Below are 56824 nucleotides of genomic sequence, written 5' to 3'. Positions count from 1 at the left end.
CGGCCATTTTGCGCGCCGAAGGACTGATATTTTGAGTAAACCCCGCATCACCATTCACTACTGCACTCAATGCAACTGGATGCTGCGCAGCGCGTGGCTGGCGCAGGAACTCCTGAGCACTTTTGCGTTCGAAATAGGTGAAGTTGCACTCCAACCCGGCACGGGCGGGGTTTTTCTGATTCACTGTGATGGGCAGCTAATCTGGGATCGTCAGCTTGATGGTGGTTTCCCGGAAGCCAAGGTGCTAAAACAGCGTGTGCGTGATCACATCGCGCCAGATAAACCATTGGGTCATGCCGACAGACCCGCGGCTTCGTTTTAACGTCCCGCCAGACTGTGATACTTTACCGGCATGCGCAGAATACTGTTTTATCCCTTGCTATGTAGCCTTCTGATCAGCCCAGCCTGGGCCGACATTTACAAATATGTCGATGAGAATGGCAATGTCACGTTCACCAACACCCCGGTGAAAGGCGCGGTGCGCATTATGAGCGAACCTGCCCCACGTCGGGCAGAGAGCAGTGGTGGCGGCAGCAACAGCGCCAACCAGCCCCGCGCCAATAAAGTGAATGTGCCCTCGCCGGCCAATTTCCCGCGCGTGGATGCCGCCACCCAGAAAAGCCGCGACACCAACCGCCGTCAGATCCTGAATGACGAGCTCACCAGCGAGCAAAATGCACTCGCCATGGCGCGCAAAGCGCTGCAGGAAGCCGAGAGCACCAAATCCGCCGACGAAAAAGCCAATCCCAAGCTTTATCTGGATCGCATCGGCCGCCTGCGCGAAACCATCGTGATGCACGAAAAAAATACCGCCGCCCTGCAGGCTGAAATCTCGCGGATGCGCTAAATGCACACAGGCTAGAAAAAAACGCACCATTTCGGTGCGTTTTTTGTATGCTTAAACCACAAAGACCCCAAAAATTGTTGGCCTGAGTTTTGCTTTAGGCTGGCAGCACTCTTGGTTGTGGAGCCATACAATGAGCCACCCTGCTTTTGCCGGGCTAGATTTTCTGGATGCCGCCGTGATCGCCACCGATCAGGATGGCCGCATCTGCTATGCCAACCCCACCGCTGTGAGTTTGTTTAATCTGCGTGCGCTGGAATTACCGCACTTGGTGCACTGTTTTGGCGAGCTCAGCCCGATTGTGTCAGCGGCGCAGGCCGCGCTGCAGCAAAATATCTCCATCACCGAGCATGAATTAGTGGTGCCCGGGGTAGAAGGCGATATGTATGTCACGCTCGAAGCCACCCCAATCGAATCACCGGCAGCCAGCCTGCTACTGGAAATCCGCCGTATCGACCAGCAGCGCCGGATTGTGAATGAAGAGCGGCTACAAGCGCAGCAACAAGCCAATCGCGAGTTGATCCGCAATCTGGCCCACGAAATCAAAAACCCATTGGGCGGGATTCGGGGGGCGGCACAACTCCTGGCGCACGAATTACCCGACCCCCAGCTCAAGGAATACACCCAAGTTATCGTGGATGAAGCCCTGCGCCTGCAAAGCCTGCTGGATCGCCTACTCACGCCGCATCGGCTGCCGCAGCTCAAAGAGCTGAATATCCATGAGGTGCTAGAACGTGTGCGCAGTCTGGTGCTGGCTGAAACGCCCAACGGGCTGGCGGTGAAACGTGATTACGATACCAGCCTGCCTTCGCTGATTGCCGACAAAGAACAGCTGATCCAATCAGCGCTGAACATCGTGCGCAATGCCATTCAGGCCATGAGCGGCATTGGTGAAATCCAGTTACGCACCCGGATTGCTCGACAGGTCACACTGAACCGGCGCCGCTATCCGCTGGCGCTGAAGATCGAAATCACCGACAACGGCCCGGGCATTCCCGAGCATCTCACCGAAACATTGTTTTATCCGCTGGTGTCCGGCCGCCCGGGCGGCACCGGTATCGGTCTGCATCTGGCGCACACCTATGTGGCGCAACACCACGGCACGATTGAATTCGACAGCCGCCCTGGGCAAACCACTTTTACCATCTTGCTGCCACTGAATGCGTGGCAAAAACAGGACTAAACCATGAATACAGTCTGGATCATTGATGACGACCGCTCGATCCGCTGGGTATTTGAAAAAGCCCTGTCGCGGGAAAATATAGCTCACGCCACCTTTGCTTCGGCCACCGAAGCCTTAAACCGCATGGAATACGAGCAGCCGCAAGTCATCATCAGCGATATCCGCATGCCCGGCGAATCGGGGCTGGCCTTGCTGGAAGTGGTGAAACGCGATCGGCCGCAGATTCCGGTGATTATCATGACCGCGCATTCCGATCTGGATAGCGCGGTATCAGCCTTTCAGGGCGGTGCGTTTGAATATCTGCCCAAGCCCTTCGACGTGGATCAGGCCATCGCCCTCATCCGCCGGGCGCTGCAAGAGAGCGAACAGCTGCAAGATCAACCAGAGCCCGCGGCCAGCGTGCCAGAAATGCTGGGTCAGGCGCCAGCCATGCAGGAGGTCTTTCGCGCCATCGGCAGGCTTAGCCAATCGGCGGCCACAGTGATGATCACCGGCGAATCGGGCAGCGGTAAAGAGCTAGTGGCTCGCGCCCTGCATCGCCATAGCCCCCGCGCCAATAAGCCGTTTGTGGCGATCAATAGCGCGGCTATTCCCAAAGATCTGCTCGAATCCGAGTTGTTTGGCCACGAGCGCGGCGCTTTTACCGGTGCGGATGCCAAACGGGTTGGGCGTTTCGAACAAGCCGAAGGCGGCACGCTGTTTCTGGATGAAATCGGCGATATGCCGCTGGATTTGCAAACCCGGCTATTGCGGGTGCTCTCAGATGGCTATTTTTATCGCGTGGGTGGTCATCAGCCAATCAAAGCCAATGTGCGCGTGATCGCCGCCACGCACCAGCATCTGGAAGAACGCGTAAAAGCCGGCCAGTTTCGCGAAGACCTCTTTCACCGCCTGAATGTCATCCGTCTGCGTCTGCCGCCGCTGCGCGAGCGCAGTCAGGATATTCCGCTGCTGGCCAAGCATTTTCTGCAACGCTCGGCTCAAGAGCTGGGGGTAGAAACCAAGCGGCTGGCGGATGCCGCCATGGCCTGGCTCAGCAGCTTTGCTTTTCCGGGCAATGTGCGCCAGCTGGAAAACATCTGTCACTGGATTACCGTGATGGCGCCTGGCCAAGTGGTTGAAGCTGCTGATTTACCACCCGAACTGCTGGAGCAGCAAGGCCATAGCCTGCCGGTGAGCGGTGATTGGCGGCAGGCGCTGAGCCAAGAGCTCAGTCTGCGCCTGACTCGCGGCGATACCCGGGTGCTGGACGACATCACTCCTGCATTTGAGCGCACAGTGATCGAAGTTGCACTGATACATACCGGGGGTAAACGCATAGAGGCCGCAGAATTACTAGGCTGGGGACGCAATACCCTTACGCGCAAAATCCAAGAGCTGGGAATGGAAGAAAACGCCTAAGCGGCAAGCCGCCCTATCGGGCGCAATAAAAAACCAGCCATAAGGCTGGTTTTTTATTTCTGTTATTTCTGGGCTGATCGGCCCGGCTACATCATGGATAGCCGAATGAGGGCTTAGCGAATCTCGAAAATTTTGCCGAAGTTGGCAATATCCAACACCGATTTCACGGTGCCTTTGCAATTGACCAAAGTCACTTTGCGGCCGCTGGCGCGCTCATTCAAAAGCAGCAACATGCCCAGGGCGGCCGAATCCATATAATCCACCTCGGCGAAATCCAGCTCAATTTCGGTAAGGCCGGCTTGTTCCAGCACACTGGTGGTCGCTTGTTTGAATTCGCGATGCGATTCGAAAGTGAAGTTTCCTTTCATCGCAATCTGGCCACGGCCTTGGTCAAAATTGATCTGTGTTTGCATAACCGGTCTCAAATGCTGAATAGTTTTATCAGCATTAGTCTATTGCAGCGGGCGGGCAGTCGGCAAATTGGATCGGCCGACCTTCCCTTCTGCGCAACAATGGCCAATTATTTCTCGACAAAGGCCCGTTCGATCACGTAATCGCCCGGCTCGCCGATTCGTGGCGACACCACAAAACCCAGCTCATCCAAGAGCTGGCACGTGTCTTCCAGCATCGCCGGGCTACCGCACAGCATGGCCCGATCGGTTTGTGGATTAAGCTGCGGCAAGCCTAGATCTGCTGCCAATTTGCCCGAGCGGATCAAATCGGTTAGCCGGCCCTGATTACGAAATGGCTCGCGGGTCACGGTTGGGTAGTAAATGAGCTTATCGCGCACCATATCGCCAAAATACTCATTATTCGGCAACTCATGCTCGATGTATTCGGCATAGGCGAGCTCGCTGACTGTGCGCACGCCATGCACCAAAATAATTTTATCAAAGCGCTCGTAAGCTTCCGGATCTTTAATCAGGCTCATAAAGGGCGCCAAGCCCGTGCCGGTGCTCAGGTAATACAGATGTTTACCCGGCTTCAGATCGGACAGCACCAGCGTACCGGTCGGCTTACGGCTCACCAGCAATTTATCGCCTTCTTGCAAATGCTGCAGGCGCGATGTGAGCGGGCCATTGGGCACTTTAATACTGAAAAACTCGAGGTTTTCTTCGTAGTTGGCGCTGGCAATCGAATACGCGCGCACCAGTGGTTTATCGTCGACTTCCAGGCCAATCATCACAAATTGGCCGTTTTCAAAGCGCAATGATTCATCGCGGGTGGTGGTGAAACTAAACAGCGTGTCATTCCAGTGGCGCACGCTTAAGACGGTTTCATGGGCAAATTTAGACATCAGCTCAACCTTTCAGGGCACTTTGCAGCGCCGGAATCACAGTAAACAGATCGGCGACCAAACCATAGTCGGCCACTTTGAAAATCGGCGCATCCGGGTCGGTATTTACGGCCACGATGATTTTCGCGTCTTTAATCCCGCCCACGTGCTGGGCGGCGCCGGACACACCAAAGGCGATATACAGCTCAGGTGCAATCACCGTGCCGGTCTGGCCCACTTGCCAGTCATTGGGCGCCATGCCGCTATCCACGGCGGCGCGGGTGGCGCCGATGGCGGCGCCGAGTTGTTCAGCCAGCGGGGTGAGCGTGGCGTGGAAGGCTTCTTTGCTCCCGAGCGAGCGGCCGCCGGAAATCACGACTTTCGCAGTGGCAAGCTCCGGCCGATCGGAGACCGCCAATTCGCGGCTTACAAAGCGCGCCTTGCCTGCATCGCCCGTGCTAGCCACAGCCACCACTTCGGCAGCACCGCCTTGCAGCTCGGCCGGCGCAAAAGTCGTGGGCCGAATGGTGAGCACCAACTGCCCGACGGGCGCGGCCACGGTGGCGTTCAGATTGCCGGCGTAGATCGGCCGCACAAACCGGCGTGGCGCCAAAATCTGCGTCACTTCCGACACCATCGCCACATCCAGCAGCGCCGCCACGCGAGGCAATAGGTTTTTACCAAAGCTGGTCGCCGCGGCGACGATGGTTTGGTAATCGGCCGCCAGCTGGCGCACCAACGGGCTTAGATTTTCGGCGATACCCTGTGCATATTCGGGGGAATCGGCCACCAGTATCTTGCTCAGGCCTTTGATTTCTTTGGCTTGGAGGGCAATACCCTGGATATTCTCGCCAGCGAGCAATACATGTACCTCACCGCCCAACTGTGCCGCCGCACTAATCGCTGAGCGCGTGGCGGTTTTCAAACCGTGTGTATCAATTTCCGCAATCACTAATACGCTCATGACAGCACCTTTGCTGCGCGCAGCGCAGCCACTAATTCATCAACATTCCCCAACACGCGCCCGGCTGGACGAGCGGGTGGTTCATTGACCGCTTCCAGCGTCAGCGCAGGTGCCTCCACCGCGCCCAATTCGGCCAGCGGCAGGGTTTCCAGCGGTTTTTTCTTCGCCATCATCAGCGCGGGCAGCTTGATAAAGCGCGGATCGTTCAGGCGCAAATCAGCGCTGATCACGGCCGGCAGATTCAGCTGCAGAGTTTCTTGCCCGCCATCGATTTCGCGCACCACGGTGGCCACGCCATCGGCCAGCGTAATTGCCGAGGCAAACGTGGCTTGCGGCCAATCCAGCAGCGCCGCCAGCATTTGTGCGGTTTCCGCCGCATCGTCATCAATGGCCTGCTTGCCGGTCAGCACCAGCTGTGGGGCTTCGCGCGCCACCAGCGCCTTGAGCGCTTTGGCTGTTTGCAGGCTACCGAGCGTATGTTCGGTTTCAAGTAGCAAGGCGCGATCGGCGCCCATCGCCAGCGCGTGACGCAGTACATCCTGATTGGCGGCGCTACCGATGGCCACAGCCAGCACTTCAGTCGCGAGGCCCGCTTCTTTCAGCCGCACGGCGGCTTCCAGCGCGTTTTCGTCAAATGGATTAATACTCATTTTGACGCCGGCCGTTTCCACATTGCGGCCATCGGCCGTCGGGCGCACGGTGACTTGATAATCAATCACCCGCTTGATCTGCACCAAGATTTTCATGTTCTATTTCCTGTGAAGGGCCGGATCGGATTAAGCTGCCGGCTGCAAAACTAACTTGGCAACCATTCTAGGCCAGCGGTACAATATCTGTAAATACGATTAAATTTAATTAACATATTGCATTTATAGATATAGGAATTCGTCATGAGCGATCGGGAACAGATGCAGTACGACGTGGTGATTGTCGGTGGCGGCCCGGCCGGGCTGGCCGCAGCGATCCGGCTCAAGCAGTGCAATGCGGCGCTGAATGTCTGTGTGCTGGAAAAAGGCGCACAGCTGGGTGCGCATACACTATCTGGCGCGGTGATCGATCCGGTGGCGCTGGATGAATTGTTGCCCACTTGGCGCACTCAGGCTCCGCAGCTGGCGACCCCGGTTACGCAAGACGAATTTTTGTGGTTGGATGAAGATCAGGCCTTTCGCCTGCCGAGCGCCCTGCTGCCCAAGCCGCTACATAATGAGGGCTGTTTCATTGTGAAGCTGGGTGAAGTGGTGGCGTGGCTGGGTGAGCAAGCCGAAGCGCTGGGGGTGGAAATTTACCCCGGCTTTGCCGCTACCGAAGTGCTGTACGACGCACAGGGTGCCGTGCGCGGGATTGCCACCGGTGATATGGGCATCGCCAAAAACGGCCTGCCCAAGGCCGATTTCACCCGCGGCATTGAAATTGTGGCCGCTTATACCTTGTTTGCCGAAGGCGCACGCGGCTCGCTGGCCGCCGAGCTGGAACAGAAATTTGCCCTACGCACGGCAGCCGACCCGGCGCATTATGGCCTGGGCGTAAAAGAAGTTTGGCAAATTCCGGCCACGCAGCATCAATTGGGCAAAGTAGTGCATGCGCAAGGCTGGCCGCTGGATAATCAAACCGGCGGCGGCGCGTTTATCTATCATCTGCCCAATCAGCAAGTGGCGATTGGCTATGTAGTGCACCTCAATTATCGCAACCCGTATTTGTCGCCATTTGATGAATTGCAGCGCTTTAAAACGCATCCGGCAATTCGCCCGCTGCTGCAAGGCGGCAAACGTATCGCCTATGGCGCGCGGGCGATTAGCGAAGGCGGCTGGCAATCGCTGGGCGAGCTCACCTTTCCGGGTGGCGCCATCATTGGCTGTAGTGCGGGGCTATTGAATGTGCCGCGCATTAAAGGCACCCACAATGCCATTCGCTCGGCCATGTATGCGGCCGAAGCGGTGAGCGAGGCCATCGCCGCCGGTCGCCAGCATGACACGCTCAGCGCCTACCGCGAGCGCCTAGCAGCCTCCCCGGTGATGGCCGAATTGCATGCGGTGCGCAATATCAAACCTGCCCTCACCCGTTTTGGCACCCTGGCCGGAACCCTGTATGCGGGCTGTGAGATGTGGCTGCAACAGCTGGGGCTAAGTGTGCCGTGGACTTTGCACCATCGTCAGCCCGATCATCTCTACCACCTGCCGATGAATGAAGCCACGCCGATTGCTTATCCCAAACCAGATGGCGTGCTGACGTTTAGCAAGCTTGATTCGCTGGCGCTGGCCAATGTTTCGCACGAACACGATCAACCGGCCCATCTGCGCCTGCGCGACCCCGAGCTGATTACGCCGGTGCACCTGCATAACGATAGCCAGGCCGAATGCCATTATTGCCCGGCGGGCGTGTATGAAATTGTGCAGCTCAATGGTCAGCGGCAATATCAGATCAATGCGCAGAACTGCCTGCACTGTAAAACCTGTGATATCAAAGACGCGAAGCAGAATATTCAGTGGACAGCGCCCGAGGGCGGCGGTGGCCCGCTGTATGCGGGGATGTAAGTATCGCGGGTATAGGTCTACAATCCATTTATATTAAAGCCTGTAGCCACATACCCTACGCCAGATCCTATGGCAGCAGTACATAGCAGCCAAGAAAAAAGGGAGCCGCAGCTCCCTTTTTTACGCTCAGCCCCAATGGGGCTCACACCTTATTTCGCCAGCAAAATACGCAGCATGCGACGCAGCGGCTCGGCCGCGCCCCACAGCAGCTGGTCACCGATTACAAAGGCGCTCAGATACTCTGGGCCCATGTTCAGCTTGCGCACACGGCCCACGCCGATGTCGAGCTTGCCGGTGATCGCTGCTGGAGTCAGCTCTTTCACGCTGATTTCGCGATCGTTCGGTACCCATTTCACCCACGGATTGCCTTGCTTGATGATGCTTTCGATCTCGGCCAATGGCAGATCTTTTTTCAGCTTGATGGTCAGTGCCAAGCTGTGGCAACGCATTGCGCCGATACGCACGCACAGGCCATCAACGGGAATCGTGGCGCTAGTGCCGAGGATTTTGTTCACTTCGGCCTGGCCTTTCCACTCTTCTTTGGATTGGCCGTTGTCGAGTTGTTTGTCGATCCACGGAATCAGGCCACCGGCCAGTGGCGCGCCGAAGTATTCGGTTGGCACGTCGGTGCGGATGGTTTCAGCCACTTTTTTGTCGATATCCAGAATCGCTGATGCTGGCGTGGCCAATTCAGCCGCCACCGAGTTGTAAACCACGCCCATACCTTTGAGCAATTCGCGCATGTGGTTAGCACCACCACCCGAAGCGGCTTGGTAAGTCATTGATGACACCCAATCTACCAGCCCGGCTTTAAACAGGCCGCCCATACCCATCAGCATGATCGAGTTGGTACAGTTGCCGCCGATGTAGTTTTTCACGCCTTTGGCCAGTGCCGCCTGAATAACGTCATCATTCACCGGGTCGAGCACGATCACTGCGTCGTCTTCCATACGCAGAGTCGATGCCGCATCAATCCAGTAGCCAGTCCAGCCGCTAGCGCGCAGTTGCGGGAAAATCGCAGTCGTGTAGTCACCGCCCTGGCAAGAGATGATGACATCCATTTTGCTCAGCTCGGCGATGTCGTTCGCGTCTTTCAGCGTGCCCGCATCTTTGCCAAAATTAGGCGCTGCCTGACCGGCTTGCGAGGTAGTGAAAAACACGGGATCGATCAGATCAAAATCTTTTTCTTCCTGCATGCGTTGCATCAGGACCGAACCCACCATACCGCGCCAACCGACTAAACCTACCCGCTTCATGCTTTTTTCCTTGTTGATTACTCGATACAGAGCGCCTGCACTGGCCAGCCACAACCTCAGTTGCGCCCAAGTGCCGCGCATGTTGCCAGAGTACGCCATCCTAGCCGCGCTCTGCGGGGCAACAAACCATTGATATTAGTGAAATTCCGCATATCTGGCTAGCGCCTTTCGGGTAAGATCGGCCGCAAAATCCGTCAGACCGAAAAAAATATGACGATTCGATGTGAATCGTGTATTTTCTGTCCGAACTTACAAGAAAAGCCAGCATAAGACATAGCCCGTGGAGACCGAGAGCATGAGCACTGCACCGCAAGCCCGGCAATTTACCAACCCGATTTTGGTAGCCGCTGCCCAAAAAGTGGAAACCGAACAACTGCAGATGCTGGCGCTGGATTTGGCCTTTCGCATCGAAATGGCGCTGAACTGTGGCCTAGCCCAGCAAATTGACCAATTTCGTGAAAACAGCGAAGGCATGCCTTTTTTCCTGCGCCACCTGCTGCGCGATTTGCGCGCCCTTGATCAAAAAGACAGCACGCTGTCGGCTCCGCTGAAGCGCCGTCTACGCGTCGCGCTGCAACCACACGATCAAACCGGCTCCTTCAAACGTACCCTGCTGGCCAATGAGCCGGGCCAGCTAAGCTCGCTGGCGGTGCGCTAATGCGCTTGGTCATTCAACGTGTGAGCCAGGCGCAGGTTAGCGTCGCTGGCGAGATCGTCGGCCAGATTGGCTGCGGCGCACTGGTACTGGTGGGCATCACGCATGACGATGACCACGCCGATATTGATTACCTGGTCAATAAACTCGCCAACCTGCGTATTTTTGATGATGAAGCCGGGGTTATGAATCGCTCTTTGCTCGATACCGGTGAAGCCGTGCTAGCGGTCAGTCAGTTCACCTTGTATGCCAGCTGCAAAAAGGGCAACCGCCCCAGCTGGAGCGCCGCCGCCCCTGGCGCAATCAGCGAGCCGCTGTTCAATCAGTTTGTCGCCAGCCTAAGCCAGAAACTGGGCCAAGCCATTCCCACCGGCCGTTTTGGGGCTGACATGCAGGTCAGCTTGACCAACGATGGGCCGGTGACCATTCTGCTGGATTCGAAACAGCCCGCCTAAGCCCATTGCGGTAATCCCCTATTTGCCGGCCTGCTGGGCCGGCGTAGAGTAAATTCAAACGCGCCGATTTGACGACAGATTGCAGGGCGCGCAATAAATGTCTGCTAAAGCGTGCTGTTTGCCACGCCTGTCGTGGTTTTTTTGCGCCTATTAATCGACAACTTGCGGGGCGCAAGGCCGTTGGCCGGAAGTACCGCTAAAGCGTCGGTGATCACGGATCACCGGCAAATTCATTGGAGTTTGCCCATGTACGACTGTCTTGAACTGCCTGTAACACCCTTACAGGCCAACCTTGAAGTGACCTCTCGCGTGTCTGTTGCCGACCCATTGCGCCACTGGCGCAATCACCCCCGGCTGGTATTGCGGCTGAGCCCGCACACCGCGCCCCATCGCTTGCAACTGGCCTATGCGGCCGCCGTGAGTTTAGGCTTACCCACCCAGAATCTGCCCGATGGCCGGCTCCTGGTGCTGGATCTCACGCTAGAAGAGGCGCTGGTGTTCAACAGTCGTTTTGCCGACCTGCTGGGTCATTACGAACCGGCCCGTCACCAGCCGCGCTAAGCGGGGGCACGGGCCCCCATGGAGCGCCATGCCAAAACGATTTAACGACGCCAAAGCCACGCTCACCTTAGCGTGGCCGATTATGATCGGCCAGCTGGCGCAAACCGGCACTGCTTTTGTGGATGCGGTGATGGCGGGTCATGTTTCAGCCGGCGATCTGGCCGCCGTTTCAGTTGGCGCCTCGATCTGGACCACCCTGATTGTTACGCTGATGGGGCTGTTGCTGGCCATTAGCCCGCTGGCGGCGGCCAAAGTAGGTGCTGGCAAAGCGGCTGAATTACCGGCCCTAACCCAACAAGCGCTGTATCAGGCGCTGATCACCGGCGGCATCGCTATGCTGCTCGCTCATGCCCTATTGCCAGTGTTCGATCACCTCGGCCTAACCGCAGAAGTCGCCGATAAGGCCAAGCGTTTTCTGGCCGCGGTGAGTTGGGGCCTGCCGGCGCTGGCGATAAGCCGGGTGCTGTATGGCTACAGCTCGGCGCTCAATCAAACCAAGCCGATGATGGTGATTGCACTGATCGCACTGGCGCTGAATGTGCCAGCGAACTGGATTCTAATCTACGGCCATTTTGGTGCGCCAGCACTCGGGGCGGTCGGTTGTGGCTGGGCCACCGCACTGTGCATGTGGGCCAGCGCACTGATGTGGTGGCTGTGGATTCGCAGCGCGACGGTGTACCGCGGCACACATCCCTTTGATACCCTACGGGGTATTCATTGGCCAACCCAATGGCAGCTGGCTAAGCTGGGCATACCCATTGGTTTGATGTTTTTTATTGAAGTCAGCGCCTTTAGTCTGATCGCCTTGCTAATCGCCCGCCTAGGCACGACCGCGGTTGCAGCCCATCAGGTGGCACTCAATTTTGCCTCCTTGCTGTTTATGATCCCGATGGCCATCGGCACCGCCCTCACCGTCCGGGTGGGGCAAGCGGTGGGGGCCAATGACTGGCAGCAGGCACGCCTGATCGGGCAAAACGGTGTGCGGCTAGGCCTTTTGGTGGCTGGAGTTGGTGCGGCGCTGACCATGCTGTTTGGCGAGTTTATTGCCGGCTGGTATACGCAGGATGCTGCCGTACTGGCCTTGGCCACCCAGCTCTTGGTGCTGGCCGGGATTTTCCAGTTTTCGGATGCAACCCAGGTGGTGGCCAGCGGCGTGCTGCGCGGCTATCAATCCACCCGCCTGCCGATGCTGCTGCATATGCTGGCGTTCTGGCTGGTGGGCATGCCACTGGGCTATGCGCTGACCTTTGGCTTCGGGCCAATCAGCGGGATGGGGCCACGCGGCTACTGGATTGCCTTGGTGGTAGCCTTGACCTGCGCAGCGCTCTCCTTGCTAGTGCTATTTGGCCGCCTGAGCCGTGCCCGCCTACGCCAGCATACCTAGGCATAGATACATTGACCAGGTATTGCCGCACAAGCCTTTATAAGCAATTTCTAGAAGGCAATACCCCAATAAAAAACCGGGCCTGGCCCCAGTTTTTTAACCTAATTCTTCTGTTGTTTAACTATTGGACTCACCCCAGCGCGCCATTAGTTGCTGCGGCACGCCCAGCTGATCCAAGATCCGCGCCACCACAAAATCCACCAGCTCATCAATCGATTGCGGATGATGATAAAAGCCCGGATTCGGCGGCAAAATCACCACTCCCAGCCGTGACAGTTTGAGCATATTTTCCAGATGAATAGCGGAAAACGGCGTTTCGCGGGGCACCAGCACCAGCGTTTTGCGCTCTTTAATCATCACATCAGCCGCGCGTTCGACCAGATTATCCGAAGCCCCGTTGGCAATCGCCGACAAAGCCCCCATTGAGCACGGCACCACCACCATGCCGTCGCCGGGATTGCTGCCCGAAGCCATCGGCGCGAACCATTCTTGCTGCCCATACACTTGCAGCTGCTGCGGATCGGCCAGCTGATACTGCGCGCGCAGCTGCTCGGCCAAATCAGCGGCCCGAGCTGGCCAGTGCAGATCGAGCTCTTGCCGCGCCACAATTTGCGCCACCTGGCTATACACCAAGCGCACCTGGCAGCCAGCCGCGAGCAGGCATTCCAGCGTACGCAGGCCATACGGCAGGCCCGAGGCGCCAGTGAGCGCCACCGTGATTACTTTGCTCATGCGTCTCTCTCTTGTAAATCCGCTTGGGCCGGCCAGCGGCGCAAAAGTTGCTCCGCCACCATGCCATTGACCAAACCAAACACTAACCCCATCCCGAGCAAGATGGGGATCAAATACACAATGCCGTTATGCGGAATCAGCCACAGCCGCGCCAATAGCAGCTGCCCTGCGGTGTGCGCGATGGCCGACAACAAAGACAGGCTCACCAGCCCAAACCAGCGGCGCGGCAAATATTGCGCCGCCGCCAGCACCAGCAAACTGCAAGCGCCGCCGGCAAGACTGAGCGCAAAACCGGGCGAGAAAATCCCCCCCAGCACAATGCTCGCCCCCAGAATGCGCAGCACACTCACCCACGCTGCCGCCGCCCAACCCAGTCTTGCAAGGGCAAGCAAAGTCACGATATTCGCCAGCCCCGGTTTCACGCCAGGAATCGGCGAAGGGATACCGGATTCCAGCACGGCCAAGGCAATCGCTATTGCAGCCAGCCGCGCAATCTGGTGATCCTGGGCCGTTACCTGCAAACGTTGCGTGGCAGAATCAGTAGCTGAGGCTGTCATAAGGGCGGGCTTGCTGGCCGGTGAGTTCGATACTGGTGCGATTAGGCAAACAAATTGCCGCCTGTCCGGCCTGCTGCAGCCAACCGGCTTTCACACAATACTGCCGCGGGCTAGGGTCTTGGGCAATGCGGGCTTTACCCTGCCGCACTTCCACCACGGTGGCGCCCAGTGGCCCGGGCACCGCCAAGGTGCGCTGCGCCAGCAAATCCAGCTCAGCGTAAAGTTGTCCATCCTGATAGATCCGCACCCGCGTGGCGCCGGGCTGCTGCCAGCTCCAGTGCGTGAGCACCGCCCACAGCAGCACACTGAGCGCAAGCAAACACCAGTCGCCTACGCGTAAACATCGCCACAACTCAGTGCCCATGCTGCTCGCGATGACGCAGCAAGACCTGCCGCGAACGGGAGAAATGCCGGCGCAATTCTTCAGCCAAATACACCGAACGATGCTGACCGCCCGTGCAGCCAATCGCCACCGTCACATAGCTGCGCTGATCGCGCTCGAACTCGGGCAACCAGCGCTCCAGAAAGCCCAGAATATGCGTCAGATACGGCCCAACGCTGGGCTGGCGCATCAGAAAATCCGCCACCGGCTGATCCATACCGGTGAGTGGGCGCAAGGCCGGATCATAATAGGGATTGGGCAGACAGCGGGCGTCAAACACAAAATCGGCATCCAGTGGAATACCGTGCTTAAAGCCGAAGGATTCAAAAATCAGCGTAACCTTAGCCGCATCGACAGCAATAAACTCGCGCACCCATAACCGCAACTTCGCCGCCGACATGCCGCTGGTATCGATACAGTGGGCGAGCTCGCGCACTTCAGCCAGCATTTCGCGCTCCATAGCGATACATTCAGCCACTGTGAGCGCACCGTTTGACAGTGGATGACTGCGGCGGCTTTCGGAATAGCGGCGCACGATGGTGTCGTCCGTAGCTTCCAAAAATAGACACCGCACATCCAAGCCTGCAGCTTTCAATTCGAGCACTTTCTCTGGCAACGACAAAAGGTTATGCGCACTACGCGCATCCACCGCAATCGCCACGCGCGGGTAACCATCACGATCAAGCATTGAAACTGCATCGCCAAGTAGGGGCGCGGGCAGATTATCCATGCAGTAGTAGCCCAGATCTTCCAGCGCCCGCAAAGCCACGGATTTGCCGGCGCCCGAAAGGCCAGACAGCAGGATGACCTGCTGATGGTGTAGCGGCGGGTGGGTGATGGTTGGCATTTACTCCCCCATTTCCATGAATTTCTGGTGGCGTTCGATAAACTCACGCGTAGAATCGATCCCGCGCAATTGCAAAATATAATTGCGCACTGCCGATTCAACCAGCACCGCCAGATTACGGCCGGCGGCTACCGGAATCACCAATTTGCGCACCGGCACATCCAGAATCGCCTGGGTAGCCGCCTGCATCTGCAGCCGATCGACCGGTGTCAGCGATTCACCACCGGCTTTGGCCAAATGGATAATCAATTTCAATGTTTTCTTCGGCCGCACCGCCGTCTCACCAAAAATGGTGCGGATATTCAGCACCCCAATCCCGCGCACTTCCAAGAAATCGCGCAGCATCGGCGGGCAGCGCCCTTCCAAGGTTTCCGGGTTGGTACGATACACTTCAACCACATCATCGGCCACCAAGCCATGGCCGCGTGAAATCAGCTCGAGCGCCAATTCGGATTTACCCATGGATGACTCACCGGTAAGCAACACGCCCACCTCCAGAACATCCATAAATACCCCATGCAGGTGTGTCGATACAGCCAGCGCCTTGCTTAGGTAGTAGCGCAATACCTCCATTAAATACGGAGATTGCTCAGGGCTAGTGAGCAAAGGTACATGATGACGCTCGGCCGCATCGCGCAAAGCGTCGGGTACAACTTGGCCATTAGCGACAATCATGGCCGCCATTTCATTGCCAAAGAGCTGATTCAAACTGCTGAGCTGCACCTCAGGGGAAAGCGCATTGAGATAAGCGACTTCGGCAATCCCGAGTACTTGAATCCGGTTGGGGTGCACAAAATTCAAATGCCCAACCAGTGACAATGAGGGCTTTTGCTCACTTTCGTCATTAGAGAGCAGATTATTTGCCCCAGATTGACCGGCAACCCAGGTGAGGCGCAATTTTTCGGCGTTATCAATAAACAGCTGGCGGGCAGTGATCTGTGGCATACCGGTCTCAAAAAAAAACTGCATCGGCACATGGATGCAGTTTTGATTATGAAGCAGGCCAGTGGCTGGCGTCCAGCCAAGCTGGCCGAGTCAATTAGGCAAAATCGGCGCCGTAGGGCTCCCAACTGGCGATCCGCTCCCAGACCTGATGCGCTTCGGTCATGGTGTTTAGCTCTTCACGCAACTGCTTGTCGGAAAACAGCTGCGCCAACTCAGACAGAATCTGCAAATGCAGATCGGTAGCATTGGCGGGCACCAGTAGCACAAAAATCAAAGCCACAGGCTTGCTATCTGGGGCATCAAATGGAATCGGTTCTTTCAGGCGCACAAATGCGCCGGTGGCTTCTTTCAGACCTTTGATCCGCCCGTGTGGAATCGCCACGCCTTGGCCAAGGCCGGTGGAGCCCAGTTTTTCGCGGGCAAACAGGCTATCAAAGATCACGCTACGCGCGATGCCATGGCTATTTTCAAACACGATCCCCACGTGCTCGAACACCCGCTTCTTGCTTCCCACATCCAGATCGAGAAACACATTGGTGGTTGGCAGGATTTTGGTAATGAGGCTCATGGTGTTGGTGTATTTCCTTATGGTCGAGCTATTGTACTTGCCTTGCGGGCAAACAAAAACGGGAACGACTCGCGGCGTTCCCGTTGTATTGCCTACGCAACGTAATTATTCTTCGGCCACCGCCTGATGTTTCAGCGCCTCATTGCGATGCGAAGAGAGCTTTTCTTTGTGTTTGACCAGCTGGCGATCCAGTTTGTCCATCAGGACATCAATCGCGGCATACAGGTCTTCCTCAATCGATTCGATGTGGATGTCTTTACCACTGACATGCACAGTAACCTCGGCTTTGTGCTGCAGTTTATCAACCGCCAGAATGACCGTTGCATCGATCACGTTGTCAAAATGACGAATCACGCGTTCGATTTTACTGCTCACGTAATCGCGGATAGCTGGAGTAACTTCAAGATGATGACCGCTGATATTGAGGTTCATATTATTGCTCCTTCGTTTTTATGCGCCCATTACAGGCTTTTGCGCTGACTGGCAGGCGCGATACCTAACGCCTCCCGATATTTAGCAACGGTGCGCCGCGCAACTGCCACACCCTGCTTTGCGAGTTCTTCCGTTATAGCATTATCGGATAACGGTTTCTGTGCATTTTCCTGCTGGACCAGCTGTTTGATCAAAGCTTTGATCGCGGTCGCCGAGTTTTCCCCACCGCTGTCATTTTCAACATGACTACCGAAGAAATATTTGTACTCCAAAACCCCGCGGGGTGTCAGCATAAATTTTTGCGTTGTCACCCGCGAGATGGTGGATTCATGCAAATCCAGCTCTTCGGCGATGTCCCGTAGCACCAAGGGTTTCATCGCCACTTCGCCATATTCAAAGAACGCTTGCTGCCGCGCCACAATCGCTTGCGCCACGCGCAAAATGGTATTGCCACGCTGCTCAATGCTTTTAATCAACCAGCGCGCCTCCTGCAGCTGGCCCGCCAAACTCTCGCCGGCTTGCCCCTGCAACACCCGCGCATACATCTCATTGACTTTCAGCTTGGGTTGCGCCGCCTGATTCAGCCGTACCGACCAGCGGCCGCGCACCTTTTGCACCAACACATCTGGCACAACATAGCGGGCTGTTTCGCCGCCCCAATTGGCCGCCGGACGCGGGTTCAAACTACGAATAATCTGCTGCGCTTCTTTTAACTGGACTTCATTGCACTGCAAAAGTTTCTTTAAACGGGTGAAATCCCGTACCGCAAGTAATTCCAAGCCTTCTAGCAGTACCCGTTTAGCTAACTCTACCGCAGGGCTGGGCGGCAATTGTTTGAGCTGGAGCAATAAACACTCGCCCAGCGAGCGCGCGCCGACGCCCAATGGCTCCAGCTGCAATAAATGCTGATGTGCGATCTGCAGCTCAGCCATTTCCAGCTCAAGCTCCGCGACGAATTCCGCTGGCAGCTGCTCAAATACCTCCTCTAGCGACACCGGCAATAAGCCATCGTCGTCCAGCGCTTCAATAAGCATGGTGAGCAAAGCAAAATCACGGGCAGGTAAAGCCAGCAAGCGAGCTTGCGCCAACAGGTGATCACGCAGGCTAAGCTCAATGGCAACCCGCAGCGTGGGATCATGCTCGTCATCATCATCAAACGATTGGCTACCACGCACCTCATCCCAGCGCAGTCCATCATCTTCAAAATCATCACGCTCGGTAGTACTGGTGTCTTGGGCTTCGCTGGCATCGGCACTATCCAGGCCATGGTCTTCGCGTTCGAGCAGCGGATTGTCAGCGAGGTACTGCTCGATTTCCTGTTGGAAATCCAGCGTAGAGAGTTGCAGCAGTTTGATCGACTGCTGAAGTTGCGGCGTGAGGTTGAGCTGCTGCGCCATGCGCAGCTGCAGACTTTGCTTCATAAACTGCGGCCAGTGATGCTACATACGGAAATGCTCGCCCAAATACACGCGGCGAACATCTTCATTATTCACAATCTCGGCCGGTTTACCAGCCGCCATCACGGCCCCTTCAGAGATGATATAGGCGCGGTCACAAATCCCGAGGGTTTCTCGTACATTGTGATCGGTAATCAGCACCCCGATGCCCCGCTCTTTCAAAAAGCCAATAATGCGTTGAATATCAATCACCGCAATCGGGTCTACCCCGGCAAATGGCTCATCTAGCAACACAAACTGCGGGTTGGAAGCCAGCGCGCGGGCGATCTCCACCCGGCGGCGCTCACCGCCTGACAAACTCATAGCATTGCTGTTGCGCAAATGCCCCACATGCAGGTCATGCAGCAAGGCATCGAGTCGCTCGGCAATCTCGGTTTTGTCCTTGTAATGCAGCTCCAGCACGGCCTGAATGTTTTCCGCCACGGTCATTTTGCGGAAAATCGATGCCTCTTGCGGCAAATAACCCAAGCCCAAACGCGCCCGCTGGTGAATAGGCTGCTGGCTAACATCAACACCATCGAGCTCAATCCGGCCCTCATCCATGCGCACCAGACCCACAATCATGTAGAAGCTGGTGGTTTTACCGGCACCATTGGGGCCTAAGAGACCCACCACTTCACCGCTGCTGACTTCGAGCGACACATCACGCACCACCGTGCGTTTTTTGTAGGACTTTTGTAGATGCTGGGCTTTGAGCGTACTCATTGGCTAACTTCTTTCTTGGTAGGCTGGCTGGCGTCTTTTTTCTTCGGGTTGAGCGTGATATTCACCCGACCACCCGCCTTACTTTGCGCTTGGTAAAACTCGGTATTCATGTCGTAGGTGATTTTATCGCCCACCACCAAATCCTGATTGCGCTTGACCCAGGCTTTGTCCATCAACACCAGAAAGCCCTTTGCACCGTCGTAATCAAAGCGGAGTGCTTCGGCATCCAGTGGCTCGCCCGAATCCAGCCGTTGTTTGAAACGCACCGGGCGGCCTTCACCCTGGGCAAACTGATGGCCTTGTTCATCTTGCCGGGTGGTCAGTTTATCGGCCCGCATTACCATCGTGCCCTGCGTCACCACCACATTGCCGGTACAGACGCTTTGCTGGGTCTTTTGATCCATCACACAATTATCGGCCACGATATTCATCGGTTTCTCGCGGTCGGCAGTTTCGGCCCACGCAGAATTAGCGAGTAGCAGTGCCAGTAAGGGCAGCGCGAGCAGTCGGGACATATGTCATTCTCACTTTGGATAGTAAATTCAGAGTTTGCTGAGCATTATCGGCGATAAAGCCCACCGCTTCGGCATGATGCGGGCCCATATCCGCCACCACCGGTGTACTAGCGCGGGCGATGCTGGTCGCCTGATCATAAAACACATCGCTACTGCGCACGACCAATTCGGCTTGCTGGCCAAATGCCGCACGGCGTAGTTCGGTCGCATCTTCAAACCAAACCTGCGACGCTTTGTTAGTGGTTTTCGCCCGCACGCCGGTCACCACAATATTGGGTTTGCCCGGTTCAGTCTGGGTAAGCTTTGGCTGCTTAAACAGCAGCGTGTCATTGGCCCGCAGGTGTTTCACTTCCTGCGCGATCAGCGTCGAGCGGATTTGCCCTTGCTCATCAAAGCGCTGCAATACCGCCAGATTCACAATCATATCCGGGGTATTGGGGTCGGCCTCGACCGTAATGACAGTTTGAATCGCGGCCCGGCTCAAGCCCCAGATCAGCGCCCCAACCAGCAGCAGCAACACAAGGGGCAGCGCCCAGATGGTTAAACTTCGCAAGCGTTTTCCCCTACCAGCCCATTAAGCCAGATACGGCGCTAAAGCCGCATCCAGTGTACCTTGGCTGGCCATAATCAATTCGCAGACTTCGCGCACCGCGCCATGCCCGCCTTGGCGGCCCGTCACATAATGGGCGTGCTGTTGTACCAGCTCTGGCGCAGCCGGCACGGCCACCGCAAAGTGCACGCGCCGCATGACGGGCAGATCAATCACATCATCACCCATATACCCGCATTCTTCAGCGCTCACGCCCGCTTCGGCGAGCAACTTCTGGAAAGTTTGCAGTTTGTCATGGGCGCCTTGATGCAGAAAATCAATCCCCAGATTACGCGCCCGGTGCTCTACCAAGCGTGAATTACGCCCGGTAATAATCGCCAGCTTCACGCCGGAATTTTTCAGCATTTTCAAACCGTGGCCATCCAGCGAATTAAACGCCTTCAGCTCTTCACCGGCATCGGTATAGTACAAACCGCCGTCGGTCATTACACCGTCAACGTCAAAAATCATCAGTTTGACTTGCTTGGCACGCTCAATCATGGCTTCTCTTTAAGGGGTATCAGTCTGAAATCTATTTATTAATAGGCGTAGCGGGCTATACCCTACACCACACGTGCTTTGAGCAAATCATGCATATTTATCGCACCCACCAGCCGGCCTTGCTCCACCACCAGCAGGCCATTCACCCGGCGCGCCTCCATCACTGCCGCGGCTTCTGCCGCTAGGCGCTGCGCTTCAATCGTCACCGGAGCTGGACTCATCACCTCGCGCACCGGTGTTGTGCGCAAATCAATATCGCGATCAATGGTGCGGCGTAAATCGCCATCGGTATAAATCCCGCACAGTTGTCCGGCCTCGTCCACAATCGCGGTCATGCCCATGCCTTTGCGGCTAATTTCCATCAGCGCATCGCGCAGCGTGACATCATGCTGCACCACCGGCAAGGCCTCGCCTGCGTGCATCAAATCTCGCACATGCACCAGCAAACGCCGGCCCAGCGAGCCGCCCGGATGCGACAGCGCAAAATCTTCGGCTTGAAAACCGCGCGCCTCCAGCAAGGCCACAGCCAGTGCGTCACCCAGCGCCAATGCCGCCGTGGTGCTGGCGGTGGGCGCCAAATTGAGCGGGCACGCTTCTTCGGCCACACCGGCATCGAGGTGAATTTGCGCCTCACGCGCCATGGTCGAGCAGGGGTTACCGGTCATACAGATCAGCGGCACGGCTAGGCGTTTTAAGCTGGGCAAAATCGCCAGCACTTCGTCGCTTTCGCCCGAATTAGAGAGCAGCAAGACCACATCTTGCCGGGTAATCATGCCGAGGTCGCCATGCGCCGCCTCGCCCGGATGCACAAAAAACGCTGGCGTACCGGTGCTGGCCATGGTGGCCGCGAGCTTGCGGGCGATGTGGCCCGATTTACCCATCCCCATCACCACCAGCCGCCCCGGGCACTGCAAAATCAGCGCACAGGCCGCCGCGAATCGCTCATCCAGCCGCTGGGCCAGTGCCGTAATGGCTTGGGCCTCAATGGCCAATACCCGGTGGGCAGTTGCAAGCGCAGCAGTCATCTTAAAGAAAGCTCAAGCACAAATGAGCAGCGATTATAAAAGAGCCAGCCCATTCTGTAACCGGCAAAGCGGCAAATTGCCATGCCAATCTGCCCCGCACGCCCAGCGGCGTTGCAAGAAAAACGCAAAGAACGTGCCAACTGGCCAATTAACGGCAGGATTTCATGCGCAAGACATGCTGCGCCGGTATATTAGCAAGAACGAATTTGAATTCATGTCGCGATTGCGCCGTCTTGCATGCCTTCTACCCTGCATAATTTTTTATTTCTTCTCGCCATCGCCGTTCTGACGGTGGTGTTCTGCCGCAAAATCAAACTGCCGCCCATGCTGGGCTACCTGGTGATTGGCATTTTCGTCGGCCCCCATGCGTTGGGGCTGATTGAATCGAGCGAAGAAGCCACCCATCTGGCCGAATACGGCGTAATTTTCCTGATGTTTACGCTGGGGCTGGAATTTAACCTTGCCAAACTCAATGCCATGAAACGCGTGGTGTTTGGCCTAGGTTTATCGCAAGTGATGGGGGTCTTGCTGCTGGTGATGCTGGCGTGCGCTTTCTTTAATCAGCCCTGGCAACTTGGTCTTGCGCTAGGGGCGGCCTTGGCGATGTCCTCCACCGCCATGGTGTCCAAGCTCTTGGCCGACCGCAACGAACTCAACGCCCCGCACGGGCAAAATGCCTTTGGGATCTTGCTATTTCAAGATCTGGCAGTGGTGCCCTTCCTGATTATGATCCCGGTGCTGGGCAAGCCGGCTGAAGAGCTGGCGGTGGCGATTGGTCTCGCGGCCCTCAAGATCATTTTTGTCCTTACTTTACTGCTGTGGCTGGGGCAAAAACTGATGCGCCCGTGGTTTACGCTGGTGGCACGCCAGCATTCTAGCGAGCTATTTATGCTCAATATCTTGCTCGTGACACTGGGGATTGCCTGGCTCACCGAGCTCACCGGCCTTTCTTTAGCACTGGGCGCGTTTCTGGCCGGCATGTTGATTGCCGAAACCGAATACCGCTATCAGGTTGAAGATGATATTCGCCCCTTCCGCGATCTGCTGCTGGGCTTATTTTTTATTACCGTCGGCATGAATCTGGATGCTATGGTGCTGCTCACACAGTGGCAATTAGTCTTGGCGCTGATTGTCTTCCTCAGCATCGGCAAAATTGCGCTGATTGCCGGGGTTGCCCGGCTGTTTGGTAATGCGCCGGGCACGGCGTGGCGCACTGGCTTTGCGCTGGGCCAAGGCGGTGAATTTGCCTTTGTATTGCTGGCGCTGGCGGCCGGACACGGGATTATTCCAACCGAGATTTTGCAAAGCAGTATCGCAGCCGTGATTATCTCGATGCTGATTACGCCGTTTTTGATCCAGCATTCCGACAAAATTGTCTTGCGGCTGGCGAGCTCGGAATGGATGAATCTGGCCGCGAACCTGCACCAGATTGCGGTGCGCAGCATGTCGGCTAACGGGCACGTGATTTTGTGTGGCTATGGGCGCAGCGGCCAATCGCTGGGGCGGATTTTGCATTCGGAAGGCATTGCATTTTTCGCCTTGGATTTAGACCCCGAAATGGTGCGCGAAGCCGCCGCTGCGGGTGAATCAGTGGTCTTTGGCGACGCCGCCAAGCGCGAAGTACTGATCGCCGCCGGCCTCATGCGCGCCCGAGCGCTGATCGTGACCTATGCCGACACCCACTCGGCGATGAAAATTCTGGAAGTGGTGCATCAGATGCGGCCGGAATTACCGGTGATTGTGCGCACACAAGACGACAGCGATATTGATCTGCTCAAGAACGCCGGCGCGGCCGAAGTGGTGGCCGAGATTATGGAAGGCAGCCTGATGCTGGCTTCGCACACCATGATGTTGCTGGGCGTGCCGCTAAATAAAGTGGTACGGCGCATTCGCGAAGTGCGGGAGGCCCGCTACTCGATGATTCGCGGCTTTTACCGCGGCACTCACGAAGATAACGAAGAAAGCGACCGCCAACAGGCGCGGCTGCACACGATCCAGCTCACGCAAAATGCCTTCGGGATTGGCCATCAGCTGAAAGAGCTGGATTTTGCCGGCATCGAGGTGGAAGTGCGCAGCATCCGCCGCAAAAACAGCGCGCCGATTGTGCCGGATGATGATTTCCAGCTCAATTCCGGCGATGTGTTGGTGTTGCTGGGTGTACCGGAAAATCTGGCCAGCGCAGAATCTTTGCTGCTGCAAGGCAAACGCTAAACAACCACATACCGGCACGGGTATAGACCCACAATCAATACCCAGCAAAAACTGCAAAAATATACCCCAGTTAGACAATAAAAAAACGGGAGCCTTGGCTCCCGTTTTGCTGTGGCGCCACCTCACTCCAGGCAAGCACCAACATCAGCCACCATTACTGGCGGTTAAACTTCGGCCGTTTACCCACCTCGGCTTTCAGCTCCACCTGCTGCCCATCGCGAACCACCAACACCGGCACGCTTTGTTCGGGTTTCAGCGCCGAAATAATGTCGAGCATCTTGGCGGAATTTGCGACTTCTTTACCATTGATCGACAGCAGCACATCGCCCGGGCGGATGCCAGCTTTGGCCGCCGGGCCACTACGCACCACACCGGCAATCAGTGCGCCTTTGGCCGTTGGCAACTGGAATGAGGCCGCCAGCTCAGGCGTGACATCCTGCACTTCTACCCCTAGCCAGCCACGGGTCACGCTGCCCTCTTTGATCAGCGCCTCCATAATCTGCTTCACCGTCGTAGCCGGAATGGCAAACCCAATCCCCAACGAGCCGCCGGTTTTCGAGTAGATCGCGGTGTTAATCCCGAGTAGATTACCGCGCGTATCGACCAAAGCCCCGCCGGAGTTGCCCGGATTAATCGCCGCATCGGTCTGGATGAAGTTTTCAAAGGTATTGATGCCCAATTCCGAACGCCCCAGCGCCGAAATGATCCCCATCGTGACGGTCTGGCCGACGCCGAAGGGGTTGCCAATCGCCAATACCACGTCGCCGATTTCTACCTTATCGACATCGGCAAAGCTGATGGCCGGCAAATTCGGCAAATCAATTTTAATCACCGCGATATCGGTATCCGGATCGCTACCAATCAGCTTGGCGGTGGCCGTGCGGCCATCGGCCAGCGCCACCTCGATCTGGTCGGCCGCGTCGACTACGTGATTATTGGTCACGATATAGCCTTGCTCAGACACCAACACCCCCGAACCCAAACTGGATGGGCGCTGCGCGTCCTCCCCTTGCGGCAGGCGATCGCCAAAAAAGCGGCGAAACAGTGGGTCGTTCAGCCAAGGATTGCGCGAGGGGCGTGCCTGCTGCGAGGTAAAGATATTCACCACCGACGGTTTGGCCTTTTTGGCTGCCAGGCTATACGAGAGCTCAGCCGGCGCCGAGGCGGGGGCTTGCGACTCTTTCACCGTCACAACCGGGGCCGGCGCCATGTTCGGCATCCGCCATTCAGGTTTAAGCAGCGTGAGCAAGAACCAGATTGCCAGGCCGATCGTGGTGGTTTGTGCGAAAATAAGCCAAAGTTTTTTCATAGTCCGAACTTCTTTATGCCTATCCAACGTCAAGAACTGGAAAATTATATCGGACAACTGCTTGCAGTTGCGCGCTTCAAAGATTACGCCCCCAATGGCTTACAAGTCGAGGGAAATAGCGAAGTGGCCCACATCGCCACGGCGGTTACAGCTTCGGCCGCAGCGATTGATGCGGCGATTGCATGCGGCGCCGATACCTTGTTGGTGCATCATGGTTATTTCTGGAAAGGTGAAGACCCCACCATTACCCGCACCAAAAAACTGCGCATTGGCAAATTGCTCGCACATGACTTGAACCTCCTGGCCTATCATTTGCCGCTGGATGCACACCCAGAGCTCGGCAATAACGCACAACTGGCCAAAAAACTGGGGCTGCGCGTAACCGGACAATTTGGCGAGCAAGATTTGGGCCTCTTGGGCGAACTGCCGGTGCCGATGTCGCTGGAGACACTGAGCCAGCATATTGGGCTGCAACTTCAGCGCCCGGCACTCGCGCTGGGTGATCCGCGCAAGCCAATTCATAAAGTGGCCTGGTGCACGGGCGGCGCACAGAGCTATTTCCGCGAAGCGAGCAATCTGGACATTGATTGTTTTATCACCGGCGAAGCTTCGGAATTTGTCACCCATCTCGCGCAGGAAAGCGGCGTGGCCTATATTGCGGCAGGCCATCACGCCACCGAGCGCTTTGGCGTGCAAGCCTTGGGCGAACATCTGGCGACGGAATGGGCACTGCAAGTTACCCATCTTGAATTGGATAATCCGGTATGAGTGTAGTGCATACGATTTTGCTCAGAGCTCGGCTCCTACTGGCGCCACTATTGCTGGCGGCCTGCGGTACCACGCCCGTTGCCCCCGTAAGCCCACCCAAACCAGCTGCTACGCCGGCGCCGCAAGTGCAAGGGATGGTCATTAGTGGCCGCAGCAGCAAAGCCATCATGGAAGACATTATCCGCTTTCGCCAAAGCAAGGGCATGCAGCTGAAAGTGAGAACGGCGAATGAGCTGGAATTCAGCGCCAAAGTCCCCAAAGCCAATATTCCGACCGAGGCCCGGATGCACTACACCCTGACGCAAACCCAGCAAGGCTGGCTTCTTGCGGCGCGCGTCTACCAAATCAGTTATCCATCGACTAAAAATGAGAAGGTCGAAGAAATAACCGCGCATGTGCAAGACAAATTAAACGAAGAATTCGCCCGCTATACCGGCAAGTAACACCGCAAAGTGTACTTTATTTCGTGAATGGCCCGCTAAGACGCCCGAGAAAGCTTTAAGTTCCCGCCTGCTTTCGGGTAGAATTTGGCGGTTTACGATATTGCGTTCCTACAAATCAGGGATTGGGTTATGAGTGAGCAGCAAATAGATAATAGCAAGCGGCGGTTTTTGGTGATCGCCTCCAGCGCAGTGGGCGCAGTGGCGACCGCCGGGGTAGCCACTCCGTTCGTCGCTAGCTTCTTCCCTTCCGAGCGGGCGAAAGCCGCCGGTGCGCCGGTGGAAGTAGATGTCAGCAAGCTGGAAGCTGGCCAGAAAATCACCGTTGAATGGCGTGGCAAGCCAGTTTGGGTGGTGAACCGCACCCCCGAAATGTTGAAAAATCTGGCCAAAAACGATCCGAAGCTGCTCGATCCGAAATCAGAAGCCAGTGATCAGCCTGAATACTGTAAAAACCCAACCCGCTCGATCAAGCCGGAAATCTGGGTGGCCACCGGAGTATGTACGCACCTGGGCTGTTCGCCAACCTTCCGCCCTGATCTTGCCCCAGCTGATCTGGGTCCGGATTGGGTTGGTGGCTTCTATTGCCCCTGTCATGGCTCCAAGTTCGACCTCGCTGGCCGTGTGTTCTCCGGTGTACCAGCGCCAATCAACTTGGTTATCCCGCCGCATAAATACCTTTCCGACACCACCATTCTGGTCGGCGAAGACAAATAAAGAGGCTAGGTCATGAGCAATCAACAGCAAGCATTACCGGAAAAGGTACTGAATTGGGTTGATGAGCGTTTCCCGCTCACCAGCACATTCAAAGCACACGTTTCCGAATATTACGCCCCAAAGAATTTTAACTTCTGGTACTTCTTCGGTTCACTGGCGATGCTGGTTCTGGTTATCCAGATCGTTACCGGCATTTTCCTGACCATGAATTACAAACCAGATGGCAATCTGATTCCTGGTACTAATATCTCTGTGGCTTTTGCCTCAGTGGAATACATCATGCGTGATGTGGCCGGCGGCTGGATCATCCGCTATATGCACTCCACCGGCGCATCGATGTTCTTCGTGGTGGTGTACCTGCATATGTTCCGTGGTTTGATTTACGGTTCATACAAAAAGCCACGTGAATTGGTATGGGTATTCGGCACACTGATCTTCCTGATCTTGATGGCCGAAGCTTTCCTGGGTTACCTGCTGCCTTGGGGCCAAATGTCATTCTGGGGTGCACAGGTGATTGTGAATCTGTTCGCTTCTATCCCAGTGATTGGTCCAGATCTGTCAGTGTTGATCCGTGGTGACTTCGTAGTCTCTGATGCCACGCTGAACCGCTTCTTTGCTCTGCACGTAATTGCCGTACCGCTAGTGCTGCTTGGCTTGGTGGTTGCGCACTTGGTGGCACTGCACGAAGTGGGTTCAAACAACCCAGATGGCGTGGAAATCAAGAAAAACAAAGACCCTATCACCCACATTCCAGTGGATGGTATTGCCTTCCACCCTTACTACACCGTGAAAGACATATTGGGTGTTGCGGTGTTCTTGGCAGTGTTCTGCGGCATCTTGTTCTTTGCACCAGAGATGGGCGGCTTCTTCCTTGAGCATCCTAACTTTGATCCAGCAGACGCGCTGAAAACCCCACCGCACATTGCGCCGGTATGGTACTTCACACCGTTCTACGCCATTCTGCGTGCGATCCCATCGTTCTTGGGCACACAAGTTTGGGGTGTATTGGGCATGGGTGCCGCGGTAGTCCTGATCGCCTTCCTGCCATGGCTGGATCGCTCGCCGATCAAATCGGTGCGCTATCGTCCAACTAGCTTCAAAGTCATGCTGGTATTGTTCATTATCGCCTTCATCGGCTTGGGCATTCTGGGGGCGAAACCAGCAACCGATACCCGCACGATCATTTCGCAGATTTTGAGCGTGGTGTACTTCGCGTTCTTCCTGGGCATGCCGTTCTACACCAAAAACGAGAAACCATGCGCACCAGTACCTGAGCGTGTGACATTCTCAACTGGCAAGCAAAAAATGATGTTCTTTGTCTACGTGGCGTTGGCTGTTGGCGGTGCGTATCTGTTCGGCAGCTTGGTATAAGGGGAAGGCCATGAAAAAAACAATCACTAGCCTGCTCGCTTTTGCTGCACTGGCATTGGGTGGTAACGCATTAGCTGCTGGCGGCGAAGGCGTCCATCTGGACAAAGCGCCGATTGACCCAAGCAATGCCGAGAGCATTCAGCGTGGTGCGCAAACTTTTGTAAACTACTGTCTGTCATGTCATGGTGCAGCGGTGATGCGTTACAACCGTCTGCAAGATCTGGGCCTGACTGAAGCGCAAATCAAAAGCAATCTGATGTTCACCACCGAAAAAGTGGGTGATCAGATGCGCGTGGCCATGGCTGCGAAAGATGGCAAAGTTTGGTTTGGTGCTACACCACCTGATCTGAGCTTGATCGCCCGCTCACGCGGTGCAGACTGGCTGTACACCTATCTGCGTACTTTCTACCGTGATGATACCCGCCCTACCGGCTGGAACAATCTGGTATTCGACAAAGTCGGTATGCCACACGTACTGTGGGAGCTGCAAGGCGAACAGGTACTGGAAGTGAAAGGCGAAGGCCCACACGCCGAGAAAACCCTGAAACTGGTTAAACCAGGCCTGCTCACCCGTGGCGGTGAAAACGGCCAGTTTGATAACCACGAGTACGATACGCGCGTGGCCGATCTGGTGAACTACCTGTCGTATATGGCCGAGCCAGCGCAGGTGAAACGTGAACAAATCGGTTATGGCGTATTGCTGTTCCTGATCTTGTTCCTGATTCCAGTGACCTACTTGCTGAAAAAAGAATACTGGCGCGACGTGCACTAAGCACAGCGGCCAGCAAAAAGGGCGGTGATTTCACCGCCCTTTTTTATTGCCTATCCATTGTTGGGCTTAACCACAAATCGCCCCACTCAAGCATTACATCGTCAGCTGGCCATTGGCTTCTGGCTGCCAAATTACATCGAGTACCGTCACCGCCACTTGCTGGCGGCCCGGGGTCGGCCAATGAATACTCTGCCCTACCGACAAGCCCAGCAGCGCACTGCCCATCGGCGCGGTAATCGCAATCTTGCCAGCATCGCCCGCCGTTTCGTGCGGATAACACAAAGTGAGCGCAAATTCCTCGCCACTGGGCTGCATGGCAAATTTCACGGTGGAATGCATCGTGACTACTGACGCTGGCATGGCCTCTGGGCTGAGCAAGGTGGCCCGCTCCAGCTCTTTTTCCAAAGCGGCCGCACCAGGAAATTGCGCCGCTGGCGTACGGGCAATTAATGTAGAGAGACGCTCATAATCAAGGGTGGAAACCAGAATCGGGGGTAAATCGGCCTGTTGCATTTTGCCTTCCTTTTTTTGCACAACCATCGTATCTCATTAGATCTTTAGCGCAGATGGATGTTCCAAAGCCTGCGTGGTCATATTTACCTTGCCAGCCAACCAAAACTTAAATTTTTATTTATAAATCATTTACTTAAGCATCTATTTCTGGAGATCGCAGTGCAATAACGGTAAAATGCTGCTGTTAAATTAATCAGCCCGAGGGTTCCCGCCTTATGATGAAGCTTTATTCCGGCACTTCTTGCCCGTTTAGCCACCGCTGCCGCATTGTGCTGTTTGAAAAAGGCATGGATTTTGAAATCCTCGACGTGGATATTCACAGCAAGCCGGAAGATCTGGCGATCATGAATCCGTACAATGAAGTGCCTGTGCTGGTAGAGCGTGATCTGCAGTTGTATGAATCCAACATCATCAATGAATACATCGATGAGCGCTTCCCTCACCCACAACTGATGCCAGCTGATCCAGTGATGCGAGCCCGCGCCCGCCTGATGCTGTTCAATCTGGAGCGTGAGCTGTTTATCCATGTCAAAACGCTGGAAGACAGCACTGCGAAGAAAGCCCAGCTGGAAGCCGCACGCACCGCTATCCGCGACAACCTGACCCAAATCGCGCCGATCTTCACCAAGCAAAAATACATTCTGGGTGAAGAATTCTCGATGCTGGATGTGGCAATTGCCCCACTGCTGTGGCGCTTTGAGCACTACGGCATCGAAGTTACCAAGGGCCTGATTCCAGTGATGAAATATGCCGAGCGTCTATTTAGCCGTGAAGCATTTATCGAATCGCTGACCGCCAATGAAAAGGCCATGCGCAAATAAGCAGGCAAGCCCCGGCAACGGGGCTTTTTTTTAGCGGATGCGCATTACAGCAATTTAATGCCAGCCTGATACAATTGATTGAGTACATTTACTTTTGCGGGGCCGACTACGATGCAGACTGTTTCGACCAAACCGTACCTGATTCGCGCGATTCATGAATGGTGTTCCGACCAAGGCTTTACCCCTTATTTGGTGGTGGCCGTGCGCGGCAAAATGCAAGTGCCGATGGAATACGTGAAAAACGGCGAAATCGTGCTGAATATCAGCTATAACGCCTGCCGCAATCTCACCATTGCCAATGATTTCATCAGCTTCTCGGCGCGATTTAATGGCATTTCTCGCGATATCGCGATTCCAGTTGGTGCCGTAATTTCCATCTTCTCGCGCGAAAACGGCGAAGGCATGGGCTTTGAATATGAAGGCGATGCACAAGGCGAGCCAGAAAGCGCCCCCGAATCTGGCAGCGAGCCGCCACCGCAAGATCCGCCGCCACGTCCAAGTGGCCGTCCGCAATTGCGGGTGGTGAAATAAGCCGGCTTCAATCGCCATAAAAAAACCGCGCCACGCGCGGTTTTTTATTTGCACTACTAGGCTGGATGTACGCAGCCAGCACCACCCTTAGGCTTCATCAGCCTCAGCAGCCACCTCATCCTCTGCCGACAACATCGCCCCGGCTTCTTTGGCCGCCGCCCGCTCGGCACTGACGCGCTGCAGGACTGCAGCAAAGAAGGCATCGGTATTGTGCAGATGCGGCATCAGCTGCAGATACTGATCGGGCAGCTCGATCGTCACGCGCTCTTTACTGAGCACCTCGCGCGCATCCAGCAATTCAAAATCTGGATTTTGTGCCAGAAAGGCTTCCACAATGGCTTGGTTTTCACTTTGCAGGAAACTGCAAGTGGCATACACCAGCCGGCCACCATGCTTCACCAGCCGTGCCGCCGATTGCAAAATACTGCGCTGCTTGGCATTCAGCTCCTGCACACTCGTGGCGTTTTGACGCATTTTCAGATCAGGATTGCGGCGCAGTGTGCCCATGCCCGAGCATGGTGAATCCACCAGCACCACATCCATTTTACCGGCCAGGCGTTTGATCTTTTGATCGTTTTCCGAGGCGATCAGCTGCGGATTCACATTCGAGAGACCCGAGCGCGCCAGCCGCGGCTTCAGATTGGCCAAGCGCTTTTCCGACACATCAAAGGCATACAGGCGGCCCGTGTTTTGCATCATCGCGCCCAATAGCAAGGTTTTACCCCCTGCGCCGGCACAAAAATCCGCCACCATCTGGCCGCGTTTCGCGCCGCACAAAAGCCCGAGCAACTGGCTGCCTTCATCCTGCACTTCCACGCGGCCTTCGATAAAGCATTTGTATTTATTGATAGCGGGCTTACCATCAACGCGCAGGCCCCATGGCGAATACGGGGTTGGCGTGGTATTGATGTCGCCAGCGGCTTTTAATTCAGCCGCGACGGCGTCGCGTTTGGCCTTGATGCTATTCACGCGGATATCCAGTGGCGCAGCTTGCAGCATGGCCTGGCCCAGCGCCAGAATTGCGGCCTCATTCTGCCCTTCCGCCACCAGCGTATCGACCAGCCATTGGGGTATAGCCGCACGGACGTTCAGCGGTGCGTCTCGCAACGCCATACCCTTCATTTGGCCGGCGCGGGTTTTGTCCTCATCGGTAAACACCGGCGGCAATTCGCGCACGTTCAGGTGTTTGATCCGGGTGAAGTAGGCCAGCAGCAATTCACGCGTGCTGGGCAATTTGCCCGCTTCGCCGCCCGCCAGCCATTCCAGCTGCGGCAAATGGCGCAACATGCCAAACACGGTTTCGGCAATGATGGCGCGATCTTTGTGGCCAAGGTCTTTATTCTCGCGAAAATGTCGCGATACCACAGCATCCGCCGGGGCGGTAAAGCCCAGTGCGCTATTGAGGATATCCAGCGTGGCCGATAATTGCTTGGGGGTCATATTCACTCTCTTCACCAGCCTGCGGCGCAGGCCTTGTTATTCGTTTTGGACGCGCTTACGGCGCAGACCTGGTTAATTAGTTTGGATACGCCTAGCGGCGCAGTCCTTGTTAATTTTTGGGACGCGCCTAGCGGCGCATCCCGGATTTATTCGGGTCAACCCACTCCAGCACCTTCTTGCCGTCCAGAGTTAGATTGTAGGCCGTGAGGTCAAAGCGGCCATACTTTTCGGTATAGATCTGCATCCGTACCGGCAGGTTATGCCAATCGGGAGCCAGCCAGAAATCCGCATGATTGGCCTTGTTGTCCGCCGCCAGCAGCACGGCGGTGAGGTCTTGTTGGCCAACCCGGATTTGCGCTTCCCCTTTTACTGCAAAGTGCACATCGGGATAGCGCTTTTTACCGGTAAACATCGCCATGCCATACTGGGCCTGTCCACCGCCCATCAAAGCCAGATGCAAGCCCGCTGACATCACATCCTGATCACCGGCTTCAAAAGGCTCGATCGTTACCTGACCTTTATTGGTAATGGTGGCCTCCATGGTCTCCCAGTTAAACTCCACCGAGTTTTTCGGTTTATCCGGGCCATTGGAAAGATCGGCAAAATACTCCGGCATCACACCGGCCTTGCCTATGCGGCCACGGCTGACATAGCGAATGCCAACCGGAAAAACCTTCAGCTCCAGATCATAGCGGCCATCAGCCAGCTTCCAGTGCAAAAAGGCATTCATTACCGCATAGCGGTATTCAATCAGCACCTCGCGCGGAAAGCGCTTGGCCGCTTGATGATTAATCTGCGTGGCCGCAGTGCTCGCCTTGCTGGCGCGGCTGGCACCTTGGCCCATCGCCAGCTTGGCTGGGCTACTGGCAGCTTCACTGGCCACGAGGCTCAACGGAGCACTAGCAGTACTGCTGGCCAGCACCGCACTGGCCACACTACTGGCCCGACTGGCGCTCGATGCTGTTAGCGCCGCCACTTGCGAAGCAGATTCCTGCGCTACCTTGCTCGCTACCGTTTTCTTAGCCGCTTGACTGGCCACAGCCTTGGGCGCTGGCGCAGCCTTCTTCACTGGCTGCACAGGCAGCGATGGGCTAGCGAGATACACCTGCTGTTGCTCGGCCGGTTTCACCTTGCTCGCACTGCCCGTCAGGCTATCTTCCAATGCCTGTGCTTGCAGCTGGCGCTTGGTTTGCTGTACTTTCAGTGGCGGGGCATCACGGTGCAGCCACCAGTCATACAGTGGCTGCGCCAAGAGCGTACCGAGGTGCAACAGCACCGAGGCCAATAAAGCCCAAGCAAGAAACCGTGGCCAGCGCGCCATGCTCTCCCCTTACACCGCCGGCGAACGCAGCGCCTGATCGGCGCGCGCCGGCGTCAGTAAATGCACTTTGCCCGCCTCAACCTGCAGGGCATCGGCTACAAACCACGCTACGGCTTGTGGGTAAAGTTGGTGCTCTTGCACCAAAATGCGCGCCGCCAAACTTTCGGCAGTGTCGTCGGCCAGCACCGGCACAGCGGCTTGGGCGATAATCGGGCCATGATCCAGCTCGGCTGTCACAAAATGCACAGTGCAACCGGCGAGTTTCACGCCCTCATCCAGCGCCCGCTGATGGGTATTCAGGCCGGTAAAAGCCGGCAACAAAGACGGATGCACATTAATCAGCCGCTGAGCGTAGTGCGCCACAAAACCAGCACTCAAAATGCGCATAAACCCGGCCAGCACGACCAGATCGGGCTCGTAGCTATCAATCAGTTGCGCCAGTGCCTGATCAAAGCTTTCGCGATCAGCAAATTGCTTATGATCCAGCGCCGCGGTGGTAATCCCGCGCTCAGCCGCCCAGGCTAAGCCCGCCGCATCGGGGCGATTAGAGATCACAGCGGCAATCCGTGCGCCGGCGATTTGTGCATTCACAATCGCCTGCATATTGCTGCCGCGGCCAGAGATCAGAATGACTACATTCTTCATGCCATATCCAGTGGGGTATTGCCTTAAAAGGCTTATTATCAAAGAGCTAGCGGGACATACCCCAAGAGGGAAATCATCCCGCACAAAAACAAAGAGCGAGGTCTGCGACCTCGCCCCGGGCTGATGCGCCGTGTCGCTTAGGCTACTTGCGTTTGGTGCTCGTCACCAGTGCGGGCACGGATCTGGCCCAGCTGGTAAACCGTTTCACCTTCGGCTTGCAACAGCGCCGTTGCCGCAGCCGCATCGGCCGCCGCCACAATCACTACCATGCCTACGCCACAGTTGAAGGTGCGATACATTTCTTGCTGTGCCACATTGCCTTCTGCCTGCAACCACTGGAACAGCTTTGGCATGGTCCAGCTCGCCGCATCGATTTGCGCCACTACGTTCTCAGGCAAAACGCGCGGTACGTTTTCGGTAATGCCGCCGCCAGTAATATGGGCCATGCCTTTGACCGTCAGCGTTTGCATCAGTTTCAGCAGTGGCTTCACATAAATGCGCGTTGGTGCCATCACCACATCCGACAGTGAAAGGCCACCATCAAATTCGGCGTTGAAATCAACTTTACCCAAGCTCAGAATCTTGCGAATCAGCGAGTAACCATTGGAATGGGCGCCATTCGAGGCCAGACCCAACACCACATCACCCGGCTGGATTTCGCGGCCAGTGATCACTTTGCTCTTTTCTACCACGCCCACGGCAAAGCCAGCGAGGTCATATTCACCTTCCGGATACATGCCGGGCATTTCGGCGGTTTCACCACCGATCAGCGCACAACCGGCCTGCTCGCAACCAGCGGCAATGCCTTTGATCACTTCGGTCGCGCTTGGTACATCCAGCTTGCCGCAGGCAAAGTAATCGAGGAAGAACAATGGCTCGGCGCCTTGCACCAGAATATCGTTTACGCTCATGCCCACCAGATCGATACCCACGGTATCGTGGCGGTTCAGTTCGAACGCCAGTTTGAGCTTGGTGCCCACACCATCCGTACCAGAAACCAGCACGGGCTCTTGGTATTTCTTGCTGATTTCAACCAAAGCACCAAAACCGCCAATGCCGCCAAGTACTTCAGGGCGCATGGTGCGTTTGGCAAAAGGTTTAATGTTTTCAACCAGCTGGTCACCGGCATCGATGTCAACACCGGCATCGCGGTAGCTCAGACTTTGCTTGAGATTTTGGTCGCTCACGGGAAAGGCCTCGTAGTGGGCGGCGCTGTGCGGTAAAATAAGCGCCAGATCTGCTAAACACGGCATTTTATCGCATTTAGCGCCAAACGACTTCCCCCTTTTCGCACTCCAGAGACTGAAAAACCGGCAAAACCGCCCAGTGGCCCCGATGAAGCAACTGATTCTCGACTTTTTACCCCCAGCTCCGCGCACTTTTGATGATTTCGTGCGCGGCGATAACGCCGAGCTGCTCTTTCAGCTGGGCGAGTGGGCCAATGGTGAAGTACGGGCGCTGTATATCTGGGGCGAGGCCGATGCAGGCAAAAGCCATCTGCTTGCGGCCAGCGCGGCACGCCTGCCGGCCGGCATGCCGGTGTATCAGGTGAATGCCCGCGAGGAGATGCTGCCGCAAACGCTGGAAAGTCACGCCGCGCTCTTGGTCGATAATGTAGAAAGCCTTGATACCGAGCAGCAGATTACGCTGTTTGATCATTACAATACCCTGCGTGAAGGCACGGGCCGCATCTTGGCCAGCGGCACTTTGCCGCCAATGCTACTGCCCTTGCGCGATGATCTCACCACCCGCCTGGGCTGGGGGCTGGTTTACCAGCTCAGATCACTGTCTGATGATGACAAACTGGGCGCGCTGCAACGTCGCGCGCGGCATCTGGGCTTTGAGCTACCGCGCGAGCTGGCCGAGTATTTGCTCAAGCACGTGGATCGCTCGCTACCCAATCTGTATACCCAGCTCGAAGCGCTCAACCAATTGGCGCTATCCAAGCAAAAACCAGTCACACTACCCTTGCTGCGCGAAAGTTTAAGGGCCAATACCTAGGCAGGTATTGGCCTTAGCGCAAAGCCATTGATGGGTTTCTGACCTATACCCCTAGGGCATCACCTTCATCAGTACATTCGCCTGCCCGCTCAGCGCCCAACAATCGGTGGTAGCGGTATAGCTATTACTGCTGGAAGCATACGGCGCGGTCGTGGCAGGATCACCATCGCGCACCACGCCAGTATTGGCATCGCCATCATCCATTAATTTATCCAGAGCACAGATAAAGCGCATATCGGCATTGGCCGCGCCAGCAAAATCGAGCCAGAGCCCACCCGAGCGATTCCAGACTGTCCAATCCTGCCCCAGCACACTGCGTCGATCCGCGCTTTGCAAGATATTGGTCACATCAATCAGCAACACCCAAAACGCCGCCGCTTCATTGCCGTTTTCAATCTGCCCATTGCGGCTGCCATTACAGGCGGCCACGGTGGCGGGCGTGGCGCTGGGGCAACCATCACCGGGGTAAAAACCATATTTTTCGTAAAAAATATTAATACCGCTGACGATCTTATTGTATTGCGCCTGCATGTTTTTCACTTTGGCGCCATCGATCAGGTCTTTGCCCTTAAAGGCCATCCCCAAAATCAGCCCGATGATCACCAGCACGATCGCCAGCTCAACCAATGTAAAGCCCTGCTCTGCGCGCCTCATGGCAACACCCGAATCCCGATCGACACTTGGCCAGACAGCGCCCAGCAATCATCGGTGGCGGTGTAGTTTTGCCCAGCGCTGCGCACGATACCGCTGCTATTAACCCCATCATCCATCAGACGATCCAGCGCACAGACAAAGCGCACATCGGCAGCTGCGGTGGCGGTGCTGGTGAGTGTGAGGTAGTTGGTATTGCTGGCGTAGCCGGTTTGCGTGGTGGCCGCATCCGAAATCACCCAATCCTGACCAAATACACTACGCACATCCGCGCTGGTGAGGATATTGGTGTTCATCAGCAAGGTCATGGCGGCGGCGCTTTCGGTCGCACCATTAATCAAGCCATTGCGCCCGGTCGCCGGGCAGGTAGTCGCGCCGGCCGCTGGGGCCGTCGCACAGCCATCGCCAGGGTATGCGCCGTATTTTTCGTAGTAGATATTAAAACCGGCGACGATCTTGTTGTATTGCGCCTGCATATTTTTCACTTTGGCACCGTCGATCAGGTCTTTACCTTTAAAAGCCATCCCCAGAATCAGCCCAATAATCACCAGCACGATCGCCAGCTCAACCAGGGTAAAACCGGTTTGTCGGGAAGCAGGTTGCATTGCTACTCCTTGCGGGGCACAGCGGGGCTGCGATTTACTCAGTCTAGGCAAGGGCTTGCGCGCATTGCAAGCCCAGCGACATCGTGCTGGCCGCACTTTGCGCACATCAGCGCCGCGATGGCGGCTGAGCTCAGGTATAATCGCGTTTTTGCCTCATTTGACTCAGTGCCGATCATGCAAGAACAGTACGCCCCGCTTTCCGTCGAAGCCGCCGCCCAGGCGCATTGGGAATCTACCCGCGCGTTTGAAGTGACCGAAGATACCAGCCGCCCGAAATACTATGCCTGCTCGATGCTGCCCTACCCTTCGGGCAAGCTGCACATGGGTCACGTGCGCAACTACACCATCAACGACATGCTGGCGCGTCATCTGCGGATGAAAGGCTTTAATGTACTGATGCCAATGGGCTGGGATGCGTTTGGTCTGCCCGCGGAAAACGCGGCGATTGCCTACAAAAAATCACCAGCGGAATGGACTTACGCCAATATCGACGACATGAAGTCGCAAATGAAGCCACTGGGCTTGGCGTTCGACTGGTCACGCGAAATCGCCACTTGCGATCCGGATTACTACAAGTGGAACCAGTGGTTCTTCTTGAAAATGCTGGAAAACGGCACTGCGTACAAAAAAACCCAGATCGTGAACTGGGATCCGGTTGACCAAACCGTACTCGCCAACGAACAAGTGGTGGATGGTCGCGGCTGGCGTTCGGGCGCGATTGTGGAAAAGCGCGAAATCCCGGGTTACTACTTCGCAATCACCAAATACGCTGACGAGCTACTGAACGACATCGATACGCTGGAAGGCTGGCCGGACATGGTGCGCGCCATGCAGCGCAACTGGATCGGTAAATCGGAAGGTGTGCGCTTCGCCTTCAATCACGACATCAAAGACGCTAACGGCAACTTGGTGCAAAACGGCAAGCTGTACGTGTTCACCACGCGTGCCGACACCATTATGGGCGTGACCTTCTGTGCCGTGGCGGCTGAGCACCCGCTGGCGACACGCGCTGCAGAATTGAAACCAGAACTGGCTGCCTTCATCGAAGAATGTAAAAAAGGCGGTACGACCGAAGCTGAACTGGCCACCCAGGAGAAAGTGGGTGTATCGACCGGCCTATTCGTGACTCACCCGCTGACTGGCGCGCAAGTGGAAGTGTGGATCGGTAACTACGTCTTGATGGGCTACGGCGATGGCGCGGTGATGGCGGTGCCTGCGCACGACGAACGCGATTACGAATTTGCGATTAAATATAATATTCCGATTAAGTATGTAGTTGCCTCTCCAAATGCAGCTAGGGAATGGGTACAGCTTTCTAATACTCATGGATGGGATCAGCCAATTCCCCAGAATTTGGACGCAGTAAATAAACTATTTATTGCCCAAGAAAGCACTGCGGCTCAATCAGACTTAGCTGGATTTGCAACAGCATATTTGCGTAATGCTTACACTGAAAAAGATGGCATTTGTATCAACTCAGGCAAGTACGATGGTTTGAGCTACAAAGCCGCCGTCGATGCCGTAGCAGCCGATTTATCCGCCAAACAGGCTGGCGAGAAGAAAACCACCTGGCGTCTGCGCGACTGGGGTATTTCCCGTCAACGCTACTGGGGCACGCCAATCCCGATTATCCACTGCGATTGCTGCGGCGATGTACCGGTACCGTACGAGCAGCTGCCGGTGGTATTGCCAACCGACTGCATTCCAGACGGCTCGGGCAATCCACTGAAGCACCGCGAAGATTTCCTGAACGTAGACTGCCCGAAATGTGGCGCGCCAGCGAAACGCGAAACCGACACAATGGATACCTTCGTTGATTCGAGCTGGTATTTCATGCGCTATTGCGACCCGAAATTGAGCGACGCGATGGTTGGCGACGGCACGGCTTATTGGATGGGCACGGCCGGTGAAACTGCTGGCGGCATGGACCAATACATCGGCGGGATCGAGCACGCTGTCTTGCACTTGCTGTACGCGCGCTTCTGGACTAAGGCGATGCGCGATGCGGGCCTGATCAATTTCGGCGAACCATTCAAAAACCTGTTTACCCAAGGCATGTTGCTGCGCGATTGTTACTATCGCGAAGACGCAAGCGGCAAAAAACGCTGGTTCTACCCAGCCGAAGTGCAAGTGCAGCACGACGACAAAGGTCGCCCGATTGCGGCGATTGCGGTTGAAGACGGTCAGCCGGTGATCATGGGCGGCATCGAGAAGATGTCGAAATCGAAAAACAACGTGGTTGAGCCGAAAGACATTATCGAGAAATTTGGCGCCGATACCGCGCGCCTGTTCACGATGTTTGCTGGCCCACCAGAGCAAAGCGCAGCGTGGTCGGATAGCGGTGTGGAAGGTGCGTACCGCTACCTGCGCCGACTGTGGGGGTATGGCTTTAAACACGTTGCAGCTATTCAGTCTGCAGCCGATACCCTGCAAGGCCTGGATCTGAGCAAAGACGACAAAGCGCTGCGTTTTGAAGTTCATAACACGCTCAAACAAATCAACCTCGACTACGAACGTCTGCAGTACAACACCGTGGTTTCGGGCGTGATGAAGTTGCTGAATGCGCTGGAAGGCTACAAGGGTAACAATGCGGCAGTCGTACGCGAATGCTTTGGCATTTTGCTCCGCGCGATTTACCCGGCCGCGCCGCACATTGCGCATACGCTGTGGAATGAACTCAACTACGGTGGCGAAATCGCGACGGCAGCCTGGCCTGAGCCAGCAGCCGATGCGTTGACGCAAGATGAAATCAAGCTGATGGTGCAAATTAACGGCAAGCTGCGCGGTGAAATCCACGTTGCCGCCGACGCCAGCAAAGACGTCATCGAGGCGGCAGCGCTCGCCGAAGAGCAGGTGCAAAAACACCTGGCCGGCGCCGCACCGAAGAAAGTCATCATCGTACCAGGCCGTCTGGTAAATATTGTTGCTTAAGCTCCTACAGGACACCGCCATGACCCTTACCCTGCGCACCTTATTGCTCACCTTGCTCAGCACCTTGCTGGTGGCATGTGGCTTTCATTTGCGCGGGCAAGGCCCGGCGGCCAAACTGAGCTTTACCACCGCGCAGGTAGTGGGTGAAGGTGCTGCCAGCCAAGAGCTCACGCGGCAATTCCAGCTGATGCAAATCACCGTAACCCGCAACCAGCCGGAATTAAGCGTACAAATCCTGAACGAAAGTGCCGATCGCCAGGTACTGAGCGTCAACAATTCGGGGCAGGTGTCGGAATATCGCCTGTTCTACCGCGTGCGCTTTAGCGCCAACCAAAAGGGCGAGCCACTGCTGGATGATGTGCCACTGACCTTGCAGCGCAATATCAGCTGGGATGAAAACAGCGTCCTGTCTAAAGAAAGCGAAGAGGCACGGCTATACAAGGAAATGCAGCGTGATGCCGCCGCCCAGATCGTGCGCCGGATTGCCGCAGCGGCAAAAGCTCAGCAGGCCACAGCCGCCAGCACGGCCAGCGCTGCGGGGCAATAATGCGCCCGGATGAACTGGGCAAAGCATTGCAGCGGGGCCTAGCCCCGCTGTATGTCATTCATGGTGATGAATCTTTGCTGGCGCTAGAGGCCGCACAAGCCATTCGCGACGCCGCACGCACCGCCGGCTATCACGAGCGCGAAGTACTTACCGTTGAAAACGCCGCACACTTTCAATGGAGCCAGCTCAGTACCAGCAGGGCGAGCATGTCGCTGTTTGCCGAATTGCGACTGCTTGAGCTGCGCATTCCCAATGGCAAACCCGGAGCCGAGGGGGGTAAAGCGCTAGAAGCCTTTGCCAGTAATCTCTCCAGCGACATACTTACCATTATTACCTTACCCAAGCTCGACAAAACTGCGCTCAATAGCAAATGGATGCAGGCTTTGGCCAAGGCCGGGGTAGTGGTTGAGGCCAAGGCCATAGAGCGCCAGCAGCTGCCCGACTGGATACGCCAACGCCTACAGCAACAAGGTCAATCTTTAAGCGCCAGCGCGATGGATTGGCTGGTGGATCGGGTAGAAGGTAATTTGCTGGCTGCGCACCAAGAAATCCAGAAGCTTGGCCTCTTACACCCCAAGGGCGAATTACAGCTCGCCGAGCTGGAAGCCGCCGTTGCCAATGTCGCTCGCTATGATGTGTTTAGCTTGGGTGAAGCCGTGCTAACCGGTGATGCCCAGCGCGTCTGCCACATGCTCGATGGCCTACGTGCTGAAGGCGAGTCTCCCGTTTTAGTGTTATGGGCGCTAGCCGAAGAAACCCGTACTTTGTATAAATTTGCCCAAGGTCGTTCGCGCGGGGTACCCGCCGCACAGCTCACCAAAGAGCTGCGCATCTGGGGTAATAAACAACGCCTTATTGAAGGCGCCGCCAGCCGCGTAAACGCCAAACGCCTGAAAGCCGCCCTGCAGCTGGCTCGCCAGCTCGATGCCTTAATCAAAGGCATCGGCGAGGGTGATATTTGGGCCGAACTCAACCGCCTCGCCCTCCTCCTGATCAACCCGCAACTTGCTCCTCGTGGCCTATGAAAGAACAGATCCTCGTTAATATCACCCCGCAAGAAACCCGTGTCGCCACCATTGAAGATGGTGTCGTGCAGGATATTCATATCGAGCGCACCGCACATCGTGGCCTGGTGGGGAATATTTATCTGGGTCTGGTAAAGCGGGTGTTGCCCGGTATGCAAAGCGCGTTTATCGAAATCGGCCTCGAGCGGGCCGCATTTTTGCATATTGCCGATGTGATTGAACAACGCCAGCACCCGAATGAGCCGCAGCGCATCGAGCGTATTCTGCACGAAGGCCAAGCCGTGATGGTCCAAGTAATCAAAGACCCCATCGGCAGCAAAGGCGCCCGCCTCTCAACACAAATCAGCATCGCCGGGCGTTTTTTGGTGTTTCTGCCGCAGGATAATCACATCGGAATTTCGCAGCGGATTGGTGATGATGCCGAGCGCGATCAGCTGCGCAAACGCCTTGAAGCCATGTTGCCCGAACAGCACGGCGGCTACATCATCCGAACCAATGCCGATCACGCCAGCAATGAAGAATTGCAAGCTGATATCGATTATCTGAACCTGATTTGGGCCGATATCCGCCAAAGCAGCCAAACCAAACCGGCCCGCTCGCTCCTGTTTCAGGATTTATCACTGCAACTGCGCGTATTGCGCGATATGGTGACCGACAATATCGAAACAGTGCACGTCGATAGCCGCGAAAATTTCGCCCGCATGAGACAATTTGCCGAACGCTTCGTGGTCGATGTACTGCCGAAAATTCAGCATTACAGCGGAGATCGGCCCTTATTTGAATTGTATGGCGTAGAAGCCGAAATTGAACGCGCCTTAAGCCGCCGCGTGAATTTGAAATTTGGTGGCTATTTGATCATCGATCAAACCGAAGCAATGACCACTATTGATGTGAATACCGGCGGCTTTGTTGGTACACGCTCGTTTGATGACACCATCTTCAAAACCAATCTGGAAGCCACGCAAGTTATCGCTCGGCAGTTGCGTCTACGCAATTTAGGCGGCATTATCATTGTCGATTTCATCGACATGGATAATGAAAACCACAAAGCTGCGGTGCTGGATGAACTGAAAAAAGCGTTAGAACGCGATCGCACCAAGATCACGGTTAGCCAATTTACCAGCCTAGGCCTCGTGGAAATCACCCGAAAGCGTACACGCGAATCACTCGCGCACGTCCTCTGTGAGCCCTGCCCCACCTGCCAAGGTCGCGGTGAAGTCAAAACCCCGCAAACAATTTGCTATGAGATTCTGCGCGAGATCTTGCGTGAAGCACGGCAATTTAACGCCAGCGAATACCGCATTTTGGCCGCGCAGTCGGTGATTGATATGTTTTTAGATGAGGAATCTGCGAACCTAGCGCAGTTAGTCGACTTCATCGGTAAGCCGATTTACCTGCAGGTTGAATCGGCTTACTCGCAAGAGCAATTTGATGTGGTACTAGTTTGATCGGTTAACCAGCCTCAATGCTATTGCCTGCAGCCCCTAGAACCAGAGGGTATTTACCCGAAAGCAATATTCTATAAGGACTGCAAGGCGATACCCTAGCTATTAGTGCTCGGCAAACTCACACAAGTGATCGCGTACTGCTTGATCTGGTTTAAAACCAGAGACGCATTGCTGCAAAATTTCGATGATTTTACGTGAGTCATTATTTGTGCACGCAATCGCTAACTCGGCAGTGACTTGCTCCAATTCATCCATTGTCAAGCACCCCTCATTGGCCTTCATAATCCGCGGATGCTCTGTACCACTAACATTGTCACCAATCAGCAGTTCTTCATAGAGTTTTTCACCGGGACGCAAACCGGAAAATTCAATCGCGATATCACCGTTGGGATTGCTCTCGTCTTTGACCCGGTAACCACTCAAGTGAATCATACGGCGAGCTAAGTCAACAATTTTGACCGGCTGCCCCATATCCAGTACAAAAACCTCGCCATTGCCCCCCATTGCACCGGCTTGAATTACCAACTGGGATGCTTCTGGAATAGTCATAAAAAAACGATTAATTTCGGGGTGAGTGACTTTAACCGGGCCGCCAGCTGCAATCTGCTTACGAAATAGGGGTACAACCGAGCCACTCGAGCCCAGCACATTACCGAAACGTACCATACTGAAGCGTGTTTTAACCGTGGGGTCTTGGGCATATGCCTGCAATGCAAGCTCGGCCATTCGTTTGCTTGCACCCATCACATTGGTAGGGCGTACGGCCTTATCCGTGGAAATCAGCACAAAAGATTCGACACCAGCTTCAATAGCCGCGGCTGCAGATGAGCGAGTGCCGAACGCATTGTTTAAAATGCCCTCTGTGATATTGAACTCAACTAGCGGTACATGTTTGTATGCAGCAGCATGATAGACAGTTTGCACCTCGTAACGAGCCATGATTGCCGCCAGGCGCATACCATTTTGCACAGAACCCAATACGGGATGGATAGCTATCGGTAGCTTTTGGTCACGAATGACCAGATTTAATTCTTGCTCAATTGAATACAGAGCAAACTCAGATAATTCATACAAAACCAAGGCTATCGGCTGATTGCGGATAATTTGTCGACAAAGCTCGGAGCCGATAGAACCACCAGCACCTGTAACCATAACCACTTTGCCAAAAATATTACGAGCCAAAAGAGCTTTATTGGGTGGCACAGGCTCACGTCCTAACAACTCATCAACCCCAACTTCACGAGCATCTGCCAAGCGTACTTCACCACTCACGAGATCGGCCATACCAGGCAAAATTCGGACTTCAACCGCTAATGGCTCAAGCTGATTCACAAGTTCAATTTGCCTAGCCCGTGGAGCAGATGGGATCGCCAGTAATATCTGCTGAATATTACCAGCTGCAATCAAATCGATCATTTCAGAATTACTAAAAACACGCAAGCCGCCAATCTGTAAACCTTGCTGATCGCGCGAATCATCCACAAAACCAACTGGCTCAAATTCCTGACCAGTACGCAGCGCCACAGCCAGTTGCCTACCCGCGCTACCGGCACCGTAAATCAAAACAGATTTTCTATCCGTTGATAGTGGTGCTAAACGTCGCAATATCGCTCTAGCCACAAAACGACTGCTGATAATAATGGCCATTGCAAGCAACCAGAAAATCAATAAAGATCCACGTGGAACCCCGGTTACTTGAAATAGTTGCAATGCTGTTATAAATATCAACGTCGCCAATGAAACCGCACTAGCAATAGTAACAACAGCCTTATCTTCAATATATCGAATTACCGCACGATATAAGCCTAGGCGAATAAAAATAGGAGTGGCAATTACTGATGGCAACAAAAAAAGCCACCATGCAAATTGCCGTGGATAAATCCAATCATCCATACGCAATGCGATCGATGCCCATAATGCTGCGGGAAGTAATACAAAGTCGGCTGCCAGGATAATTAGGCTTTTCGTTGTACGTGGCAAATATGAAAGACGGCGAATCATGGAATTACTAGCGCCCTAAAGTGTCGCTTGATTTAAAACTGCATGGAGTCCATTGCAAACCAAATCCATATCGACATCAGTCAAAGTTGGATGCACCAAAAACATTAAGCTGGTCTCGCCTAGCTGGCGGGCAACTTCAAGTCGTTGCTTCGGCCGCCAAGGCGTACCGTCAAATGCGCGCTCCAAATAAACCTCTGAACACGAGCCCTGATAACAAGGCACGCCCAAAGCGGTAAGTGCGTCAATGATCCGATCACGCGACCAGCCCTCTTTCAATTGAGCAGGCTCAACAAACAAATAATGCTTGTATTGCGCATGGTGAATATGGTCGGGAATTGCAGGAATACGGATGCACGAAAACTCTTTCACATTTTGATCAATCTTTTCAGCATTTGCCTGACGTTTTTCTGTCCAATCAGCCATACGACGAAGCTGAATCCGGCCAATAACCGCCTGCATTTCCATCATGCGCCAGTTGGTACCAAATGAATCGTGCACCCATCTGAACCCTGGCGGATGCTGACGTTCATAAACAGCCTCCCAAGATTTACCATGATCTTTATAAGACCACATTTTTCGCCAAAGCTGTTCGTCATTCGTGGTGACCATGCCGCCCTCGCCGCCGGTCGTCATGATTTTGTCCTGACAGAATGACCATGCCGCAATGTGTCCTATTGAGCCCACAGGACGACATTTATATTTCGCACCATGCGCCTGAGCGCAGTCTTCGATCACATACAGACCTTTTTCCTGCGCCAAGGCCATGATCTCGTCCATCTCACAAGGCCACCCCGCTAGATGGACGCAAATAATCGCCTTTGTATTTGGTGATAGCACTGCGCGAATTGTTTCTGCAGTAATATTCTGACTATCTGCATCTACATCTGCAAACACTGGGTTTGCACCTGCAGTCACAATAGCGCTAGCTGACGCCAAAAATGTGCGCGACGTAACTACTACATCGTCGCCCGGCCCAATGCCTAACGCTTTGAGGGCCACATCCAGAGCTAATGTGCCATTAGCCAAGGCAATTGCGTACTCAGCCTCACACCATGCCGCAAATTCTTTTTCAAATTCGCGGCATTCAGAACCGGTCCAGTAATTAACCCTGTTTGATAATAATACGGATCGGACTGCATCAGCTTCTTCATTGGAGAAACTAGGCCAAGGAGTTAATTGAGTATTTAACATTTATTCTCACAAGCTAAATTGCGCGCGGGCACACCCGCCACAGTAACAGAATCTGAAATATCAGTAATAACAGCAGCCCCAGCACCAACAGTTACATTGGCACCAATTTGGATCGATTGCTTAACACTAGAGCCAATACCAATCCAACTTTTCGAACCAACACGTACTCCGCCCGCTAAGCGCGCCCCAGGACAAATGTGGACACCATCTTCCAAAACACAATCATGATCGACGGACGCAGAAGTGTTGATCAATGATGCAATGCCCAAAACCGTATCGATCTGAACAACAGCATTCGCCAAAACTACAGAGCCATACCCCAGACGGACATAAGGGCTAAGCACAGCGGAGGGATGTATTATTGTCGCTAACGGTATATCATGACTTTTCAGCCATAGGGTTTTATCGAGCCGGACAGAATTGTTACCCACAGCAACGATTGCAGCGTCGAAATCTATTTTATGATGAATGAGAGCTTGAGCATCACCGATAATTGACCAGCGCCCATTCTTCTTTTTGTCAGGCCACATATCGTCAAAAAAAATCACTTCCTCCCATCCAGAAAGTAAGGCAGTATCAGCAATTACTTTCCCATGACCACTAGCACCTAGAATTGCCAAACGCTTCATTAGTCATTACCCCTGAATTTCTCAGCTGTTATATGATTTTCTGCACTAATACCATCACGAATTAAGACTTTCTTAACAGTTAAAAATAGAATCTTCATATCAAGCCAGAATGATTGCTGCTCAACATACCAAACATCAAATTGAAATTTCTGCTCCCAGCTAATAGCATTTCGACCATTCACCTGAGCCCAACCAGTAACGCCAGGGCGGACATCATGACGACGCGCCTGTTCTGTTGAATACAGTGGCAGATACTCCATCAGCAAGGGGCGTGGCCCTACCAGACTCATTTCACCTTTGAGAACATTCCAAAGTTCAGGCAATTCATCGAGGCTCGTTGAACGCAGCAACTGACCAAAACGTGTCAGACGCACTTCATCGGGTAACAAATTGCCAGCGCTATCTTTTTCATCGGTCATGGTACGAAATTTCACCATTCGAAATGGCTTAGCATGCAATCCGGGGCGCTCCTGAGTAAAAAAAACAGGGACGCCCAGCTTGAATCGAATCAAAAAAATTAGCACCAATAGCACGGGCCAAATCAGTAATAAAACGGCTAGCGAAACTACAACATCAAATAAACGTTTCATCAATACACCTTAAGAGTTCTTCTCTAGAACGTTTTCAAAAACATCAATAAATTTCCTGCAACCAACCTCTAGAGACAAATTCTGCTGGTAAAAAAAAGCACCATTTAAGCCCATTTTTGACAATTCATCCTTTGATTTCTTCGAGAAATCAACAAAAGTCTGCGCTATTGCCTTAACATCTTCCGGGGACACGCATATTCCAGCTTGAGCCTCACAAACTAAATCAGCCGCATCACCTCTAACAGCCATCAAAATAGGTTTGCCAGCCGCCAAATAGGCCTGCGTTTTAGATGGAACTGTAATTGAAAATAAAGGATCATCTTTTAGGTGAACTAGCAACACATCAGCAGCCGCCAACACTCGGCCAATTTGACTCATCGGCATTTGCGGTAGAAAAATAATATTGGTGATTTTTTCATCTTCTGCACGTTTTTTAAGTCGCGTAACCTCAAGACCACCACCCACCATAACTAGCAATACTTGTGGAGCCTCGGACAACACTAATTTCGCAGCATCCAGTACAGAATCCAAACCTTGTGCCTTGCCCATATTCCCAGCAAAAACAATATTAAATCGTCCATTTGATCTAATATCGTGCAGATTCCCTAGATCAATACCCTGCAAAGCCTGTTCATCGCACCAGTTATAAATAAGCTCTATTTTATCAGGAGCCACTCCACGCTCAATCAATTTTTCTTTGAACCCTGGTGCCAGCACAACCAGTTTCGCTGCTGATTTATAAACAAAGCTACAAAGCGACGAAACAATCGACAGAGCTCGTTGGTTATTAATCATTCCGGTCGCAGCCAACGTATCGGGCCATAAATCTTGAATATCATAGATAAAGGGCACACGGCGGAACAATGATACGATAGAAGCTGACAAGCCCACCGTTAGCGGAGGATGATAGACATAGACCACATCCGGCTTACGAACTCCAAAAATGCCATATAAGCATGAGCTAATTGCAAAACTAGCATAATTAAAAATTCGTTTTAACGCAGAACCATCATGACTAGGATATAAAGGAACGCGATTTATTCGAATCCCATCAATCATCTCAACCTGACGCCATTTAATCTGGTATCCCGCATACACTTTACCACCCGGATAATTTGGAAAACCAGTAATAACTTCGACGTTATGACCTTTTGCTTGAAGAGCACGTGCAAACACCAGGCCTTTAAATGTAGGCTCAGGATCAAACCATTGCGTTATAATTAATATTCTCACAACATAAACTTTTTAAGAATTATTCGACTGCCAAATGGCGCCTAGAAAGACAGCACATCCCATTTGATTGTAATGAACGTTGAATCAGCGCAGGAGATAGATAGTCACATCGACTTAAGACTCCATCACTTTTCTTAGAGATCAAAAATTGACGTAGATCTTTAATGTCCATACCAAAACCAATAGGACCAACATAAAGCATATAAATTGGTTGATGAAGGTTCTGCATAAAACCATATGCGGTACCATCAACTGCGAGTCGGCTAGCACCTACAGATGGAATACCACATTGTTGCACTAAAGTCTCAAGATCAACGGCCGAGCTCTTGCTCAAAAAATTCGGGGTGGAAAGTAGCTGATTATGAATAATCACCTCGCCTTCACGTGCGGCCTTCATCAGATATGGAATCGTAGTCTGCAACAATGTAAACAAACTTAACAACGCTAGAATATAAAACGGCACAGCCATCATATAGAGCAATTGGACTCGACCACGATAAAAATAAAATAAATCAGGTGCGATTAATAGGAATGCCAAAACAAAAACTGGAATAATTAAACCAGGCGTATAAAAATGCCATGCACTTGGGTTATAGACCACAAGATGTGCGCAAAGGCTTAGCAGCAAACTTAGAGCCAGCAGATGTCGATCTAGTATTTTCTTGCTAACTAGCTGCCGCATACTTATTGCAACAACCAACAATACAATCAAACATAAAGCCGATAGTATAAAAACATGGATGTACGAATTCAAATTACTAGCCATAACCGATGACTGACTAGAATTAATCTGAGCGGGCAACCAAAAGGACTGATAAACCGGCTCAAAGAAGAGCCTGCTTGCTATTTTAACTATGGATACTTGAATATTATTAGAAACTTGGCCTATACAAGCAAAAAAATCGACACCCCAAACAGGATAATTAGCAACGTTACTAGATAGAGCTTTTGCTGCACCTGGGGCCGCTGAACATTGAATTACATTCTTCGCATCGAAGACGAATATCGCTGTCACTGCGGACAATAGTAAAAATGAAATTAACCTTAGCCACCACTGAATCGAGCGCGAGAAAAAATAAAGCGCAACAAAAATTAACGGGGTAAAAAAAATTGACTTAGGATGTGCAAAATAGAATACCGACAACAGGCTAACCCAAAATCCCCATTTAGCTAAAACTCTAGCCCGGGTGTCATTAGGACAAATTGGAAAAAACAAAGCAACCAAAGAAATAACCACGATGCACAATAGCAGCACCTGCTCTGAACGCGCCAAAACCAATACATAGGGCAATGGGCCCAATGCACAGATAGATATCGCAAATGCAAACAGGCCTACTCTACTTTTAAGAGTTGCTGCAAATTTCCCGCACAAAAACCAGAAAATATAAATTGTGACTAGTGCCCATACAATTCCAGCAATCCTCAAATGTAGTGCATTGCCAGAAGGATAAAATAGTGGGTATAGCAAAATAGCTGGGTACTCGAACCATCGTGGAGTACGTAACCAGGTTGCATCACCACACTGTGGAAACAAACCCGTAATGACAAACCCATCAAAAAAGAAACGAGCATGAGATAGATGAACTGCAATTTCATCGGAATAAATTGGAACCAAAACACCCAGAATCAATGCGCAACAAAATAGCCCGACAACTACCACTGGCAATAAAGTGGCGATTGCTCCTACACTTTTCATTCACAATCACCCATCAAATAAAAAATGTTATAAAAAGTAAAAATGGATATATATAAAAACGGGACACCTGCAATTTAATTCGTTCAGGCATGTAGTGCTGCAGCAAGAACTTGGACAACTTCACTTTGCTGCATCTTCGTTAACCCAATCCACAAAGGCAGCCGAATCAAACGACTTGATTGAAACTCCGTCACTTTAAGCGCGCCATCTAAACGTCCAAACGATTTACCCGCTGGCGATGAGTGCAAAGGAACATAATGAAACAAGGCATCTACTCCTGCCTGCTTCATGTAATGCAGAACTCTATCACGATCAATGCCAGAAGCAAGAAGGACATAATACATGTGCGCATTATGCTGGCAATCATCAGGCACTATAGGACGGCGTAGGTAGCCCGCATTTTCTAATGGTGCAAGTAATTCATGGTAGCACGTCCAAATATCCAACCTCTTATCCGTAATCGTCTGAGTCTCTTCCAACTGGGCCCATAAGAATGCAGCAATTAGCTCCCCCGGCAAAAAGGATGAACCAATATCTTGCCAAGTATATTTGTCAATTTCGCCTCGGAAAAATCTACTTCGATCCGTGCCTTTTTCACGCAGAACTTCAGCGCGATAAACTAATGAAGGGTCATTAACGAGCAACACGCCACCTTCGCCACAAATTATATTTTTAGTTTCATGAAAACTGTACGCCCCTATGTCTCCTATACTGCCAAGCGCCCTTCCTTTATAGGTTGCCATCACTCCTTGCGCCGCATCTTCTACCACTTTCAAACCATGTGATCCTGCAACATTCATAATTGCATCCATCTCGCATGCCACCCCCGCATAATGCACGGGAACTATGGCGCGGGTACGCGAAGTTATTGCAGACTCAATCAACCGCTCATCCAAATTTAAAGTGTCTTCTCTGATGTCGACAAACACGGGGACCCCACCGCGAAGCACAAAAGCATTCGCGGTAGATACGAAGGTGTACGACGGCATGATGATCTCGTCGCCGGGCTGAATATCCAGCAATATAGCAGCCATCTCGAGCGCCGCAGTGCACGAGTGGGTAAGCAAGGCTCTATTACAACCTGTCCGATTCTCCAACCAGCCATGACAGCGCTTGGTAAATGGTCCATCACCAGCTAGACGACCATTGAAATGTGCCTCGGCAATATAATAAAGCTCTTTTCCCGTCATATAAGGCAAATTAAACGGAACTCGATCATTGAAATCAGTCATTTTTTTTCGCAACAATTAATCTTGATCCACCAACAGGGTAATTTATCCCAAGCTTAATACCGGCAAGCTCCAACATCATCAACCCATAAAAACTCTTATTCAATACTGAATTAATTTTAAGCTCATCCGCAGGATTAAAATTCTTAGCATTTCTTCCCATTAGCCATCTCGAGAGCAGCATTGCAGGTAAAAGACCAGCAACAAAAGAACTGCTCCTTAAAATTTCAAATCCTGCAGCAACAACCTTTTTTTCAATCTCGACGCGCCCATATCGACGAACGTGGCAGGCATATTCATCAGACGCACTCCACAACCAAGTGTGCTGAGGAACGGTTAGCAACAAAATACCACCAACTTTTAAGGCTCCGTTGAGTTGAGAAAGAACGACTTCATCCTCTTCAATGTGCTCAAGTACATCAAAGGCACCAATGACATCAAACTCATCCACAAAAGGAACTCGGCGAGCATCCATCTGCATGAAGTTTGCGGACGGAACGCGCTTGGTAGCATGAGATAAACCGGCCAAGAAAATCTCACTACCACTCAATGCCATCTCAGGGCAGGCACGTGCGAGACCCGATAAAACAAAGCCAGTCCCACATCCCACCTCCAAAAATGTACGCGCATCTGGTTTGTAGGTTTTAAGCGCCCAGAGAATAAGCTCGTTACGCGCACGAAACCAGAAGTTTTCCGCTTCTAATCGTGACAGTTCAGAGAAGTACTCAGACTTGAAACCACCACCACCATTTGCAAACTCAGGTGCATGTGCCTCTATTCCGTTCAAGCGTTTTGGCTGATGACCGCATGATGGGCAAGTCCACTCATCGAAAGAAAAGATATGTTTGCAGAGAAGGCACACTTTCATTACCGCACCACTCCGGTTACTGCAAAGCTTGGCGCAAATACGAAAACCCTCAATACAAAAAACAAGAAGATGGCCACCACGACGATTGCTATCGCCTGTACGATTTGATGCGGAAAATCAAACCAGTCCACAAACAGCAGAAGCAGAACCAGATTCAGCAGATAGCCCGCAACCTGCGCCAGCAGGTATCGAATCCCGGTAACGCCAATACGTCCATCATGTCGGAATGTAAAACGTCGATTAGCGATAAAACCTATTGATGCCCCCGCGAAGTAAAGTGCTGTCATCGTTAACTTTGGGGCGCCCCAAAAATAGGTCAGGATGAGGTAAATGGCATAACCTAAAACATTTGTTAGCACACCAATCAATGCATAGATAAAAAACTGTCGCAATGTCTTCTTGGATGACATAATATAAGGTTCATTAATCATCAAGTACCGCCAAACCAAAACCTGTTTTTCCAAATCCATTGCCGTTATACAGCATATATCGCTCGCCTTTATGGTCGAACACAAAGGGGTATTCAACCATTTCAGAATCCCAACCGCTTTCGGATACATCGATTCCTGAGCCTTCCAAGGCTAATGTCCAATTTCTTCCATTATCTGACTTAGCATAACCTATGCGGTATTTTTCTCCTGTACCACTTCGATACGAAAACCACATCTCAAAATTATTGTCATCGTTAAGCACTACGGTCGGTCTTGAAAAGGCTTGTGCAAATCCAAGCTCGTATGGCACGGCTAGACCAGAACGGTTCCAATGACTTCCATCATCAGAAGAAGCATGTTGAATTACATGCAACATCTCGCCATTGCCAGCATCCCATGTAAGTGTTGAACCGTACCACATATCGAATCCACCCGATGGACTTGCTTGAACCCAAGGGTAAGACAAACTGATCGGGTCCGTTGAGTCAATACCCATCAAAAGCGCATCGCGCTCCAGTTGAAGGGAAAACTCCTGGGTCACAATCAGTCGGCCGATATCTCCTCTCCAATGCCCTCCGGGAGGATTCTGCCAGCCCATGAATAACATATATTGAATGCCATTCGCCTCGTAGCAATTGCCAATGCTTACACCATCTGAATAAAAGCTTCCAACTGGCCCGTGCTCGAAAAATGGAGAGTGATGTTCAGTGATAACTTTGAGCTGAACTATATCAACATCTACAGCCCCCACAGAGGATCGATTCTGATCGTCTCGACCACTAAAAAAGATGCGATAAACATCTCCAGTCATATGAACAGGCAATGGATTGGCTGCGTGGGAAATTAGCTTTGGATGTTGTCCACTTGCCTTTGGAACGTAGAGCTGACCAAGTTTTTTCCAATACTTAGTCATATCGCTCTCACTTTTGTACTGGGCACCTTTGATCGTTCGGTAGCACTGCCAATATATACACCTTCGGGTGCAGCGTCTGCCAGCAGCAGCGCTCCAGCCCCAATTACACATCTAACCCCAATTTTGATGTGATCACGTAATGTCGCGTTCACGCCTATGAAACACTGCTCACCAATTTCCACCCCGCCCGAAATAACCGCATGGGATGCAATAAAGGTGTGATCATGAATTACTGAATGGTGGCCGATATGATTACCGCTCCACAAAGTTACGTTGTTGCCTATCGTTACGAACGGCTGAATGGTGTTGTTTTCAAAAATGAAACAGTTTTCGCCGATTCTTCCTTCATTGAGTACAGTCGTGTGCGTGCTGATAAAACTAGCGAGTTTATAGCCCTTCATTTTTGCGGCGAGATATTTTTCTTTACGAATTGCATTCAATTTTGAATAACCAATTGCAACAAACATCGCATATGAATTCGGAGGATATTCGTCGGAAATATTTTCAAACGGCACGACTGGCAAACCGCAAAACTCTTCCTCTGAAATGTAATCCGCATCAAGCGTAAAGGCAACGACTTCGTATTTTGAATCCGTGCTAAAGTAATAGTGAGCGAGTTGAGCGATGTCGCCGGAGCCAAAAATCACGAGCTTTTCTTTCATAACTTACTCCAAATGCAAACGAAATCACTCTTGTTGCTGAGCATAAATTTGCCTCACTATTGTATAGGGACGCTGCTTGGTTTCAGAGAATATCTTGGATAGGTAAATACCCACGACACCGATAAAAGAGATTACCATTCCTCCAAGGAGCCAAATAGATGCCATGACTGAAGTCCAGCCACTCAAAGGTTTTGCTAGAAATAGCCAGTTCGTTACCAGATATGCGCTATATGCTAGTGCAAAAAGTGAGATCGTAGCTCCAATATAAAAAATACTAACCAGTGGGGTATTACTGAATGAAGTTACCGAATTGATAAGCAACGACATCTTTCTGTTAAATGTATATGTAGTTTCACTCGTATTGTGTTTTTTGACAACTTGAAAACGCTGATCGAAACCAGTAATGTGCCACAGGCCCGCAATTAGCACCTCACGCTCCTGATGGCGCACAAGAGCATTGACATACCGGCGGGTCATTAGGCGTGCCGTTACAAGATTTTCAGGCAGTGCTATACCAGTTAGGGTTTTAAAGAGAATGTAGAACCATTTGCCACTCAAACGCTCGAACCAGCTCCCTTTTCTGCACTCTTGGACTCCGTAAACGACATCACAGCAGTCTTGCTTCATCTGCTGCGCAAACGCCCCTAGCCACTCGGGTTCTTCTTCGAGGTCGCTATCGATGAGAAAAACTTGCTCTCCTTTTGCATGCGCCAAGCCCGTCATCATCGCCTTGTGATGCCCAAAGTTACGAGACAAATCTACGACAACAACGTGTGGATCATGTTCGGTGAGTTTGACTGCCAGATCCAGACTGTTATCCGGTGACCCATCATTCACAAGCACAATTTCATAATCATCTCCAACCATCCTCTTTGCACTAGCGCTCGCACGTTCATGAAAAGCGTTGATATAAGAAGCGGACTGGTAGAGAGTTGCGACGATTGAAAGCTTCATGCCACATACCTCATGTATCGAGGACTGGCTGAGCCACAGTTAAACAAAAGATCAAGGATTGTGACACCATGACTGAACTCACCCCAAAGCTGTGGGTACGCGGGGTATCCGGCGTAGTCGAACCAGGTCAACTTAATCCCCAAATCCGAAAAAACCTTTTCATCAACATAGTCCTTGGCTGCTGGTCCTGAGATGTACTCGGAGCCACCAGCTTGCAGACATAGATCTGCGAGCCGCTCCGTCTTACCCTCCTGCAAGATGTAGTCACTAGAACTTGTGATAATGGTATTTATTGCCAAGTAATTGCAGATAGCCTCAATAAAACGGCGGTTTAGTTGCGAAATGTGAGTAAAATCCTGTTCTAGGTACAGCGGCTCCAGCCATGAAGCAATTTCAGAGAAATGAGGGGCTTGACGATAGTTCTGCACCAAAGTTTTCCAATGTGCATTAGCCCAGTCTGCGCCATCAATCACTGTTTCTCTGATCTTTTGGTGGTATTTACCCTTTACTAGCACAGGAACCGTAAGCCACTGAACTCCTTGGGGCGTTTTGATTTGATTACGGTTACGCCAATCCCGGCGAGTGTATTGCATGT

At 53.3% G+C, this 56824-nt stretch carries 62 protein-coding genes (2 of these 62 only partly in view); 23 read left to right on the top strand and 39 right to left on the bottom strand.

Annotated elements, in window-relative coordinates:
• From G482_RS0102800 to ntrC, 5 genes are all read left to right on the top strand, one after another.
• Positions 1 to 35, top strand: the end of a protein-coding gene (locus tag G482_RS0102800) for an HAD-IA family hydrolase (RefSeq protein WP_028448752.1). 586 nt of this gene lie to the left of the window's left edge; the window shows 35 of its 621 coding nt (coding positions 587-621); the start codon falls outside the window, past its left edge; its stop codon occupies positions 33 to 35.
• A complete protein-coding gene (locus G482_RS0102795) occupies positions 32 to 322 on the top strand; it encodes an Rdx family protein (RefSeq protein ID WP_028448751.1) in 291 nt (96 codons plus the stop codon). Before G482_RS0102800 ends, G482_RS0102795 begins: the two co-directional genes overlap by 4 nt.
• A gap of 30 nt (positions 323 to 352) precedes the next feature.
• Positions 353 to 847 carry a DUF4124 domain-containing protein gene (locus G482_RS0102790; RefSeq protein WP_028448750.1) on the top strand — a complete coding sequence of 165 codons (495 nt, stop codon included), beginning with the start codon at positions 353 to 355 and terminating at the stop codon, positions 845 to 847.
• 130 nt (positions 848 to 977) lie between these two features.
• Complete coding sequence (gene glnL / locus G482_RS0102785) at positions 978 to 2027, top strand: nitrogen regulation protein NR(II) (RefSeq protein ID WP_028448749.1); 1050 nt, start codon at positions 978 to 980, stop codon at positions 2025 to 2027.
• Between the two features lie 3 nt (positions 2028 to 2030).
• On the top strand, positions 2031 to 3428 hold the full coding sequence (gene ntrC / locus G482_RS0102780; RefSeq protein WP_028448748.1) for a nitrogen regulation protein NR(I): 1398 nt from the start codon (positions 2031 to 2033) through the stop codon (positions 3426 to 3428).
• A gap of 113 nt (positions 3429 to 3541) precedes the next feature.
• Here the strand turns inward: ntrC and G482_RS0102775 are convergent, their stop codons facing one another.
• The 4 genes from G482_RS0102775 to G482_RS0102760 form a co-directional block, all read right to left on the bottom strand.
• Positions 3542 to 3841, bottom strand: a complete 300-nt coding sequence (locus tag G482_RS0102775; protein WP_028448747.1) for an STAS domain-containing protein — start codon at positions 3839 to 3841, stop codon at positions 3542 to 3544.
• 107 nt (positions 3842 to 3948) lie between these two features.
• Entirely contained in the window at positions 3949 to 4725 is a 777-nt protein-coding gene (locus tag G482_RS0102770; protein ID WP_028448746.1) for a ferredoxin--NADP reductase, read from the bottom strand.
• A 4-nt stretch (positions 4726 to 4729) separates the two neighbouring features.
• The gene (locus tag G482_RS0102765; RefSeq protein ID WP_028448745.1) at positions 4730 to 5668 is read right to left on the bottom strand and encodes an electron transfer flavoprotein subunit alpha/FixB family protein; all 939 of its coding nucleotides are present in this window, start codon (positions 5666 to 5668) and stop codon (positions 4730 to 4732) included.
• Positions 5665 to 6414 (bottom strand): electron transfer flavoprotein subunit beta/FixA family protein, encoded by a 750-nt coding sequence (locus G482_RS0102760; RefSeq protein ID WP_028448744.1) that lies wholly within the window; start codon positions 6412 to 6414, stop codon positions 5665 to 5667. Before G482_RS0102760 ends, G482_RS0102765 begins: the two co-directional genes overlap by 4 nt.
• A 144-nt stretch (positions 6415 to 6558) precedes the next feature.
• On the opposite strand from G482_RS0102760, the gene G482_RS0102755 reads away from it, so the two are divergent.
• Complete coding sequence (locus G482_RS0102755) at positions 6559 to 8199, top strand: electron transfer flavoprotein-ubiquinone oxidoreductase (RefSeq protein ID WP_028448743.1); 1641 nt, start codon at positions 6559 to 6561, stop codon at positions 8197 to 8199.
• A gap of 149 nt (positions 8200 to 8348) precedes the next feature.
• Here G482_RS0102755 and asd read toward each other — a convergent pair whose 3' ends face one another.
• Positions 8349 to 9455, bottom strand: a complete 1107-nt coding sequence (asd, locus tag G482_RS0102750) for an aspartate-semialdehyde dehydrogenase (RefSeq protein ID WP_028448742.1) — start codon at positions 9453 to 9455, stop codon at positions 8349 to 8351.
• Between the two features lie 295 nt (positions 9456 to 9750).
• Here asd and G482_RS0102745 point away from each other — a divergent pair, with 295 nt between their 5' ends.
• From G482_RS0102745 to G482_RS17045, 4 genes are all read left to right on the top strand, one after another.
• Positions 9751 to 10113 carry a hypothetical protein gene (locus G482_RS0102745; RefSeq protein WP_028448741.1) on the top strand — a complete coding sequence of 121 codons (363 nt, stop codon included), beginning with the start codon at positions 9751 to 9753 and terminating at the stop codon, positions 10111 to 10113.
• Positions 10113 to 10565: a D-aminoacyl-tRNA deacylase gene (dtd, locus tag G482_RS0102740; RefSeq protein WP_028448740.1), complete on the top strand. Its 453-nt coding sequence runs from the start codon at positions 10113 to 10115 to the stop codon at positions 10563 to 10565. The genes G482_RS0102745 and dtd overlap by 1 nt, the downstream gene beginning before the upstream one ends.
• 246 nt (positions 10566 to 10811) lie before the next feature.
• Positions 10812 to 11126, top strand: a complete 315-nt coding sequence (locus G482_RS0102735) for a hypothetical protein (protein WP_028448739.1) — start codon at positions 10812 to 10814, stop codon at positions 11124 to 11126.
• Positions 11127 to 11154: 28 nt separating this feature from the next.
• Positions 11155 to 12510, top strand: a complete 1356-nt coding sequence (locus tag G482_RS17045) for an MATE family efflux transporter (protein WP_034618653.1) — start codon at positions 11155 to 11157, stop codon at positions 12508 to 12510.
• Between the two features lie 117 nt (positions 12511 to 12627).
• Here the strand turns inward: G482_RS17045 and G482_RS0102725 are convergent, their stop codons facing one another.
• From G482_RS0102725 to G482_RS0102665, 13 genes are all read right to left on the bottom strand, one after another.
• Positions 12628 to 13242 carry a flavin prenyltransferase UbiX gene (locus G482_RS0102725; protein ID WP_028448738.1) on the bottom strand — a complete coding sequence of 205 codons (615 nt, stop codon included), beginning with the start codon at positions 13240 to 13242 and terminating at the stop codon, positions 12628 to 12630.
• A complete protein-coding gene (locus G482_RS17040) occupies positions 13239 to 13799 on the bottom strand; it encodes a Gx transporter family protein (protein ID WP_034618652.1) in 561 nt (186 codons plus the stop codon). Before G482_RS17040 ends, G482_RS0102725 begins: the two co-directional genes overlap by 4 nt.
• A complete protein-coding gene (locus tag G482_RS0102715) occupies positions 13780 to 14118 on the bottom strand; it encodes a NusG domain II-containing protein (RefSeq protein ID WP_245575230.1) in 339 nt (112 codons plus the stop codon). Before G482_RS0102715 ends, G482_RS17040 begins: the two co-directional genes overlap by 20 nt.
• Positions 14119 to 14152: 34 nt before the next feature.
• A complete protein-coding gene (gene rapZ / locus G482_RS0102710) occupies positions 14153 to 15028 on the bottom strand; it encodes an RNase adapter RapZ (RefSeq protein ID WP_051258667.1) in 876 nt (291 codons plus the stop codon).
• A complete protein-coding gene (gene hprK, locus G482_RS0102705) occupies positions 15029 to 15973 on the bottom strand; it encodes an HPr(Ser) kinase/phosphatase (protein WP_028448735.1) in 945 nt (314 codons plus the stop codon).
• A 94-nt stretch (positions 15974 to 16067) separates the two neighbouring features.
• Positions 16068 to 16541 carry a PTS sugar transporter subunit IIA gene (locus tag G482_RS0102700; protein ID WP_028448734.1) on the bottom strand — a complete coding sequence of 158 codons (474 nt, stop codon included), beginning with the start codon at positions 16539 to 16541 and terminating at the stop codon, positions 16068 to 16070.
• A gap of 105 nt (positions 16542 to 16646) precedes the next feature.
• A complete protein-coding gene (gene hpf / locus G482_RS0102695) occupies positions 16647 to 16973 on the bottom strand; it encodes a ribosome hibernation-promoting factor, HPF/YfiA family (RefSeq protein ID WP_028448733.1) in 327 nt (108 codons plus the stop codon).
• Between the two features lie 29 nt (positions 16974 to 17002).
• Positions 17003 to 18394, bottom strand: a complete 1392-nt coding sequence (locus G482_RS0102690; protein WP_028448732.1) for an RNA polymerase factor sigma-54 — start codon at positions 18392 to 18394, stop codon at positions 17003 to 17005.
• An 18-nt stretch (positions 18395 to 18412) separates the two neighbouring features.
• Positions 18413 to 19135 (bottom strand): LPS export ABC transporter ATP-binding protein, encoded by a 723-nt coding sequence (gene lptB / locus G482_RS0102685; protein WP_028448731.1) that lies wholly within the window; start codon positions 19133 to 19135, stop codon positions 18413 to 18415.
• Positions 19132 to 19650 (bottom strand): lipopolysaccharide transport periplasmic protein LptA, encoded by a 519-nt coding sequence (gene lptA, locus G482_RS0102680; RefSeq protein ID WP_028448730.1) that lies wholly within the window; start codon positions 19648 to 19650, stop codon positions 19132 to 19134. The genes lptB and lptA overlap by 4 nt, the downstream gene beginning before the upstream one ends.
• Positions 19604 to 20203, bottom strand: coding sequence for an LPS export ABC transporter periplasmic protein LptC (gene lptC, locus G482_RS0102675; RefSeq protein ID WP_084414432.1), 600 nt, complete (start codon positions 20201 to 20203; stop codon positions 19604 to 19606). The genes lptA and lptC overlap by 47 nt, the downstream gene beginning before the upstream one ends.
• Before the next feature lie 21 nt (positions 20204 to 20224).
• The gene (gene kdsC, locus G482_RS0102670) at positions 20225 to 20740 is read right to left on the bottom strand and encodes a 3-deoxy-manno-octulosonate-8-phosphatase KdsC (RefSeq protein WP_028448728.1); all 516 of its coding nucleotides are present in this window, start codon (positions 20738 to 20740) and stop codon (positions 20225 to 20227) included.
• A 62-nt stretch (positions 20741 to 20802) separates the two neighbouring features.
• Entirely contained in the window at positions 20803 to 21765 is a 963-nt protein-coding gene (locus G482_RS0102665; protein ID WP_028448727.1) for a KpsF/GutQ family sugar-phosphate isomerase, read from the bottom strand.
• 237 nt (positions 21766 to 22002) lie between these two features.
• Here G482_RS0102665 and G482_RS0102660 point away from each other — a divergent pair, with 237 nt between their 5' ends.
• Entirely contained in the window at positions 22003 to 23976 is a 1974-nt protein-coding gene (locus tag G482_RS0102660) for a monovalent cation:proton antiporter family protein (protein ID WP_028448726.1), read from the top strand.
• A 154-nt stretch (positions 23977 to 24130) separates the two neighbouring features.
• Here G482_RS0102660 and G482_RS0102655 read toward each other — a convergent pair whose 3' ends face one another.
• Positions 24131 to 25285, bottom strand: coding sequence for a Do family serine endopeptidase (locus G482_RS0102655; protein ID WP_028448725.1), 1155 nt, complete (start codon positions 25283 to 25285; stop codon positions 24131 to 24133).
• Positions 25286 to 25300: 15 nt separating this feature from the next.
• On the opposite strand from G482_RS0102655, the gene G482_RS0102650 reads away from it, so the two are divergent.
• From G482_RS0102650 to G482_RS0102630, 5 genes are all read left to right on the top strand, one after another.
• On the top strand, positions 25301 to 26053 hold the full coding sequence (locus G482_RS0102650) for a Nif3-like dinuclear metal center hexameric protein (protein ID WP_211227552.1): 753 nt from the start codon (positions 25301 to 25303) through the stop codon (positions 26051 to 26053).
• Positions 26050 to 26496, top strand: coding sequence for a hypothetical protein (locus tag G482_RS0102645; protein WP_028448723.1), 447 nt, complete (start codon positions 26050 to 26052; stop codon positions 26494 to 26496). The genes G482_RS0102650 and G482_RS0102645 overlap by 4 nt, the downstream gene beginning before the upstream one ends.
• Positions 26497 to 26625: 129 nt before the next feature.
• The gene (gene petA, locus G482_RS0102640; protein WP_028448722.1) at positions 26626 to 27210 is read left to right on the top strand and encodes a ubiquinol-cytochrome c reductase iron-sulfur subunit; all 585 of its coding nucleotides are present in this window, start codon (positions 26626 to 26628) and stop codon (positions 27208 to 27210) included.
• A gap of 12 nt (positions 27211 to 27222) precedes the next feature.
• Positions 27223 to 28581, top strand: a complete 1359-nt coding sequence (locus tag G482_RS0102635) for a cytochrome b (protein ID WP_028448721.1) — start codon at positions 27223 to 27225, stop codon at positions 28579 to 28581.
• A 10-nt stretch (positions 28582 to 28591) separates the two neighbouring features.
• A complete protein-coding gene (locus G482_RS0102630; RefSeq protein WP_028448720.1) occupies positions 28592 to 29353 on the top strand; it encodes a cytochrome c1 in 762 nt (253 codons plus the stop codon).
• A 93-nt stretch (positions 29354 to 29446) separates the two neighbouring features.
• Here G482_RS0102630 and rnk read toward each other — a convergent pair whose 3' ends face one another.
• The gene (rnk, locus tag G482_RS0102625; RefSeq protein WP_211227551.1) at positions 29447 to 29893 is read right to left on the bottom strand and encodes a nucleoside diphosphate kinase regulator; all 447 of its coding nucleotides are present in this window, start codon (positions 29891 to 29893) and stop codon (positions 29447 to 29449) included.
• A gap of 188 nt (positions 29894 to 30081) precedes the next feature.
• Between rnk and G482_RS0102620 the strand changes: the two genes are divergently transcribed.
• Positions 30082 to 30687 (top strand): glutathione S-transferase N-terminal domain-containing protein, encoded by a 606-nt coding sequence (locus tag G482_RS0102620; RefSeq protein WP_028448718.1) that lies wholly within the window; start codon positions 30082 to 30084, stop codon positions 30685 to 30687.
• A gap of 111 nt (positions 30688 to 30798) precedes the next feature.
• Positions 30799 to 31218 carry a ClpXP protease specificity-enhancing factor gene (locus tag G482_RS0102615; protein ID WP_028448717.1) on the top strand — a complete coding sequence of 140 codons (420 nt, stop codon included), beginning with the start codon at positions 30799 to 30801 and terminating at the stop codon, positions 31216 to 31218.
• An 87-nt stretch (positions 31219 to 31305) separates the two neighbouring features.
• Here the strand turns inward: G482_RS0102615 and G482_RS17035 are convergent, their stop codons facing one another.
• The 4 genes from G482_RS17035 to purM all read right to left on the bottom strand — a co-directional run bounded on the left by G482_RS17035 (position 31306) and on the right by purM (position 35877).
• Entirely contained in the window at positions 31306 to 32658 is a 1353-nt protein-coding gene (locus G482_RS17035) for an RsmB/NOP family class I SAM-dependent RNA methyltransferase (protein WP_084414431.1), read from the bottom strand.
• A gap of 127 nt (positions 32659 to 32785) precedes the next feature.
• A complete protein-coding gene (locus G482_RS0102605) occupies positions 32786 to 33979 on the bottom strand; it encodes a DUF3108 domain-containing protein (RefSeq protein ID WP_028448716.1) in 1194 nt (397 codons plus the stop codon).
• A 9-nt stretch (positions 33980 to 33988) separates the two neighbouring features.
• Positions 33989 to 34624: a phosphoribosylglycinamide formyltransferase gene (gene purN, locus G482_RS0102600; protein WP_028448715.1), complete on the bottom strand. Its 636-nt coding sequence runs from the start codon at positions 34622 to 34624 to the stop codon at positions 33989 to 33991.
• Positions 34625 to 34761: 137 nt separating this feature from the next.
• The gene (gene purM, locus G482_RS0102595) at positions 34762 to 35877 is read right to left on the bottom strand and encodes a phosphoribosylformylglycinamidine cyclo-ligase (RefSeq protein ID WP_084414430.1); all 1116 of its coding nucleotides are present in this window, start codon (positions 35875 to 35877) and stop codon (positions 34762 to 34764) included.
• An 82-nt stretch (positions 35878 to 35959) separates the two neighbouring features.
• Between purM and hda the strand changes: the two genes are divergently transcribed.
• Entirely contained in the window at positions 35960 to 36625 is a 666-nt protein-coding gene (hda, locus tag G482_RS0102590) for a DnaA regulatory inactivator Hda (protein ID WP_028448713.1), read from the top strand.
• 51 nt (positions 36626 to 36676) lie between these two features.
• On the opposite strand, the gene G482_RS19370 is transcribed toward hda, so the two are convergent.
• Both G482_RS19370 and G482_RS19365 read right to left on the bottom strand, forming a co-directional pair.
• A complete protein-coding gene (locus G482_RS19370; protein WP_051258666.1) occupies positions 36677 to 37279 on the bottom strand; it encodes a type II secretion system protein in 603 nt (200 codons plus the stop codon).
• Positions 37276 to 37881: a type II secretion system protein gene (locus tag G482_RS19365; protein WP_051258665.1), complete on the bottom strand. Its 606-nt coding sequence runs from the start codon at positions 37879 to 37881 to the stop codon at positions 37276 to 37278. Before G482_RS19365 ends, G482_RS19370 begins: the two co-directional genes overlap by 4 nt.
• A 174-nt stretch (positions 37882 to 38055) precedes the next feature.
• On the opposite strand from G482_RS19365, the gene G482_RS0102575 reads away from it, so the two are divergent.
• The 4 genes from G482_RS0102575 to rng are packed head-to-tail and all read left to right on the top strand — an operon-like array spanning position 38056 to position 43832.
• Positions 38056 to 40812, top strand: coding sequence for a leucine--tRNA ligase (locus G482_RS0102575; RefSeq protein ID WP_028448712.1), 2757 nt, complete (start codon positions 38056 to 38058; stop codon positions 40810 to 40812).
• A 19-nt stretch (positions 40813 to 40831) separates the two neighbouring features.
• Positions 40832 to 41359, top strand: a complete 528-nt coding sequence (locus G482_RS0102570; RefSeq protein WP_028448711.1) for an LPS-assembly lipoprotein LptE — start codon at positions 40832 to 40834, stop codon at positions 41357 to 41359.
• Positions 41359 to 42384: a DNA polymerase III subunit delta gene (gene holA, locus G482_RS0102565; protein WP_028448710.1), complete on the top strand. Its 1026-nt coding sequence runs from the start codon at positions 41359 to 41361 to the stop codon at positions 42382 to 42384. Before G482_RS0102570 ends, holA begins: the two co-directional genes overlap by 1 nt.
• Positions 42381 to 43832: a ribonuclease G gene (gene rng, locus G482_RS0102560; RefSeq protein WP_028448709.1), complete on the top strand. Its 1452-nt coding sequence runs from the start codon at positions 42381 to 42383 to the stop codon at positions 43830 to 43832. Before holA ends, rng begins: the two co-directional genes overlap by 4 nt.
• Positions 43833 to 43934: 102 nt before the next feature.
• Here the strand turns inward: rng and G482_RS17020 are convergent, their stop codons facing one another.
• The 13 genes from G482_RS17020 to G482_RS0102500 all read right to left on the bottom strand — a co-directional run.
• Positions 43935 to 45833: a polysaccharide biosynthesis protein gene (locus G482_RS17020; RefSeq protein ID WP_034618650.1), complete on the bottom strand. Its 1899-nt coding sequence runs from the start codon at positions 45831 to 45833 to the stop codon at positions 43935 to 43937.
• 15 nt (positions 45834 to 45848) lie between these two features.
• A complete protein-coding gene (locus tag G482_RS0102550; RefSeq protein WP_028448708.1) occupies positions 45849 to 47024 on the bottom strand; it encodes a DegT/DnrJ/EryC1/StrS family aminotransferase in 1176 nt (391 codons plus the stop codon).
• Positions 47018 to 47653, bottom strand: coding sequence for an acetyltransferase (locus tag G482_RS0102545; RefSeq protein WP_028448707.1), 636 nt, complete (start codon positions 47651 to 47653; stop codon positions 47018 to 47020). Before G482_RS0102545 ends, G482_RS0102550 begins: the two co-directional genes overlap by 7 nt.
• Entirely contained in the window at positions 47653 to 48243 is a 591-nt protein-coding gene (locus G482_RS0102540; protein ID WP_028448706.1) for a sugar transferase, read from the bottom strand. The genes G482_RS0102545 and G482_RS0102540 overlap by 1 nt, the downstream gene beginning before the upstream one ends.
• A 9-nt stretch (positions 48244 to 48252) precedes the next feature.
• A complete protein-coding gene (locus G482_RS0102535; protein ID WP_028448705.1) occupies positions 48253 to 49476 on the bottom strand; it encodes a glycosyltransferase family 4 protein in 1224 nt (407 codons plus the stop codon).
• A gap of 19 nt (positions 49477 to 49495) precedes the next feature.
• Positions 49496 to 51172 (bottom strand): hypothetical protein, encoded by a 1677-nt coding sequence (locus tag G482_RS20250; protein ID WP_156905335.1) that lies wholly within the window; start codon positions 51170 to 51172, stop codon positions 49496 to 49498.
• 83 nt (positions 51173 to 51255) lie between these two features.
• Positions 51256 to 52404, bottom strand: a complete 1149-nt coding sequence (rffA, locus tag G482_RS0102530; RefSeq protein ID WP_028448704.1) for a dTDP-4-amino-4,6-dideoxygalactose transaminase — start codon at positions 52402 to 52404, stop codon at positions 51256 to 51258.
• Positions 52397 to 53269 (bottom strand): class I SAM-dependent methyltransferase, encoded by an 873-nt coding sequence (locus G482_RS0102525; RefSeq protein ID WP_028448703.1) that lies wholly within the window; start codon positions 53267 to 53269, stop codon positions 52397 to 52399. The genes rffA and G482_RS0102525 overlap by 8 nt, the downstream gene beginning before the upstream one ends.
• Positions 53269 to 53700, bottom strand: coding sequence for a GtrA family protein (locus G482_RS17015; RefSeq protein WP_051258664.1), 432 nt, complete (start codon positions 53698 to 53700; stop codon positions 53269 to 53271). The genes G482_RS0102525 and G482_RS17015 overlap by 1 nt, the downstream gene beginning before the upstream one ends.
• Entirely contained in the window at positions 53693 to 54613 is a 921-nt protein-coding gene (locus G482_RS0102515) for a glycoside hydrolase family protein (protein ID WP_028448702.1), read from the bottom strand. Before G482_RS0102515 ends, G482_RS17015 begins: the two co-directional genes overlap by 8 nt.
• Positions 54610 to 55275, bottom strand: a complete 666-nt coding sequence (locus tag G482_RS0102510) for an acetyltransferase (protein WP_028448701.1) — start codon at positions 55273 to 55275, stop codon at positions 54610 to 54612. Before G482_RS0102510 ends, G482_RS0102515 begins: the two co-directional genes overlap by 4 nt.
• Before the next feature lie 24 nt (positions 55276 to 55299).
• Complete coding sequence (locus G482_RS0102505) at positions 55300 to 56229, bottom strand: glycosyltransferase family 2 protein (RefSeq protein ID WP_028448700.1); 930 nt, start codon at positions 56227 to 56229, stop codon at positions 55300 to 55302.
• Positions 56226 to 56824, bottom strand: the 3' portion of a protein-coding gene (locus G482_RS0102500; RefSeq protein WP_028448699.1) for a WbqC family protein. 97 nt of this gene lie beyond the right edge of the window; 599 of the gene's 696 nt are visible here — the last part of the coding sequence; the start codon falls outside the window, past its right edge — the gene reads right to left on this strand; the stop codon is at positions 56226 to 56228. The genes G482_RS0102505 and G482_RS0102500 overlap by 4 nt, the downstream gene beginning before the upstream one ends.

The sequence above is a fragment of the Chitinibacter tainanensis DSM 15459 genome, from assembly GCF_000429785.1.
Taxonomy (GTDB): domain Bacteria; phylum Pseudomonadota; class Gammaproteobacteria; order Burkholderiales; family Chitinibacteraceae; genus Chitinibacter; species Chitinibacter tainanensis.
Note: the sequence above shows the minus strand (reverse complement) of the source record. Positions and strands in the feature narration are given on the sequence as shown.

Coding starts and splice junctions, on each gene's coding strand:
- G482_RS0102790 (WP_028448750.1), top strand. CDS start 353: ATGCGCAGAATACTGTTTTATCCCTTGCTATGTAGCCTTCTGATCAGC.
- glnL (WP_028448749.1), top strand. CDS start 978: ATGAGCCACCCTGCTTTTGCCGGGCTAGATTTTCTGGATGCCGCCGTG.
- ntrC (WP_028448748.1), top strand. CDS start 2,031: ATGAATACAGTCTGGATCATTGATGACGACCGCTCGATCCGCTGGGTA.
- G482_RS0102775 (WP_028448747.1), bottom strand. CDS start 3,841: ATGCAAACACAGATCAATTTTGACCAAGGCCGTGGCCAGATTGCGATG.
- G482_RS0102770 (WP_028448746.1), bottom strand. CDS start 4,725: ATGTCTAAATTTGCCCATGAAACCGTCTTAAGCGTGCGCCACTGGAAT.
- G482_RS0102765 (WP_028448745.1), bottom strand. CDS start 5,668: ATGAGCGTATTAGTGATTGCGGAAATTGATACACACGGTTTGAAAACC.
- G482_RS0102760 (WP_028448744.1), bottom strand. CDS start 6,414: ATGAAAATCTTGGTGCAGATCAAGCGGGTGATTGATTATCAAGTCACC.
- G482_RS0102755 (WP_028448743.1), top strand. CDS start 6,559: ATGAGCGATCGGGAACAGATGCAGTACGACGTGGTGATTGTCGGTGGC.
- asd (WP_028448742.1), bottom strand. CDS start 9,455: ATGAAGCGGGTAGGTTTAGTCGGTTGGCGCGGTATGGTGGGTTCGGTC.
- G482_RS0102745 (WP_028448741.1), top strand. CDS start 9,751: ATGAGCACTGCACCGCAAGCCCGGCAATTTACCAACCCGATTTTGGTA.
- dtd (WP_028448740.1), top strand. CDS start 10,113: ATGCGCTTGGTCATTCAACGTGTGAGCCAGGCGCAGGTTAGCGTCGCT.
- G482_RS0102735 (WP_028448739.1), top strand. CDS start 10,812: ATGTACGACTGTCTTGAACTGCCTGTAACACCCTTACAGGCCAACCTT.
- G482_RS17045 (WP_034618653.1), top strand. CDS start 11,155: ATGCCAAAACGATTTAACGACGCCAAAGCCACGCTCACCTTAGCGTGG.
- G482_RS0102725 (WP_028448738.1), bottom strand. CDS start 13,242: ATGAGCAAAGTAATCACGGTGGCGCTCACTGGCGCCTCGGGCCTGCCG.
- G482_RS17040 (WP_034618652.1), bottom strand. CDS start 13,799: ATGACAGCCTCAGCTACTGATTCTGCCACGCAACGTTTGCAGGTAACG.
- rapZ (WP_051258667.1), bottom strand. CDS start 15,028: ATGCCAACCATCACCCACCCGCCGCTACACCATCAGCAGGTCATCCTG.
- hprK (WP_028448735.1), bottom strand. CDS start 15,973: ATGCCACAGATCACTGCCCGCCAGCTGTTTATTGATAACGCCGAAAAA.
- G482_RS0102700 (WP_028448734.1), bottom strand. CDS start 16,541: ATGAGCCTCATTACCAAAATCCTGCCAACCACCAATGTGTTTCTCGAT.
- hpf (WP_028448733.1), bottom strand. CDS start 16,973: ATGAACCTCAATATCAGCGGTCATCATCTTGAAGTTACTCCAGCTATC.
- G482_RS0102690 (WP_028448732.1), bottom strand. CDS start 18,394: ATGAAGCAAAGTCTGCAGCTGCGCATGGCGCAGCAGCTCAACCTCACG.
- lptB (WP_028448731.1), bottom strand. CDS start 19,135: ATGAGTACGCTCAAAGCCCAGCATCTACAAAAGTCCTACAAAAAACGC.
- lptA (WP_028448730.1), bottom strand. CDS start 19,650: ATGTCCCGACTGCTCGCGCTGCCCTTACTGGCACTGCTACTCGCTAAT.
- kdsC (WP_028448728.1), bottom strand. CDS start 20,740: ATGATTGAGCGTGCCAAGCAAGTCAAACTGATGATTTTTGACGTTGAC.
- G482_RS0102665 (WP_028448727.1), bottom strand. CDS start 21,765: ATGACTGCTGCGCTTGCAACTGCCCACCGGGTATTGGCCATTGAGGCC.
- G482_RS0102660 (WP_028448726.1), top strand. CDS start 22,003: ATGCCTTCTACCCTGCATAATTTTTTATTTCTTCTCGCCATCGCCGTT.
- G482_RS0102655 (WP_028448725.1), bottom strand. CDS start 25,285: ATGAAAAAACTTTGGCTTATTTTCGCACAAACCACCACGATCGGCCTG.
- G482_RS0102650 (WP_211227552.1), top strand. CDS start 25,301: ATGCCTATCCAACGTCAAGAACTGGAAAATTATATCGGACAACTGCTT.
- G482_RS0102645 (WP_028448723.1), top strand. CDS start 26,050: ATGAGTGTAGTGCATACGATTTTGCTCAGAGCTCGGCTCCTACTGGCG.
- petA (WP_028448722.1), top strand. CDS start 26,626: ATGAGTGAGCAGCAAATAGATAATAGCAAGCGGCGGTTTTTGGTGATC.
- G482_RS0102635 (WP_028448721.1), top strand. CDS start 27,223: ATGAGCAATCAACAGCAAGCATTACCGGAAAAGGTACTGAATTGGGTT.
- G482_RS0102630 (WP_028448720.1), top strand. CDS start 28,592: ATGAAAAAAACAATCACTAGCCTGCTCGCTTTTGCTGCACTGGCATTG.
- rnk (WP_211227551.1), bottom strand. CDS start 29,893: ATGGTTGTGCAAAAAAAGGAAGGCAAAATGCAACAGGCCGATTTACCC.
- G482_RS0102620 (WP_028448718.1), top strand. CDS start 30,082: ATGATGAAGCTTTATTCCGGCACTTCTTGCCCGTTTAGCCACCGCTGC.
- G482_RS0102615 (WP_028448717.1), top strand. CDS start 30,799: ATGCAGACTGTTTCGACCAAACCGTACCTGATTCGCGCGATTCATGAA.
- G482_RS17035 (WP_084414431.1), bottom strand. CDS start 32,658: ATGACCCCCAAGCAATTATCGGCCACGCTGGATATCCTCAATAGCGCA.
- G482_RS0102605 (WP_028448716.1), bottom strand. CDS start 33,979: ATGGCGCGCTGGCCACGGTTTCTTGCTTGGGCTTTATTGGCCTCGGTG.
- purN (WP_028448715.1), bottom strand. CDS start 34,624: ATGAAGAATGTAGTCATTCTGATCTCTGGCCGCGGCAGCAATATGCAG.
- purM (WP_084414430.1), bottom strand. CDS start 35,877: ATGCCGTGTTTAGCAGATCTGGCGCTTATTTTACCGCACAGCGCCGCC.
- hda (WP_028448713.1), top strand. CDS start 35,960: ATGAAGCAACTGATTCTCGACTTTTTACCCCCAGCTCCGCGCACTTTT.
- G482_RS19370 (WP_051258666.1), bottom strand. CDS start 37,279: ATGAGGCGCGCAGAGCAGGGCTTTACATTGGTTGAGCTGGCGATCGTG.
- G482_RS19365 (WP_051258665.1), bottom strand. CDS start 37,881: ATGCAACCTGCTTCCCGACAAACCGGTTTTACCCTGGTTGAGCTGGCG.
- G482_RS0102575 (WP_028448712.1), top strand. CDS start 38,056: ATGCAAGAACAGTACGCCCCGCTTTCCGTCGAAGCCGCCGCCCAGGCG.
- G482_RS0102570 (WP_028448711.1), top strand. CDS start 40,832: ATGACCCTTACCCTGCGCACCTTATTGCTCACCTTGCTCAGCACCTTG.
- holA (WP_028448710.1), top strand. CDS start 41,359: ATGCGCCCGGATGAACTGGGCAAAGCATTGCAGCGGGGCCTAGCCCCG.
- rng (WP_028448709.1), top strand. CDS start 42,381: ATGAAAGAACAGATCCTCGTTAATATCACCCCGCAAGAAACCCGTGTC.
- G482_RS17020 (WP_034618650.1), bottom strand. CDS start 45,833: ATGATTCGCCGTCTTTCATATTTGCCACGTACAACGAAAAGCCTAATT.
- G482_RS0102550 (WP_028448708.1), bottom strand. CDS start 47,024: ATGTTAAATACTCAATTAACTCCTTGGCCTAGTTTCTCCAATGAAGAA.
- G482_RS0102545 (WP_028448707.1), bottom strand. CDS start 47,653: ATGAAGCGTTTGGCAATTCTAGGTGCTAGTGGTCATGGGAAAGTAATT.
- G482_RS0102540 (WP_028448706.1), bottom strand. CDS start 48,243: ATGAAACGTTTATTTGATGTTGTAGTTTCGCTAGCCGTTTTATTACTG.
- G482_RS20250 (WP_156905335.1), bottom strand. CDS start 51,172: ATGAAAAGTGTAGGAGCAATCGCCACTTTATTGCCAGTGGTAGTTGTC.
- rffA (WP_028448704.1), bottom strand. CDS start 52,404: ATGACTGATTTCAATGATCGAGTTCCGTTTAATTTGCCTTATATGACG.
- G482_RS0102525 (WP_028448703.1), bottom strand. CDS start 53,269: ATGAAAGTGTGCCTTCTCTGCAAACATATCTTTTCTTTCGATGAGTGG.
- G482_RS17015 (WP_051258664.1), bottom strand. CDS start 53,700: ATGATTAATGAACCTTATATTATGTCATCCAAGAAGACATTGCGACAG.
- G482_RS0102515 (WP_028448702.1), bottom strand. CDS start 54,613: ATGACTAAGTATTGGAAAAAACTTGGTCAGCTCTACGTTCCAAAGGCA.
- G482_RS0102510 (WP_028448701.1), bottom strand. CDS start 55,275: ATGAAAGAAAAGCTCGTGATTTTTGGCTCCGGCGACATCGCTCAACTC.
- G482_RS0102505 (WP_028448700.1), bottom strand. CDS start 56,229: ATGAAGCTTTCAATCGTCGCAACTCTCTACCAGTCCGCTTCTTATATC.